This window comes from Flavobacterium tructae, from assembly GCF_002217475.1.
In the GTDB taxonomy this organism is placed as follows: Bacteria; Bacteroidota; Bacteroidia; order Flavobacteriales; family Flavobacteriaceae; genus Flavobacterium; species Flavobacterium tructae.
Genome location: NZ_MUHH01000038.1, coordinates 1 through 44,007, shown reverse-complemented (window position 1 = coordinate 44,007; position 44,007 = coordinate 1). Strand labels below are relative to the sequence as shown.

Genomic DNA, 44,007 nt, shown 5'->3' with positions numbered 1-44,007 from the left:
ATTAATTTTTTTTAGTAAAATCGGTGACAAGAGGATGATGAAAAGGATCAAAGAAAAAATCAATACCGGATTACTGAGAGGTAATTCGAATTCTTGTAAAAAATGCCTGAAAAATTCTATCATAATGTAATTTTATCTTCTTAACAATATTTTAGTTTTCCGCAGAAAAAAGCGCCAAAAGCAAAATAAAATCTCAGAAGTTATTATTTGTCGTTTCTTCGAAAAGCAGAAAAAACGGCTTCTTTAGTGATTGTTTCATTACAAAAATACCTAAAAAAATTGCGAACTTTCTACGAAAATGGCATATTAAGCAATTAATTTTGTTTCGTTGCCAAATTATTAATATTTAATATTTATTTTAACAAAACTGCAACATTAACAATAGAAAATTGAGCGGGATTGCATTATTCAATTATCTTTGTCTTAATAAAAATTGCACAATGGAAGAATGTATCTCTGTTTTTGATATGCTTAAAATTGGCGTTGGTCCCTCAAGTTCACATACTTTAGGGCCATGGAGAGCCGCTGAACGTTTTTTGGAAGAGCTGAAAAACGAATCAATTTTAGACCAGACTAAACGTGTAAAAGTCGATTTATACGGATCTCTTTCCTTAACCGGAAAAGGTCATGCTACCGATTTGTCGGTGATGCTGGGTTTAAGCGGGCAAGATCCCGAGTATATTCCGGTTGAAAATATTGCCGGAATTATTAAAAACATTGAAGAACAGCACGAAATTATTCTGGCTAATGAATATAAAATTCCGTTTTACTTTCTTCAGGACATTGTTTTCAATAAAGATTTCCTTCCTTTTCATGCTAATGGATTAAAATTTACAGCCTATAAAGCTGACGATTCTGAATATGAATCTACTTTTTATTCGATTGGAGGAGGATTTGTCGTTAAAGAAGAACGTACAAATGCTAAAATCAAAGAAGAGATCAAATGTGCCTTCCCTTTCCCGATTCAAAATGCTGTTGAGCTTTTAAATTATACAGTGACCGAAAACAAATCGATTTCTGAAATTGTTTATGAAAACGAAAAATCGATGCGTCCGGAAGCTGAAATTCACTCCGAATTAATGCGCGTTTGGCATACCATGTTAGAATGCATGTACATTGGTTGCCATTCAGAAGGAATTCTGCCGGGCGGTCTGAATGTTCGCAGACGTGCTTTTGACATGCATCAGAATTTAATCGGTTTATCTAACTATTCAGATCCGCAAAGCTGGCTGGAAGAAATCAGAAAAACAGAGGTTAAATTTCGTCAAATCCTGAAATGGGTAAGCTGTTTTGCACTTGCCGTGAATGAGGTAAATGCTTCATTAGGTCGCGTAGTTACTGCTCCTACAAATGGAAGTGCAGGTGTAATCCCGGCTGTTTTGATGTATTATCTGGTAATTGAAAACCATAATGCAGGCGAAAAAGAAATCAAACAATTCCTAATGGTTGCCGGAGAGATTGGTAGTATCTTCAAAAAAGGATCAACCATTTCTGCCGCAATGGGAGGTTGTCAGGCCGAAATTGGTGTATCCTCATCAATGGCTGCAGCAGCACTTTGCGAATTAATGGGCGGATCTCCTGCTCAGGTTTTAATGGCTGCCGAAATTGCCATGGAACATCACTTAGGTCTTACCTGTGACCCAATTGGCGGTTTGGTTCAGATTCCGTGTATCGAAAGAAATACAATGGGAGCCATAAAAGCTATCAATGCGGCCGAACTGGCGCTTGAAACCGATTCTAAAAATGCAAAAGTGCCTTTAGACAAAGTGATCAATACCATGTGGCAAACTGCCAAAGACATGAATTCCAAATACAAAGAAACCTCTGAAGGCGGATTGGCCATTGCCGTAAACATGGCGGATTGCTAAAGAACATTTGCCACAGATTAAATGCGTTTGAATTAAGCTTATTGTAACTCTTTTTCAATCCTTTTAATCTGTGGCGAAAAAACTACTTCATGAAAAAGCACCTCTTACTTATAGCAATACTGTTTTGCTCTGCTCTGATTCATTCGCAAGAACGTTACTTTCTTAATTCCGATACTCGTCTCTATACTTCAACTACTACTGCAGGCGATTTTCTGGGTTATTTTAAATATGGAGCAGAAGTTCAGCTTCTTTCGGAAAATAAAAATGGCTGGTATAAAGTAAGATCTGATAATTTTTCTGAAGGTTATGTGCCTGAGCAATTTATTGCAAAAAGGTTAAACGCAAAAGATGTTCAAACAAAAGACCCCGAAAATCCAATCATTGAAGATAACGACAATTACTATGGCAGCAGCCATCTTTTTGTTTTAGTCGCCGGTTTAAAAGCAAGAGCACTACCGGATAAAAACTCAAAAATCAGAGCCATTCTGTTCACCGGTGATCCTGTAGCGGTTAATTATCTTCCAAAAAACCCGGACGAATGGGTAAACATACAAGGTCATAGTGATCCTGAATACGCACAATTTACACTTGGAAAATTCCTTGGAAAAAGACCCGATTTTAATTCTTTACTCAAAGACTTTGATAAGCTGAATGTCAATGCCATCGCAGAACGCAAAACGATTGGCGAAAGAATTGTAGAATTGGCCTGGAACAGTGAAAATGCAAAACTGGCACCCGCTTATCAAAGATATTATGAAGTTGTAAAACAATTAAACGATCCAAAACTTCTGGCCGATACTGAACTGAATATCGCTATTGCCAAAGGATTAGCTAAAACCAAAAAACCGGAAGAAATTACCGCTTTCAGTAAAAAAGCCGAATTTCTTTTAAAAGGTGTAAAAACAAAATCACTCTTTTTTTCGCAAAAAGATTTAGTCAAAAACTTTGGAAAACCTACTAAAAAAGGAACCGTAAGCGACGAATGCGGTATTTACCTCAGCGAACTTTTTTACTACTATCCGGATTTTGAAGTTTCAGTAGATGAAAAACAAAATCAGGCTGAAATAACAAAGGTTTTCATCAACGAAAGCAACAAACTTGTTTTCAGTCCAACGGCTTCTCTCGATCACACTCTGACCGAAAAGGCATTTATTGAAAAATACGGGACTTATATCGGCGCTTCCATGAAAAACCCACACCTGTACGCTATTCAACTGGAAGACAGCGAATTTAGAATAGAATTCAGAGACGGAAAATTATTTACGATTGAAATAATCTTCTATTGCTGATTTCAATCTATAATTATTCAATACTTTTACACATTCAAAAAAACTCAAAAATGTCAGTAGCAAAAAAAGATTATAAAAAGATCACCACAAAGTCATTAATCGAAATGAAAAGCAATGGAGAAAAAATCTCAATGCTTACCGCTTACGATTTTACAATGGCAAAAATTGTTGATACCGCAGGAATCGATGTTATTCTGGTAGGCGACTCTGCATCAAACGTTATGGCAGGTCATGAAACGACATTGCCTATTACTTTAGATCAAATGATTTACCATGCCTCGTCTGTAGTTCGCGCTGTAGACAGAGCTTTAGTAGTGGTAGATTTACCTTTCGGAAGTTACCAGTCAGATCCAAAAGAAGCTTTGCGCTCTGCGATCAGAATCATGAAAGAAAGCGGCGGACATGCTGTAAAACTTGAAGGAGGAAAAGAAATTAAAGAATCTATCAAAAAAATATTAAACGCAGGAATTCCGGTTATGGGACATTTGGGCTTAACACCTCAATCCATCTATAAATTCGGAACCTACAGCGTTCGTGCAAAAGAAGATGAAGAAGCCGAAAAATTAATTGAAGATGCTAAACTTCTCGAAAAAATTGGCTGTTTTGGTATTGTTTTAGAAAAAATCCCGGCTCATTTAGCCGAGCAGGTTGCTAAAAGCATTTCAATTCCGGTAATCGGAATCGGAGCCGGCGGCGGTGTAGACGGACAGGTTCTTGTAATTCATGATATGTTGGGAATGAACAACGAATTCAGTCCTCGTTTCTTACGCCGTTACTTAAATTTATACGAAGAAATGACTCAGGCTATCAGCCAATATGCTGCCGACGTTAAATCTGCAGATTTCCCGAATTCAGGGGAACAGTATTAATTTAGATTTTTCGATAGTTCGATTATTGGATTGTTAGATCGCAATTAACTTAATTTAAGAAAAACCTGTAATGCATAGATTTAAAGATTTAGAAATTTGGAAATCAAGCAGAAAATTCTGCTCCGAAATTTACGCCATTACATCTAATTTCCCTGAATCAGAAAAATTTGGTTTAACAAATCAACTTCGTCGTGCCTCTGTGTCTGTGCCTTCAAATATTGCTGAAGGATGCTCACGAAGCAGCAGCAAAGATTTTTCAAGATTTCTCGAAATTGCAATCGGTTCTATTTTCGAAATTGAAACTCAATTATTAATCTCTTTTGATTTAGGCTATCTCAATCAGGAAAAACTGGATGAGTTGTGCTTTAATCTCGATAGAATTGTAAAAATGACCTCAAAGTTTAAATCTACTCTAATATAATTTCAGTTGAACGACACTAACTTGGATCTTTCGATCTTAAGATTATTGAATTGTTCAACTGAAATTAAATTAAGTAACGCTGGTAACAAACAGATTACAAGATTTAAAACTATTAAAACACAACAATTGATCTCTTTTAATTTAGACAATCTCAATCTAAAAAATTCGAACAATCAAACAATCTAAAAATCTAAAAATCGATTTTGAAAGTACTTTCCAACAAAAACAACCTCCAAATTCTTCACGAAGACAATCACATCATTGTGGTCAACAAACGTGTGGGTGATATTGTACAAGGAGATAAAACCGGTGATAAACCTTTATCTGATATTGTAAAAGAATATATCAAAGACAAATACAATAAACCCGGAGATGTTTTTCTGGGCGTTATTCATCGTCTGGACAGGCCTACGACGGGAATTGTTGTTTTTGCCAGAACCAGTAAAGCATTGTCACGCATGAACGAAATGTTCAGTAATCGTGAAACTCAAAAGACGTATTGGGCTGTTGTTAAAAATAAACCGCAACAAAACACTGCGAAGCTCGTTCATTACCTTAAAAGAAATGAGAAAAACAATACTTCAAAAGCACATTTAAAGGAAGTTCCGGACAGTAAACTGGCCAGTCTGGATTATACTGTTTTCAAAGAGCTTCAAAATTATGTGGCACTCGAAATCAATTTGCATACCGGTCGTCATCATCAGATTCGTGCTCAGCTGGCAGCGATTGGCTCTCCTATAAAAGGGGATTTAAAATATGGTTTTGACCGAAGTAATCCTGACGGCGGAATACATCTTCATGCCCGAAAATTAGTTTTTGTACATCCGGTTTCTAAAGAAAACCTCACGATAATCGCTCCTACTCCCGACGAGACCATTTGGAATGCACTATGATTTTATGATTTAATTGTTACAATTTCAAGTTTTATCAATTAACTTGCAGAAGCAAAAAATCAATCGGATTATACACTATGGACTATAAAAACAACATTGCCTACAGGAAAGAAACGTTAAAGAAATTGTTGTACAACATTCAGAAAAGCGAGGATTTGATTGTAAAAGCTTTGTACGATGATTTTAAAAAGCCTGAATTTGAAGCTGTTTTAACCGAAACCAATTATGTAATTTCGGATCTGAAGGATACTATTCGAAACATTAATAAATGGGCGAAACCAAAACGCGTTTTGCCATCTCTGCTCAATTTCCCTTCTACCGATTACATTTTTAAAGAACCTTACGGAAATGTTTTGGTAATTGCTCCCTGGAATTATCCGTTTCAATTGGCTTTATGTCCTTTAATTTCAGCTGTAGCCGCCGGAAACAGAGTGGTTTTAAAACCTTCAGAACTGACGCCTCACACCTCAGCAGTGATTGCTAAAATAATTGAGAAGACCTTTCACGTCAAACATGTTGAAGTTATTGAAGGAGGTGTTGAAGTTTCGAACCAATTACTGGCACAGCGCTGGGATTATATTTTCTTTACCGGAAGTGTTACTGTCGGAAAAATTGTAGCCAAAGCTGCTGCCGAAAATTTAACTCCCGTAACTTTAGAACTAGGCGGGAAAAATCCTTGTATTATAGACGAAACCGCGAATTTAAAGCTGGCGGCAAAACGAATCGTATGGGGAAAATTCATCAATGCCGGACAAACCTGCATTGCACCGGACTATATTCTGGTTCAGAAAAACATGAAAGTCAATTTTATTTCTTTTCTGATAGAAGAAATTCTAAAAGCTTACGGCAAAAAAATAGACAAATCTCCTGATTTTGCCCGTATCATCAACACCAAAAACTGGGTCCGACTAGACAGTATGATCGAACGCGAAAAGGTTATTTTTGGAGGAGAAACGGATGCTGAAAAAAACTATATCTCTCCTACTTTAATTGAAGAACCCGCTTTGGACAGTCCGGTCATGAAGGAAGAAATATTTGGTCCTATCCTTCCTATTCTGACTTACGAAACAGAGGCTGACATACACAACGTGATCAGTCGTTATGAAAAACCTCTTGCCTTTTATGTTTTCAGTGAAAATAAAAATTTTGCTAAAAAACTAATTACTTCCCATTCTTTTGGAGGAGGCTGTATTAATGATACCGTGGTTCATTTCTCAAACAAAAGATTACCATTCGGAGGAGTTGGTCATAGCGGTATTGGTGCATATCACGGTCAATTGAGCTTTGATATTTTTTCGCATCACAAAGCTGTCGTAAAAAAAGGAAACTGGCTTGATTTACCTATGCGTTATGCTCCTTACAAAGACAAACTGATATCCCTGAAACGTTTACTGAACTGGTTGTAATCTGTAAAAAAACAATTTCGCAATGTTTTCCAGATTTTCATATCAAATTGATTAAAAATATTATATTTACGGCGCATTAATTATTTAAAATTTCGTCGATATAAAATAATTCTACTCCAATAAAAATGAAATCTACATTCGATCAGATCAAAGACATTAAAAATCATGGTTATACCTTAGATTTTTCAACTGTTTTCAATCATGCTTTTGAAAATTACAAGAAAATAGCCGTCTATGCCGGATTAATGCTATTGGTTTTTTCAGTATTCTTTGGTGCTATTGTTTATCTCATACTAGTTGCATTTTTTGGCATCGACAAATTAACGAATGCAAACTTCCTGAACATACAGCCTCAAAATCTGTCTCAAATTTATCTAGTCCTTTATATTATTGGAACAGCCTTCGTATCGGCAATTATGAGTCCTTTTACGGCAGGGTTTTTAAAAATGGCTGATTGTGCAGAAAAAGATCAGGAATTTAATGTCTCTACAATATTTTCCTATTACAAAAGCCGCCATTTCGCACAAATTTTTGCAGCAACATTTTTGATTTCATTGTTTAGCGTTATCGTTACGACCTTTTTAGAAGTTCTAAAATTAAATGCCGTAGGATTAGTTTTCTCACTGACATTATCTTTTTTTACCTTCTTAACCATTCCACTAATCGTATTTGGAAACTTAAAAGCCATTGATGCCATTAAATCAAGTCTCATCTTGATAAGCAAACAGCCTTTAATATTATTAGGACTTATAATTACTATAGTTGGCGCTATACTAGTTGGTCTTTGTGCATTTTGTATTGGAGTACTTTTTACGATCCCTTTTAGCTATTCCATGACTTATGCCATATATTGTGCTATTATAAAAACGGATAAAGAAGATCCTATTGACTCTATCGGTCAGTCTGATTTTTAAAAAATATAAAATTTCAGCTAAAAAAGAGTCTAACCTGCTCTGTTGAAATTTTCAAAATAAAAGATTTACTAAACCAAACATACCCCCGAATTCTATGGTAGCAAACTATAGTCTTTTCAATTCGTTGATCCCAGGAGTTGCCATACTTGGTAATGCCCTGAAATCAATTATTACGAAGTGGTATGTTATCAATTCAGATATCATATTTTACAACAATCCTAAATTGATTATGTTAGGATTGTCGATGATTGCCTTTCTGACCCTTCTCGTATACCAATTCTTCCGGATCAAGACCAGAATTGGCTACTTCATCGAAAGAAAACCGGAAACAGAAACAGTAAACAGAGAGTATCATCTCTATATTTTGTTCTTTGGTATTGCATTGATTGTAATCGAAATCATCAACGAAATTTTTAAAATCAGGCCAAAGAGTTTACTTTTAGTAAATGTAAGCATAGGCTTCTCGATGCTTTTATTTTATTTCATCATTGGTAAAATTAAATTTTTAAAAGAGCGGGTTCAGTCGATATTTATTCTGTCCTTCTTTGTTTATCTCTTTTATATCGGATACAACATCATCTATCGCACCAACGATATTATTCCTATAATTGCTTTTTTAATTTTCTTCTACTTCTCCTACAGCATCTTAAAACCCATAAAACTATACTGGTTCTTTGTTGGATTAGTTTTTACCTTTCTGATTACAACGGTTGTTTACCAATTAATTCCCGTAAAATCATCCATTATCTTAATCAACTACTGTGTTCTGATTTTCATTCTTAATCAGGTTAAATATGCCGTTTTACTAAACAACAGTGATAATTTCAGATTCACCAATGAAATTGTACACAAAGGGAATTCCCTGACTATTGCCACAAACGAAAAAAACGAAATCTTATTTTGCAGTGAAACTATCACTTCTATTCTGGGATATTTACCGGATGAAGTTATGGGAGCTAAATTTTGGAAATTAACGAATGAAACAGACTATCCTGAAAACCTCAGCAATATAAATCATGAAGAAGACAAACTTTATATCCGGAAATTAAGAAGCAAAAACGGGGAATACAAATACATACAGTGGAAAGATAAAAGATTTTCTCAGGGCTTAATTATTAGTATCGGTCAGGATGTTACAGAACAAATTACCGTTCGCGATCAATACAAAAACCTGATCCAAACCGCTACGGATATCATTTTTGAAATTGATTCTGATGGTTATTTTACCTTTATCAATGACTTTGGATTTTCGATATTGGGGTATTCTGAGAACGAAATTATCTCTCAGCATTATTCTAATTTCATCCATGAAAACTACCAGCGTAATGCCGTAGATTTCTATGAAAACCTGGAAATGAATGAAAATAATTTTCCCACCATTGAGATTCCTATTCTGAAGAAAAACGGGAAAAAGCTTTGGATTTCGCAAAAGATTATTGTTCGAAAAAATGACCTCGGACAAACAATTGGCTTTGCCGGAATAGCCCGCGACATTACTGAAATTAGAAATATTGAGAACGACAAAAGAAAACGTCTGAAGAAAATCGAATCGTATAACAATTCGATTAATAAACTCTCGACTACAGATTTTAGCCAATACGACAATTTAAATACGGTTATTGATTTTATCATAAAAGAAGCCGCAATAGTAACCAAAACCAATCGGGTGAGCTTTTGGAAATGTCATAAAGACTTAATCAGCTGCAAGAATCTTTTCAGTATTGACAAACAGCATCTTAATGACAAAAACATACTGGACAAACAATCCTATCCAATTTACTTTGAAACGCTTAAAAGCAAAGCAATCATAAATGCTCCGGACGTTTTCAATAAGCTCGAAACATCCGAATTTCAAAAATTATACTTTACTAAAAACCACATCAAATCGATGCTGGATGTCCCTATATTTTTAAACGGACAGCTTGTTGGAGTTGTTTGCTTTGAAAGTACCGAAGAAAAAAGAAACTGGGACAACGAGGATATCAATTACGCCCGCACCATTTCGGATGTAATCTCATTGGCAATCTCCTCACAAATGCGTTTGGAGGCCGAAAAAAAATTAGAATTCAAAAGTCAGCTATTGTCTGCACTTTCGCTGTGTACCGAAAAATTTCTAATGAGTAAATCTACTCAGGAAATGTTTCAGGAGACCTACAATTTAATTGGAAAAGCAGCTAAAGTAGACCATATGTACTACTACGAAAAAGATTTTACAACAAATACCGTAAGTCAGAAATACAAATGGTCCAGACAGGGTATTGAGCATCAGATCACAAAATTACAGCGATTAACAAAAGATCAATTACAAGAAATTTACGACGCTGCTCAGAACAAAAAAATCGTCAATACACTTACCCGCAAACTCGACAATACTTTTTTCAAACAACTATTGATTGCCAATGAAATCAAATCGATTCTGATATTACCGCTGTACATCAACGATATCTTTACCGGATTCATAGGCTTCGACGATTGCACCAAAGAGCGAAAATGGTCTGAAGAAGAAATCTATATTTTTCAGGTTCTGGCAAATAACATCTCATCGGCACTGGAAAGAAACCGAAACGAAACCAAAATTCTCGAAAGTGAGGAAAAATTCAAATTAATCGCCAACAACATTCCCGGTACGGTATACTTGTCAAAATTTGATGCTTTCTCTACTAAGATATTTCTCAACGATGAAATTTTAAATCTTACCGGTTATTCCAAATCAGAGTTTATTGAGAATAATTTATCATTTTTATCTCTTATTCATCCTGATGACAAAGATGAAGTGATCAACAACCAAATCGATAATCTACAAAGTGGAATGCCGTTGCACAATATCTATCGCATCCGGCGGAAAACCGGCGAGTTTATCTGGGTAGAAGAATTTGGAGACGTGATAAAAAAAGGCGATGAAATTGAATTTGTGGGTGGAATTTATTTCGACATCACCAACAAAAAAGAAAGTGAAGATGCCATAAAAGCCAAGCAGCTTGCCGAGGCAGCCAATAAATCTAAATCTGATTTTCTGGCCAATATGTCGCATGAAATCAGAACTCCTTTGAATGGTATTATTGGTTTCACGCATTTACTGATGAATACCGGCCTTGAAGAAATTCAGGAAAAATACATGACCACAATTAACCAATCAGCGCATTCGCTACTGGATATCATCAATGACATTCTTGACTTTTCTAAAATCGAAGCGGGCAAACTGGAACTTTTTATCGATTTATACGACATCAAAAAAGTACTCGGACAAGTTTTTGATTTAATTGTATACGAATCCAATCAAAAAAATCTGCAGTTAGAATTAAATGTCGCACCCGATGTTCCCAAATACATCTGGACAGATATTGTGCGTATCAAACAAATCTTAATCAATCTGCTTTCAAATGCTGTTAAGTTTACCAACAAAGGCTCTATCAAGCTTAATGTTTCCGTTTTAGAAAAAAGCAGCAACAACGATTGCACTATCCGATTTTCGGTGGTGGATACCGGAATTGGAATTCTCGAAAAAAATCAGAAGAAAATCTTCAAAGCCTTTTCTCAGGAGGATAGCTCTACGACGAGAAAATTTGGAGGTACAGGATTAGGACTGACAATTTCAAATCAATTGCTTGCTTTAATGGAAAGCCGCTTACAGCTGGAAAGCAAAATCGACAAAGGAAGTAATTTTTATTTTGACCTGAACTTAAAAACAAGCAATCAAAGCATTAGTGAGAAATACAATACCGAACTTCAAAATACCAGTCTCGAACTAAATTCCGACGACCCGGTTTCAAATCAAAAAAGCATTACCTTTTTGATTGTTGAAGACAATAAGGTCAACATGCTGCTTTTAAAAACCATCATCAAAAATTTATATAGCGGTGCCTACATACACGAATGCGAAAATGGCTACGAGGCCGTAAGTCAATTTGAAAACATCAATCCTGATTTGGTTTTTATGGACATTCAGATGCCTATTATGAACGGTTATGAAACCACAAGAGCCATCAGAAATACCATTATAGGAAAAGACATTCCAATCATTGCCGTAACAGCTGGTGCTGAAAAAGAGGAACGCAACAAATGTCTTTCTGCCGGAATGAATGACTACATCTCTAAGCCCATAATGAAAGGCAGTGTCGAAGAAGCTTTAGTAAAATGGCTAAAATAATGCAAAACTAAATTCGGCTATTACGTCATTATTCCTAAAAAAAATATAAATTCGTACAACACAAACCTTTACGAACTAAAATCCAAATTACTATGAAATGGAAAGGAACGCGAGAAAGCGATAATGTTGAAGACCGAAGATCAATTTCTGGTGGAAAAGTTGCCATTGGCGGTGGCGTTATCGGTATTATTATTCTATTATTAAATGTTTTTGGTGGTGAAACCGGCCAAACTGTAGGTAATGTATTGGAGCAAATGCAAGGCGGACAACAAGCCACTGAGACTGCTGCCCCATTGAGTAAAGAAGATGAAGAAATGGGACATTTCGTAAGATCTGTTTTAGCTAAAACCGAAGACACCTGGGAGAAAAAATTCGCAGCAGAAGGACTTACTTATAAAAAACCAAAATTAGTACTTTTCAGAGGATCCGTAAACACAGCCTGTGGGGGCGCATCATCAGCGTCAGGACCATTTTATTGCCCGGGAGACCAAAAGGTATATATGGATTTAGGCTTCTTTGAAGAACTAAAAACTAAATTTGGTGCCCAAGGTGGGGATTTTGCTATTGCGTACGTTATAGCGCACGAAATTGGCCACCACATACAAACACTACTGGGGACCTCGGCAAAAATGCGAGAAGCACAGGAAGGAAAAAGTGAAGCCGAAGCCAATAAACTGTCTGTAGCGCTGGAATTACAAGCCGACTTTTATGCCGGAGTATGGGCTCATGACAATCAGCAATATATAGAAGCTGGTGATATTGAAGAAGCCTTAAGTGCAGCCAACGCTGTTGGTGATGATGCCATTCAGAGCAAAATGCAGGGACAAGTGGTTCCGGATTCCTTTACTCATGGTACATCCGCACAGAGAGTGTTCTGGTTCAAAAAAGGTTTCCAAACCGGAGACATTAAACAAGGGAATACCTTTGATGAAATAAGATAGTTCACAAACTAAATTATAATAAACAAAAAAGCATGATTTTTTAATCATGCTTTTTTGTTTATTTCTCTCACCAGTTCACCAAATCCACTAAAAAAAGTTTTAAGAATCTTCATAAACGCTGTAAGTTTCATTTCTTATTATTTCACAACCACCCCTTTTAAATTAAAAACTCCTGAATCGAAATTGCCCTTTAGATTTTTTTGTAATTATTGGGGTTTATTACAAATTATTCAGATTCTAAATTTTAAATTCGATTCAGGAGAAATGCTAGGATCTTCCTTACAGTGCTACCATTTTTACTTTATAAAACCATACTCTTATAGGTTAAGTACTTATCTTTTACATTGTAAAGGTAGTACTGAACTTCAACCCATTACATGATTAAAATCATAGAAAATTATTTTTTTTATTTGATAATGAAATTCTGTAGCTGATCTGCTCTCTGCTCTTCTGGACGATACTACCTAACCTAGATCATAGTGCTTTGCACTATGCTGTCGCTAAGGCTCATTCAGAGCAACAGCTTACTATATTACCCACAAAGCTCGAAACGGAAGCCTGAAACTTGGAACCTGAAACTTGAAACCTGAAACTTGAAACCTGAAACTTGAAACCTGAAACTTGAAACTTGAAACCTGAAACCTGAAACTTGAAACCTGAAATTTTAAAACTCTCAAGATTCGTTTTTGTATAAAAACAAAAAAAGCCTTGAATTTCTTCAAGGCTTTAAATTTCTGGGTGGCTGACCGGGTTCGAACCGGCGACCCGCGGCACCACAAACCGCTACTCTAACCAACTGAGCTACAACCACCATTTTTCTGCTTGTGCATTTCTGCTTAGCGAGTGCAAATATATAACTAATGTTGAGTTCTACAAAGAAAAAAATCAAAAATTTACAGTAAATTTTCTAAACTATTGACAGCCAAACACCTTTCAACAGTAAAACCTTCAGCAAAATCTTTACCAACAAGCCTTCCTAGATCCTTCGCACGATAATCTAAACTCTCAAAGAAGTTTTTACTCGTAATTGGAGTAGCAGGTTCTTTTGAATTTGGGTCATAAAACTGAGTTTTATATGCCGAAACTGCTTCAACCTTTTTCTTTTCAAAACCTGTGATGTCCACTACAAAGTCAGGCACGATGTTTTTCCACTGTATGTAATGATACACCACCTTTGGTCGCCAAGCTTCCTGACGCTCTCCATCGATCGAGGTTTCGATTTTTGCCAATCCGGACAAGAAGCAGGCATCCGAAACTAATTTACTCCCTTTCCCGTGATCGATATGGCGGTCGTCAATTGCATTACACAATACAATCTCGGGCTTGTACTTTCGAATCATTTTAATGACCTCCAGCTGGTGTTTTTCATCATTCGTAAAAAAACCATCACGCATACCCAGATTTTCACGAACCAAAACTCCTAATATCTTTGCTGCCTCTTTTGCTTCTTCATCTCTAATTTCCGCCGTACCACGCGTTCCTAACTCTCCACGTGTCAAATCGACAATACCCACTTTTTTACCCAGTGATACTTCTTTTAAAATTGTTCCTGCGCAACCCAATTCTACATCATCAGGATGTGCACCAAATGCTAATATGTCTAGTTTCATAATTTTTAATATCAATGTCAAAAATCAAAATTGATGTTTTATCTATTTTCTTTACTCTTTTTTCTTTTTTTTGTTTCAGGTTTCAAGTTTTCTTTGTTTCAGGTTTCAGGTTTCAGGTTAACAACAAAACTTGAAACCTGAAACCTGAAACTTTTTTCCAACTTATTTTATCTTCAAAACTCTTTTCATTGTCATCGACTTGTTCACGCTTTCCTCCCATTCCTTTTCCGGAACGCTTTCTTTTGTAATACCGCAACCCATGTAAAGAATCGCCTTATTCTCCTGAATTTGCATGCTGCGTAAATTTACGTAGAAATCAGAACTGATCTCATCATGAGCAAAACTGCTGTTCAACTCCCCTAGAAATCCCGTGTAAAAAGTCCTGTCGTAATTTTCATTTTCAATAATAAATGCCTTTGCCTTTTTCTTTGGCAGACCGCAAACTGCGGGCGTTGGATGTAATGTATCAATTACTTCCTCAAGCGTCGAATTCTCATTCAATACTCCCGAGATATCTGTTTTGATATGCCAGATCGATCCCGCTTTTACACTGTAAGGTTCAGACACATCTACAGAAGAAGCTACTTCACGCAATCTTTTTACAATAAAATCCGTAACATATTGCTGCTCGTCTTTCTCCTTTTGCTGCCATAAAATATCCGCTTCCAGCGTTGCTTTTTGTGTTCCGGCCAAAGCCACTGTTTCAAAAACATTTCCATTGGCTTTCAGCAATCGTTCCGGTGTGGCTCCCATCCACAAACCAATTTTTGGATGAAAAAAAACATATGAAAAAGTCGTGGGATACAATTGAATCAGGTGCTGAAAAGTAGACACAAAATCGAACTCGCTTAAAGTTACTTTTTCGCTTCTGGACAATACTACTTTTTTAAACTCATCGTTTTGAATCGCCTGAATTCCTTTTGAAACCAATGCTTCATAGTGTAACCTGGCCTCGTTATCAATACCTGATTCTTCAATTTCAGCAGCCTCAAAAGCAATTTCCAGCTGTTCTGCTGTTAAAATTTCGGATTCATTCTCCGGAATCAATATCAGTTGTTTTTCATCAAAAGAAGCAAAAACAAAACCTTTTTCCTTGTAATCGGAGATTTTATGTAACGTGTCATTTTGCTGCAAAAGCGCAAAAATGGTAGTAGAATTCGGTTTAGAGTACATTACAAAAGGCAAACACTTTTCGTACTGTACTTTAATTTTAGAAAAAAAATCATTCATACTTCCTATACTGTTTTCTTTTTTTCCAAAACCATATTGGTCAGTTTGCAAAGCGAAATCAGATTTCCTTCTTCATCAGTAATCTTGATTTCCCACAAGTGAATACTTCTTCCTTTGTGAATGATTCTTGCGGTTCCGAAAACCCAGCCTTCCCGAATACTTTTCAAGTGATTTGCCGAAATTTCTATGCCACGTACTTCCTGTTCTTTCATATCGATAAAAAAGAAGGATGCTGCACTACCAACACTTTCTGCCAGAGCTACTGAAGCTCCACCGTGTAACAAGCCCATTGGCTGATGAACAGAAGGATTTACAGGCATTTTTGCAGTTAAAAAATCAGGCCCTGCATCGATATATTCTATTTTTAGCGTTTCCATCAATGTGTTTTTTGAGAACTCATTACAGCGCGCTAAAATCTGCTCTTTTGTATAATTCATTAAAATAGTCTTTAAAAACGTAAAATTAAAGAAAAGATGAGATACAAATTTGAAAATCCCATTCTAAAATTAAAAATCCACTTCAAACGTGTAAGTTTTTTGTTATTTTTACAAAAACATTAATTGTTAATCTGTTGCTGAGACTTTTTTTTATGCCACAGATTGCACAGATTATTACAGATTATATTTTTGCTGCGTGCAAAATCATTCTAATCCTTTTAATCCGTGGCAAAAAAACTCATTCAAATGCGTCAATACTTTGTACTTTTCATTTTCGGAATAATTCTAGCTTTTAGTTCTTGCCGAACTGATTTTGATACCATTGCCAGTTCCGGAGATTTAAAGTTTTCTAAAGACACCGTTTATCTGGACACTGTTTTCAAGAATATTGGCTCTGCTACCTATCAGCTTAAAGTATACAACCGAAGTAAAAACGACATCTCCATTCCTATTATTCAGCTCAAAAATGGCTTAAATTCAAAATACAGAATGACAGTCGACGGTATGAGCGGAAACAATGGTAAAATTTTCAAAGACGTCACACTTTTAGCTAAAGACAGTTTGTACATTTTTGTAGAAACCACCGCAGATATTACAGATGCAAATCCAACCGATTTTTTATATACCGATCAGATTCAGTTTGACAGCGGCGCTAATCTACAACAAGTCGCTTTGGTCACACTGATTCAGGATGCTGTTTTTCTTTATCCACAACAAAATCCTGATGGAACCAAAGAGAAAATTAAAATTGAAGGCAAAGATGTAGATGGTTTTTACCTGAATGATAACGATCCTGTCAACGGAAACGAATTGCTTTTCACCAAACAAAAACCTTATGTAATTTACGGATTTGCCGGTGTTCCTAAAAACAAAACGGTGACTTTTGAAGCGGGTGCACGCGTATACTTCCATGCCAATTCAGGTCTTTTTGTCGACGATAAAGCTTCTTTACAAATTAAAGGAACCACTTCTTCAACTCCAAAATTAGAAAATGAAGTTGTTTTTGAAGGGGATCGACTAGAATCACTTTACGATAATATTCCCGGACAATGGAATTCTGTTATTTTTGCTAACGGAAGTACCAATCACTCCATCAATCATCTTACCCTGAAAAACGCGGTCATTGGTTTAAATTTCAAGAATCCGAATCCTGCTTCGATTATTGAAATCAAAAACACTCAGATTTACAACAGTGTCGAATATGGAATACTGGCACAAAATGCCCGTATAAATGGAGAAAACATTGTTATCAATTATGCCGGTCTCGCCAGTTTGTCTTGTGTATACGGTGGAGATTATAAATTCACCCATTGCACCTTCAACAACAGCTGGTCAAATAATTCTCAATTTGCAGTTAGCCTCAGCAACAGTCTGGCCAATGCTGTTCCGGAAACAAATCCGCTGACACAGGCAACTTTTAACAACTGTATCATTTACGGATCGGGAACCAACGAGTTCAATTTAAACAAAAAAACCACTGCCGCCTTTGTGTATCAACTCAATAATTGTTTGCTAAAATTCAGCAGTTCTTCCAGCAATCCGGATTACCAGTTCAAAACGGACCCGGCACACTACAACCAAATCATTCTGAACGAAAATCCCAAGTTCTTTAATGTTGCTAAAAACCTATTCAACATTGACAATACTTCTTCCGCTTTCGCGAAAGGAAACCAGGCCTATAACATTCCTTTAGATATTATTGGAAAAACAAGAACTTCTCCTCCGGATTTAGGAGCTTATCAAAACGCCGCTTTTCCTAAGTAGTTTCATGTCATTTCGACCGAAGGGAGACTCGAGCGACAGTGAACAGGCGAAGCAAATCACACGTAGGATTCGACAAAGATTGGCGACAATTGGGACGGAGTTTCGCGTGCGATTTCTCCCTTCGATCGAAATGACAAACTGCGTTCAATTCACTGTAAAAAACTCCGCACGTTAAATCTTTTCTTTCCCCAAAAAACACTCGTAAGAAAATATATCCAAAATTAAACATCACTTAACTTATATAATTCATAAAAATAGTAGATTTGCTAAAACTGATTTTCAACATTCTAAAATTCAGTATTTTAAAAACAGAAAAACAACCAAATCTTAAAGACTATTAACTATGAAAAAAAACTACTTTTTACTGTTATTGATGTTTGCCGCAACGGCATTTGCGCAAATTCCCACCGGCTATTACAACACCGCAACAGGAACAGGTTATACGTTGAAAACACAATTGTACAACATTATTAAAGGTCATACCGATAACGGATATGGGGGATTGTACACCACTTATCAAACCTCCGATGTCGATAATTTTTTCGAAAATGACGGAACTGTTTTAGACATGTATTCCGAAAACCCATCCGGAACTGACCCATACAATTATACCACAGGATCAACACAGCGTTGTGGGAACTACGTTGCAGAAGGTGACTGCTACAACAGAGAGCATATCATTCCGCAATCGGTTTTTAACGAACAATCTCCAATGGTATCCGATGCACATTTTATCACTCCGACAGATGGAAAAGTAAACGGAATCCGATCCAACTATCCTCACGGGAATGTTAGTTCTGCTACTTATACTTCTCAAAACGGAGGTAAATTAGGTTCCAGTTCGGTATCCGGATACTCGGGAACCGTTTTCGAACCTATAAACGAATTCAAAGGTGATATTGCCAGAATGTATTTTTACTTTGCCACTCGTTATGAAAATACCGTTGCGGGTTACTCTTTCCCTATGTTTGACGGTTCCGGCAATAAAGTTTTCACTACAGCATTCTTAAATCTTCTAATAACCTGGCACACACAAGATCCTGTAAGCTCAAGGGAAATTGCCCGAAACAATGCCATTTATGCCCGTCAGAACAATAGAAACCCTTATATCGATCATCCGGAATATGTCAATCAAATTTGGGGAGGAGCACCTTCTTCAGACACTCAGGCTCCAACTGCACCGACAAGCTTAGCTTCGACTTCAAAAACAGCAACTTCTATTACACTATCCTGGACTGCTTCTACCGATAATGTAGCCGTTACAGCTTATGATATTTATGCAAACAGCGCTTTAAAAACCACTGTTTCCGGTGTAACTGCAACAATAACAGGTTTAACCGCGGCAACAGCTTATTCTATTTATGTAAAAGCAAAAGATGCCGCAGGAAATGTTTCCGCTTCAAGCAATACCATTTCAGTTACAACCGACAGCGGCGGAACAGGAACTACAACGGATCTTCTTTTCTCTGAATACGTCGAAGGTTCCGGAAACAATAAAGCAATTGAAATTGCCAATAACACAGGAAGTTCTGTGAGTTTAGCTTCGTATACGATAAAAAAACAAACAAACGGTTCCGGTTCCTGGAGTACCGGTTTGGCTTTGAGCGGAACCTTAGCCTCGGGAAGTAAATTTGTCATTGTAAACAGCTCCATATCTTCAAGCTGCTATTCAACCAGTGCGGCTAATATTTCGACAACAGCAACTGAAATGGCCTTTAACGGAAATGACCCAATTGGTTTATTCAAAAATGGCGTTTTAATCGACATCATCGGAACTTTCAATGGCGGAACTGCTAATTTTGGAGCTGACGTTACTTTAAGAAGAAAATCAACCGTAACTTCACCAAGTACTACTTTTAATCTGAGTGCACAATGGGATTCATTTTCACAAGATACCTGTACTAATTTAGGCAGCAAAAAAGTACAGTCTACTGTAGCTGGAGGAGAAGAAAACATTGCAGATTATAGCGGAATTATTGTTTATCCAAATCCTTCTAACGGGAATTTCAATATAAATTTAAACGAATCTGGCTCTTCTTATGCTGTAGAAATCGTTTCCTTCTCAGGACAGAAAGTTTTTGAAAAACAGAACGCGACAGAAAGCACCATTTCAGTAAGTCATTTACCAAGTGGTATTTATATTTTAAAAATTGTTAAAGATTCGAAAACTAGCATCAGGAAAATAATCATTAACTAAAAATACTTTTCACGCAGATTTAGCAGATTTTTTTTGGAACTACTTATAAAATAGTTCCAGCATTCTAGAATCTGCTGAATCTGCGTGAAAATAAAAACTTTGCACGACAATATCCCAATTTCAGAACGGTATCATATTTTTTAAAAGAGTTTGTTTTCAAATTTGCGCTTGCTAGATATTTAAACTAAATTTGCACTTCAATACAACAAACTACACATCACAATGATCCATTTCTTTGAAAACCAAAGCAAAACTGTTTTTGCAGTACAGACGCAAAACGAAATTTCGGCTCAAGACATTTCAAAACTAAACTGGCTTTTTGCCGACTCCAATAAGATCGAAAAATCCGCACTGACGGATTTTTTTGTTGGTCCTCGTGCCACTATGATCACTCCATGGAGTACAAATGCTGTAGAAATTACTCAAAACATGGGTATTACGGGCATTATCAGAATTGAAGAATTTCATCCGGCAACAGCTGATTTTTCAGATTTTGACCCAATGTTATTACAGAAATTCAGCCAATTAGATCAGGAAATTTTCACGATCAATGTGCAGCCGGAACCTATTCTGGAAATCGATGATATTGCCACTTACAATACAACAGAAGGATTAGCTTTAAGCGAAGAAGAAGTTGATTACTTAAACAATCTTTCTACTAAATTAGGAAGAAAACTTACTGACTCAGAGATTTTTGCTTTCTCACAAGCAAACTCAGAGCACTGCCGTCACAAAATCTTCAATGGAACATTTGTGATTGACGGAGAAGAAAAAGAAACTTCTTTATTCAAATTAATTAAAAAAACATCACAGGAAAATCCTAACGATATTGTTTCTGCTTACAAAGACAACGTTGCTTTTGTAAAAGGACCAAAAGTGCAGCAATTTGCACCAAAAACAGCTGACAAACCAGATTTTTACGAAATTAAAGAATTCGATTCTGTTATTTCGCTAAAAGCCGAAACACACAATTTCCCAACCACTGTAGAACCTTTCAACGGAGCAGCAACAGGATCAGGAGGAGAAATTCGTGACCGTTTAGCCGGAGGACAAGGTTCATTGCCATTAGCAGGAACTGCGGTTTACATGACATCCTATTCACGTTTAAAGTCCTTCGACTCCGCTCAGGGTGACCGAAAATGGGAAAATGCTGTTGAAGAAAGAAAATGGCTGTACCAAACTCCAATGGATATCTTGATTAAAGCTTCAAACGGAGCTTCTGATTTTGGAAATAAATTTGGTCAGCCGTTAATTACAGGTTCTGTTTTAACATTCGAACATTCAGAAAACGACCGTAAAATTGGTTACGACAAAGTAATCATGCAGGCTGGTGGAATCGGTTACGGAAAACTGGATCAATCCATCAAAAAGAAACCACAAGAAGGCGATAAAATCGTAATTCTTGGAGGAGAAAATTATAGAATCGGAATGGGTGGTGCTGCAGTTTCATCTGCAGATACCGGAGCTTTTGGCTCAGGAATTGAGTTAAACGCGATTCAGCGTTCGAATCCTGAAATGCAAAAACGTGCTGCCAATGCGATTCGTGGTTTAGTCGAAAGCGATAATAACCCTATTGTTTCGATTCACGATCACGGAGCTGGAGGACACTTAAACTGTCTTTCTGAATTGGTGGAAGAAACCGGAGGATTAATCGACTTAGACAAATTACCTGTTGGTGACCCTACTCTTTCTGCAAAAGAAATTATCGGTAACGAATCTCAGGAAAGAATGGGATTGGTTATTGGTCAAAAAGATATCGATACTTTACAAAGAATTGCCGACAGAGAGCGTTCGCCAATGTATCAGGTTGGAGACGTAACGGGCGATCACCGTTTTACTTTCGAATCTAAAACAAACGGTTCAAAACCGATGGATTATGCTTTAGAAGATTTCTTCGGAAGTTCTCCAAAAACGGTTATGACCGATAAAACGATTGACAGAAAATATGCTGATGTTGCTTACAACACGGCAGATTTCGAAAGTTATTTACAAGACGTATTACGTTTAGAGGCTGTAGCTTCAAAAGACTGGTTGACCAATAAAGTAGACCGTTGTGTAGGTGGAAAAGTAGCCAAACAGCAAAATGCAGGACCATTACAATTGCCTTTGAATAATGTTGGAGTTATGGCTCTGGATTATTTAGGTAAAGAAGGAATCGCTACTTCTATCGGGCATGCTCCTATCGCTGCTTTGATTGACCCGGTTGCAGGATCCAGAAATGCTATTGCCGAGTCGTTATCAAATATTATCTGGGCACCAATTAAAGATCAGTTAAAAGGTATTTCATTATCTGCCAACTGGATGTGGGCTTGTAAAAACGAAGGTGAAGACGCTCGTTTGTACGCTGCTGTAGAAGGTTGTTCTGAATTTGCAATCGAATTAGGAATCAATATTCCAACCGGAAAAGATTCCCTTTCGATGAAACAAAAATATCCAAACGACGAAGTAATTGCACCGGGAACGGTTATTATTTCGGCAGCAGGAAACTGTACCGATATCAGAAAAGTAGTAGAACCTGTTTTACAAAGAAACGGAGATTCAATCTATTATATCAATTTGTCTCAGGATGATTTCAAATTAGGAGGTTCTTCTTTTGCACAAATCAGAAATACAATCGGAAAAGAGACTTCTACTATTAAAGACGCTTCTTTCTTCAAAAATGCCTTCAATACCATCCAGGAATTAATTGGTGACAACCAAATTTTAGCCGGACACGATATCGGAAGCGGCGGTTTGATCACTACTTTATTAGAATTGTGTTTTGCGGATGTAAACCTTGGGGCAAAAATTGACTTCAGTGCTTTCGCAGAAAAAGATCTGTTAAAAATCCTTTTCGCAGAAAACATCGGAATCGTTTTCCAGGCAAAATCTGATGCTGCTGTTGAAGCTAAATTAAAATCAAACAATATCGAATTCTTCAAAATTGGTTCGGTTCAAGAAACTGCTAGTTTGGAATTTGGAATTTATAATTTGGATATTGCAAAGTACAGAGACATCTGGTTCGAGACTTCTTATTTATTAGATCAAAAACAATCTAAAAACGGAAGAGCTCAGGCGCGTTTTGAGAACTATAAAAATCAGGCTTTAAACTATACCTTCCCTGCGCACTTCACAGGAAAAGCGCCAGTCATCTCGAGCGGAGTCGAGAGACCAAAAGCGGCTATTATTCGTGAGAAAGGAAGTAATTCTGAGCGTGAAATGGCAAATGCGATGTACTTAGCCGGTTTTGATGTAAAAGACGTTCACATGACCGATTTGATTTCAGGTCGTGAAACACTGGAAGACATTCAGTTTATTGGAGCTGTTGGAGGTTTCTCTAATTCAGATGTTTTAGGTTCTGCCAAAGGATGGGCCGGAGCTTTCTTATACAACGAAAAAGCAAAAACAGCTCTCGATAATTTCTTTAAAAGAGAAGATACTCTATCTGTCGGGATTTGTAATGGATGTCAATTGTTCATGGAATTAGAAGTGATCAATCCGGAGCATGAAGTTCACGGAAAAATGCTTCACAACGAAAGTCAGAAACACGAAAGTATCTTTACTTCTGTAAAAGTACAGGAAAACAACTCGGTAATGCTATCGACGTTGGCCGGAAGCACTTTAGGAGTATGGGTTTCTCACGGAGAAGGTAAATTCAAATTGCCTTTAGCCGAAGAAAATTACAACATTGTTTCTAAATATGCTTACGAAGGTTATCCTGCCAACCCTAACGGATCTGATTACAACACAGCAATGTTATGTGACAAAACCGGAAGACATTTGGTAATGATGCCTCACATCGAACGTTCAACTTTTCAATGGAACTGGGCACATTATCCAAAAGACAGAAACGACGAGGTTTCGCCTTGGCACGAAGCTTTTGTTAATGCCAGAAAATGGATTGAGAAAAACTAAAAATATATTTCTATAAAAAACGCCCGATAAATTCGGGCGTTTTTTTTTTTTTAAAGAGTACAACTCAAATTAACTGATCATCAAGCTTTTCAAAACTCTTAAAACAATTTTTATCTGTATTAATTAATCGCTACCAAATTGACGCGAAGCTTGTTTGGGGCAGAGCCTTCAGACATAAAAACCAAATACTTTCCGTCATTTGTCTTTCTAATAATTTGACTAGGCTGCACCAATCGGGAATTATCATCCTTCCCATTAGACAAAGAAACATCTTTAGTAGTAAGCACATTGCCATCATAATCTACGACTGCAAGTGAAGATTTTAAAACTTTATTATTTTTGGACATATCAAATGCATTCCAGGCTATAAATATTTTACCCTGTGAATAATGAGCCATCTGCGCTCCCCAGCCGGCAGTTTCTGTAGCCTTATAACTGGTTAACCAAACATCCTTAACTTTGACTGCACTTCCCGTTCCGGCACCTACGCTGGAAAATATAGACAAGCGAAGATCACGACGCAGATCATTAGCAGTAAACTCATGTTGTGTAGTATAAAGAACGGCAATATTTCCATTGGGCAATTCTAATAGATCACCGGTAGCTGTATTGGTAATATTATCATTTGAAGTTGCAGAATTGGGAAGCGGAAAAACATTTGACCATGTACGATTAAACGGATCATCATTAAATTTCCAGGCTTCTATTAAAAGACCTCTTGAGGGCAACGCATCTGCGTGGGCAGAGGCAAGATAACGTCCATCATTCAAAGGCAATAATCGCTGGTCGAAGTTATGGGAGATATACCAGGGACGTATAAAAGTTGATTTACCTGTAGCTGCTTCATGAAAGCTAAGCCAGGCTGCCTGATGCTCGCCCATTCCTCTGCGAGCTAAATATATACCAAAATTATCCAGTTTCTTATTGTAAACAATAATACCCTGTCCGGATCTTCCTGCTGCATGAGTATCAGAGGGATTAGGAGGAGCCTGCCATAAATCTATTGAATACTTTACGTTGCCTGAACTGTCAAAACAATAGTACACAGGTCTCTTTCTTGCAATGTCATCTGAGTTCACTTCCGATGCTCCCATCATGTAACGATTATTACCAAAATACTCGTAACCCAGGAAAGTCGTATTACCCAAATTTAGTTCTTTAGGAAAGGAAATTTCGGAAACAATAGATTTAGTACTGAGTGAGATTCTGCTTAAATGGCGGTGTCCGTCAGCAGTTGGTGCTAATTCTCCTTCCCAATAAGTATCCAGATTACCATCTTCGTTAACAGAAAAGCGAATACTTGGCTTTATACCATAAGTTTCGTAAGCACTATTTGTTAATGGTCGAAGATTTTCAGGCAGGTTTACTTCAAAAGAAGAATAATTGAGACCTGTACTAACATCACTGTCTTCTTTATCACCCGTACTTCCTGTAGTATCAACCACCGGATCCTCTACATTTTTACTGCATGCTCCTAACGACAATAAGGCAACAACTAATAAGACGTAAATTTTGCTTTGAGAAATGTGTTTCATTAAATTTATTTTAGTTTTATAATAGTAATTCATTTTTTAGTCATCATTTGACGATTTACAACACCCCTTAAGAAGTGTTCCACCTCTTTAAATTCAAACCAAAGTTATAACACCTGTTTTTTGTACATTTTATACTTGTATCAAATGGTATTATTCCTGTAACAAACAGTATTATTTACAAAACTTCTGAATAAAATTCACAGGGAAATACCTTCCGATGAGAATCAGAAATACAAAAGACAGGAACAACAACGTTTCACGCTTTTATAAATTGCCGGAAAAAGAATTGAGAAAAGCTAAAAATATATTTCAATTAAGAACATCCGAATTTATCGGCTGCTTTTTTTTAACCATTCACTTTTTACATCTCACATCTCACCTTTTCAAAAAACTTCCATTTAAAAAGACTCTAAGACTAATTTAATACTATCTTAAGCCAGCTTACACCTGTGTTTTTACTGCTATAAATATCTTTGTTTCATGAAAAAATGGACATTAAATTTATCGCTTCTACTATTCTTATTTATTTTAAGCCAGGTTGCATTTGCCCAAAATTCTTCTGTAAAAGGAACGGTTTCTGACGGGAAACTGGCCATCGAATTTGTCGATGTGGTTTTAAAAAATACTGCCGATTCTACTAAAGTTGCCGGATATGCCGTTACAGATGCTTCCGGGAATTTTTCTTTAGACCATGTTACTTCAGGTGAATATAAACTTCAGTTCAAATTAATCGGTTTTAAAACCGTTACTCAAAAAGTAAAATTTACGGGATCTCCAATTTCTATTGGAACCATAACTTTAAAAACGGACACTAATCTGTTAAACACTGTTGTTGTAAATTCTCATAAAAAGCAAATTCAAAAAACCAACGAAGGCTTCATTTTCAATGCGGTTTCCAATCTGACACAAACAGGCGGAACTGCTACCGATATGCTCAAAAACATTCCTACAGTAGCTGTGGATGCAGACGGAGGAATTACTTTAAGAGGAAAATCTCCAATGATTTTGATTAACGGAAAAAACTCTGCCATTACCAATATGGATCAAATTGCAGCGAGCAGTATTGAAAGTATTGAGGTTATCAGTAATCCTACTGCCAAATACGATGCGAATGCAGAAAGCGGAATTATCAATATCAGACTTAAAAAAAACAACCAAAGCGGTATGAATGGCGCAGTGGTTTTAGGAGGCGGATTTGGAGCCAAAGGCAGATTAAACAGCTCTATGCTCTTAAATCAGAAAACGGATAAATGGAATTTCGGACTGGGGTACGACAATCGCTTTGCCGGAAGAACTAAAAAAATCAAAGGGGAGAGAATCAATTACCTGATCGATGACGAACATTATATCAATCAAAACAGAAGCGACCAGCGTACGGAAGGTTTGCAGAATTTGAAATTCAACATTGATTTTTCACCAAATGAAAACAACAGCTTTTCTTTTGAAGCTTTGGGAAATATGGAGAGTCAGGACAATGACGAAACTTTATACACGCAGGTAAACAACAGCACCAATCAGTTTTTCTCGAGCAATAAAAGACATTCTTTGGAACTCGAGCGTTCTAAGGTAGCCGAACTTGCTTTTAGCTACGACCGAAAATTTGCCGATGACCGAAAAAGCCTGAATGCCAGTATTACCTCCTCTTTCAATAAACACAGAGAAAACACTGATATCGATACCTATCAATTCGATCAATACTACAACCTGATTGGTGATGCTGCATGGCAAAGAACGCACAATTACGAACACGAAAATATCTCGAACGCTATTGTAAATTATGCGCTTCCGGTTTCTGAAAGAACCATTTTAGAGACTGGTTACAAAGGAACCTTCCGATTCTTCGACTCCGATTTTCAAAGTGCTGATCAAAAAAATGGAGAATACGTTGTAAATCCTTTGGCGAGCAACGGCTTTAAATTCAACGAGCAAATCAATGCGGTTTACGGAATGTTAAACTCTTATATTGGTACTAAAGAAACTCCAAAATGGAAGTACAATTTAGGATTACGTGCCGAACAGGTTTCAAACAACGGAAAAACGCAAAACAACAGTGATAACTTCTCCAATCATTATGTGAAACTTTTCCCATCTGCCTCTTTACAACTTAATTTAGCATCAGATGAATTTCTAAAAATGGGTTACAGCAAACGCATCAACCGTCCTGATTTAGACAACTTAAATCCATTTATTGATATTACCGATGCCTTGAATCCACATGGAGGAAATCCGTATTTGAAACCCGAAATCATTCATATTATTGAGACAGGCTATTCTAAAGAGTGGTCCAAATATTCCCTTTCGACCAATGCTTTTTACAGAAACGCGACCAATACAATCAGACAATATGCCGAACTGCAGGACAACGGAGTGGTTTTGCAACAGCCCAGAAATATTGGAAGCACCATTACTTATGGTCTTGAAACTATTTTCAGTCTAAAACCAATTGGATTCTACGATGCCAATATCAGTATTACCGCTTTTCAGCAAAATATAAATGCCTCCAATCTGGCTCAGGATGTAGTCAACAATGCATTCAGCTGGTACGGAAAGATCATCAATAATTTTGTTCCGTGGAAAGGCGGAAAACTGCAAATTATCGGAAATTACAATTCGGCTCTCGCTACTGCACAGGGAAAAAGAATTCCGATCTATAATGTTGATATGGGATTTCAGCAAAAACTGGGTAAAGGCAATGCCCGTTTAGGTTTAGTGGTAACTGATATGTTTAACACACTTGAAAGCGGTTTTAAAAACAATACGACTTTGTTCAGTAACAACCGTACTTCGAAATCAGATACACGTGCTCTGATGCTTACTTTTGCTTACACCTTCAAATCTGACTTTAAAGAAAAATTACTGGAAAATCAGTTTTCGACAGAGTAACATTACATTAAAGTAAAAAATATCATTCTTGTAATCGGGATTCATTTTTCTAGTGAAAATTGAACTATATTCGCCAAAAAATTCGTGCCCCGAATTTTTTGGCAGCTCCAAGAACCCTTAAACCTACATAGAATGAAAACCCTGCAAGTATTTCTTTTTACTTTATTATTTAGTGCCGTAAAATTACATTCTCAAATTCACGTAGACCGAATCACTTATAAAGTCCGTGACCATTTTATTACCACCACCATCGGGTATCCGGTACCCGGAACTTTTTTGCCAGCCGGAAAAAAAGAACCCTCTACCATTTTAAATCCGGACGGAACAGGAATTATTCAATATGAAGATCTAAGCAAAAAAAAGATCAACTGGGGAATTGAATGTACCGAAGAAGGCATTCCGGTTTTTAAAGAAGGTTTCAACAGTGCTTCCTATACTTTCTGGTACCGTACCAATGACAGTGAGGAGTGGAATTACACACAATTTTCTATCCATTTTACCAAGAAAAAAATGTTTCTGATGGGGGAAAGAGTAAAAGAATATGTAGATTATAACGTACAATAATTACTACGTAAAAATCAATTTTTCTTGATTTTTATACCTTTTACTACAAAAAAGAAAACGTTTTCGTAGATTTTCTAAAGTACTTATAATTTTTCCCATAAATTTCGATAAATATAAAAATTATACCTAATTTTTATTTAATTTGCGATAAAATTCAATATACTAACATGGTTTCAATCACACGCCTTTTTGATTTTCCCTATTATCAACAAGAAACTTATAACCTTCAGGTTGCCTTAGCAACTAAAAAAAACGGAGTCTGGGAAAAGACATCTAGCCAGGAATATATTGCAAAAGCAAATGCTATTTCGAGAGCATTATTGCGCATGGGTGTCCAAAAAGATGATAAAATTGCATTAATCACTTCTAACAATCGTACGGAGTGGAATATTATGGATATTGGTATCCTGCAAACCGGTGCTCAAAACGTGCCTATTTACCCAACTATTGCCGAAGAAGATTACGAATATATATTAAATCATAGTGGAAGTATTTTCTGTTTTGTATCCGATACAGAAGTACTTGACAAAGTAAACGCGATCAAAGCAAACGTTCCTACTTTAAAAGAAGTCTATTCTTTTAATGAAATTGAAGGTTGCAAACACTGGTCTGAATTGTTAACACTAGGAGAAGACGACAGCAACCAAAGCGAAGTTGAAGCCCGAAAAGACAGTATTAAACCAGAAGATTTAGCTACTATTATTTATACTTCCGGAACAACAGGAAGACCAAAAGGAGTTATGCTTTCTCACCATAACATTGTTTCTAATGTTTTAGACAGTGCGCCAAGAATCCCGTTTGATCCGGGAAAAAGTTCGGCTTTGAGCTTCCTTCCTATTTGTCATATTTTTGAAAGAATGATTTTGTACATCTATCAATTTTATGGTATTTCGGTTTATTTTGGTGAATCGATTGATAAAATCAGCGATAACCTAAAAGAGGTACGACCAAATGTAATTACAGCGGTTCCAAGACTTTTAGAGAAAGTTTACGATAAAATTTACGCAAAAGGTGCTGAATTAACAGGCATTAAGAAAAAACTATTTTTCTGGGCCATTGATTTAGGACTACGCTACCAGCCTTACGGTGCCAATGGTGCCTGGTACGAATTTCAGTTAAAAATTGCCCGTAAACTTATTTTCAGTAAATGGAAAGAAGGTTTGGGAGGAAACTTAGATTTAATGGTTTCAGGAAGTGCTGCTTTACAACCGCGTTTAGCGAGAGTTTTTGCTGCTGCTGAAATTCCGGTTATGGAAGGTTACGGTTTATCTGAAACATCACCGGTAATTGCTGTAAACGACCAAAGAAACAAAGGTTTTAAAATTGGAACTGTTGGAAAACCAATTCGCAATGTAGAAGTTAAAATTGCCGAAGACGGTGAAATCCTTTGCAAAGGGCCAAACGTAATGTTAGGTTACTACAAAGATCCTGAAAAAACAGCCGAAGCTTTACAAGACGGTTATTTCCACACCGGAGATATTGGAGAAATTGACAGCGAAGGTTTCCTTAAAATTACAGATCGTAAAAAAGAAATGTTCAAAACTTCGGGAGGAAAATACATTGCTCCTCAGTTGATTGAAAATGCCATGAAACAATCTCGTTTTATCGAGCAGATCATGGTGATTGGTGAAGGCGAAAAAATGCCGGCAGCCTTCATTCAGCCTAACTTTGAATTTGTAAAAGAATGGGCTAAAATTCACAAAATAACTTTAGGAAACAGCGACAAAGACATCAGCTCTAACGCACAGGTTATCAAACGTATTGACGAAGAAGTAGAAACCATTAACGAGAAATTCGGACACTGGGAAAAAATCAAGCGTTTTGAACTTACTCCAGACGTTTGGTCGATTGACGGAGGACAACTTACTCCTACCCTGAAATTAAAACGTAAAATCATTAAAGAAATTTACAAAGATCTTTACGCTAAAATATACGGACAAAATTAATAAACCAACATAATACTAACCAACGAAAAACGGCTATCTCATAAAGACAGCCGTTTTTTAATTGTACAAACATCACTTTAAATAGTCAACAATCGTTGTGAGTGCTACACAAAGCGGACTTACGTTTTAGGCTTGTGGTCGAATTAAAAACCCATTCATTTGGGTTACTTCACCCCTTTTTGCCTTTAAAACAGCCAATCCATATTCAGTAATTGTACTTTCCTGTTCTTCAGCAACTGTGAGCCTACTGTGCTTTTCTTCTAAAGAGATACTACTAATTGTATTCATAATTTTTATTTTTTCAATTTTTAAAATAATGGTGTTTAAATCTTTAACTCATAATTCTCTTCTTTAGAAAAACATACTTTTAATATCCCTAAAGAAATTTCTTTTCTTAGATTTCTTTTCAGGCTTCTCCTTTTTAGCAGCACTCTTTTTTTCAAAAACTTCTTTAGCTTTTTCAATTCTCCTAATTGGTTTTGTGTCTTCCTTTTTAGAATTTTCGTAAAACTTCTTGAGAGGACGAGGATGAAAATCAACCAAAATTGCAGCCATATTGATAACATCCATACTGGACGGATCTGTTTCTCCTTTAAAGAAGGTTTCAATAGGTCTGAACTTATCTTTTTTCTCCTTAAACTTATTCTTTTGAGTATGATCGAAATCTAAGCCCAATAGATTACTAAAAACATTCAAGTCCTCTTTTGTTGGGTTATTTTCGAAAATGAGCCAGCACAAATCACGAAGTTTTGCACGAGAAGGTTTGTACAAATAATCAAAGTATTCTCCTTCTCTTTCTATCTCGTATTTTTTTCTAATTGCTCTTTTGTATTTTTCTAATGTATTGTTACTCATAATATTCTACTTTTTTTTTCGGAATTTTCCGGAACCTCAGGGATCCTCCTGATCTCTCATCCATAGAGTGTTAAAATATCTTTACCAAGAAAATAACCTCTAAAAGAGATACAATACTTATTGTATTCCCTCTTCCTTCCGTCGCTTAGTGTGCTCTGCATCCATATCGTTATCGAAATAAACAGATACTCACTAAACCTAATTTTACTAACAAGACCAAAATCATGGTCAGGCTTACTTTTTTTACTCATGGTTAGAAACAATTAAGTTATTGGCATTTTTTGTTGGGGTCATTTCTAACTTCGAACGTTTTATTCCAAAATCAGATTTCCTTAGCTTACACATTCTTCCATCTGAAACATGGTGAAAAACAATACCTTCAACATCATTTTCTAACAAAAATCTTTTCAAATCATCAAATTCAAAATTTGAAAAGTCAAAAACCTCACTGCCGTGTTTCATCAGCATGTGTTTTTCCAGTTTTTCAGGATTTCCCTGCACTTTAGGACCGCATAATTCAAATGTCCCATCGATCTTAATTTTTAAATTATCAAAACCTTCAAAGAAAAACTTATCCTCAGGTTTCAAACGATCACATTTTAACCAATGCGGATGATGTCCCGTAATACTATCTGCTTCCTGACATGCAATCGCACCAGAAGGAATTACACGCCCTTTTTTGGCATCAAATCTTTTAAATAATTCTCCCTGAATAATTGCTGCAGCTGAGCCATCAAATTTTCTTGTGGCAATAACTTCTCCGGTTGTAACCCATCTATTTTCATCACTAACCTTATTTATTACCCTTGCCAGATCATGCGGATCTTTAACAAATAATGTACTTATCTTTTTCATCTTATATACTTTTAAATTAAATCCTCGATTTACTCGAAGAACATCAAACAACTTTTGCGTTTTTAAATTTCAATCCATAAAAAAAGCACCCGATTAAAGGTGCTTCATAACAAATACGATAATTATCATATTGCCTATAATGATGCACCAGCATGTAAACCCCTTCAAGGGCCGAACTTGCGTTTATTGGTTTTACGTTATATGTGTTAAAAATGAAATCCATTTTATATTGTTTTATTTTTAAATTCTATTGTTTTTTGAAATTCAGTGTCCCGATATTCTTCGGCAAAGATAATGTCAAAAAAATCATACTTCCAAATTCTACCATTATTCAACTTGCTGGTTTTCAAACAACTAAGCCCTTTGGTTAAGTCATAGAAATCCCTGTCCGCATATCGAAGCAGCTTTTTTATCAAATCAAATGACTGTTACTCATCAGATTACTTTTCAAGACTATATTTTGGTGTTTTTAAAATTCATTAAACATTTAATGTGTAATTTTTTTAAATATTTTTTTGTTATGATCAATTTGTAATCATTTTCCATCTTTTTTATCCTGCTGAATTATCCCCAAAACAAAAAAAGCGCCCTAAAAAGAGGACGCTTTGCTATATTTATGTTGAGTTTGTAACTTCAATTTACACTTCGATTTCATAAAAATACAGATCACATCCTGAGTCCTTAACAGGGGCAAATCCTGCTAAACGATCACTATATAGTCCTACTGACAGATTAATATTTATATTTTTCATTTCCATTTCAGGTACAAATATAGCATTTTTAGAAATTAATTTAACTTTATTTTAAGATTTGTAGAGCATGTCTTTAATTCTCAAGCTTAAGAAAGTATCATTTTCACCGCCAAAATATGTTTACAAATTCCTCTCTTTCCCTGATAAGCCGTAAACCAGTCGCAGGTACATTTTTGAGAAGTAGTATCAATGATTACTTTATGCACCACACCGGAACCTTTTACTTTGGCTTCAATATAATCGGCTCTGCGTTCTGTGATTTCCACTTCTTCCTTATCAATTAGCTTTTTCGCATTTTTCAATCTCGGATTTAAAGATAAAATACGCTCTGTTTTAAAGGGAAGACGACGATAAAAATGAGCCTTTTCGCTTAAATCATACCCTAATAATCCCATGGAAGATAAATTGGACGTTAGATTATCCATCGTGCCAAAATCAATATCATTTTCAATCGAAAGCATGGTTGGGTCAAACATCTCATTCGATTTTAATAAACTGTTTAATCCGTACACCCATTCCATCGGTAAATTTTCCGTCATGGTTTCCAGAACATTTCCTTCACCCGAAAAACCACGGTAGGAATCCGGAGAAAAAGCCATCAATAGCTGCATTTTGCCAAATTCGCATACAATAGCACAAGTCTGCTTATCATCTGATTCGTAAATAAAAATCTTATCTACAATGGCCAGAATCCCTTCTAACAAACGTAATCTCTGAACACCTCCAATTCTAACACTGTCTGAAGTTGCCAAAGTCGAAAACATAAACTTTCCGGCTCTTTTGGTGATAAAAAAATCACCTTTTACGCTTCCTTTCGGCAGGCTTTGAAAAAGCTGAATCGTTTGTATTTTATTGAGTTCGAACTTCAGATCCATATCAGCCAAATAAAGCTGAACACTGGTTAATCCTTTGATCCAGCGCATGGGTAAAGTCACTTTTTTCTCGACCACTTTTGTTTTACTGGTTATCACCTGAACATCTTGCTGACCAACGGCAAGGGTTACCTTTTCATTTTTCTGAATCGCATTTAGCGCATTCAGCATTGGATCGTTAAAATCAACATTAGTCGTTCCATTGGCAATAAATTCGCCGTCGATGGCTTCGGGTTTCATGTCTAATCTTACATATACACCATTGCAGGACGAAAATCCTTCAAAACGAAGTCTTTCTGAACCTGCAGAAACAATTGGATCGCGAAGGCTGGGCGGAACTGGTCCAAAACTCGAACGCACTACTTTGGCAATCGTGCTCCAGCATTTTGCCGTAACATAAGGATCAGTTAAACTTCCCCAGAAAAAGCACGGAATATTATTGACTTCCTCAATTTCGGTTTGATGGGCCAAAACCAAATTATTGATTCCCTTTGTTTTACTGTAGGTTGAAATTCCTTTATAATTATATTCTAAATCTGTCATTTTCTTTATTTTAAAATTTGCTTAATCAAGGATTTAAGCGAAGCATTATCTTTCCACTGTTCAAAAAACGCAATGACGCTTTCTGACGGTTTCTGATTGGTTTTGATCAAAACATCAACATAGTTTTCGACCATTTTCTTGAAATTTGTCGGTAGCTTTTCGCTCACTTCCAAACAAGCAAAAAAGGTGTTAAAGAACTGCAGCAATGCGCTGTTGTGTATAGGTGAAATATCTTTTAAGGCAATTATTCCATCGGTTAATCTCGAAAAAGCACCATATTTTCCTGTTGCTGCAAAAGCCGCCTTCTCAGCAAACTTCTCTATATCGATTGTTTGTTTCTCAATCAGGTTCATTAAAGTTTCGGAGGCCAGTAAGCGTAAATCTTTCTTTTCCTGGAAGAAACAAAGCGCGAATAACAATAAAACATTATCCGAGAACCTCATTTCCGGTCGGTTTAAAACGTCCAGAAAACCTTTTAATTCCGGTTTTGAACCGTCCGGAACTACACAGTTGTTCAATAAAGTCATCACTAAAGCATCCGGGTTTTGTGGCGTCAGGCTGTGCCAGTAAAATGTATTTCCGCCATAGTTTATATTGTAATCCCAACTGTTCGATCTTTTGTAAATATCAAGACTGTACAATAAATAATTGGGCGTTTTGATGTATTGTGGCAGTTCGAAACGAAGTTCGTACCACGAAGGCGATCTTTCTTTTTCGTGTGTTTTATAATTGTTCCACTCGTTCCATTTTTCTTTAAAGGAGAATTCCGTTTGAAATGGCGAAACTACAAATGGAACTTGTTTTAAATAGGTGTTTTCAAATTCGCTAAAAGTATGGTCCGGATAAAATGTTCTGGCTGCAACGGCCCATAAAGATAATATTCCGCTTTCTTTAGTCGTTTTTCCTAATGTTGCCAAAAGTTTTGAAACTAATGACCCCGAATCAATCGTCAGTTTATCTTCTGCTCCCAAACAGTAGGACAACAAGGCTTTTAATTCGCCCTCTATTTCATTCAATAAAGGAAGTGCTTCATGGGTATTTTCTCTTGGCATTCGCGCAATGGCAATCGCCAAATCCAGAGAATCAATTTCCTCGTTTGCTTTTTGATAGGCAATTACACGCTCCAACAAAACTTTAGGAGCGACCCAATACGGTTTATGACTAGGGAAAGAAAGCAATGGCAGTTTTGAATTGGATTCAATTTTCTGCTGTACTTTTTCTAATAACGGTCGGATTAAAACCAGTGTATTAATTTTTAAGTAATGACTGTCTCTAGTACTTAACTTATTGTTGATGTTTTCAATTTTCTGAGACAAAAACGACTTCATATAGTTCTTATGAACACTTTCAAAATAGAATTTGTTCAATTGTTTTTGATAAGGCTGTAACTGCACGCTGTAATCGGCGGGAAACAAATCTCTTTGCTGAATATAGGTATTCATTAGGATTTCGGTGTCCAGAACTTCTTCAGAAGCAATGAAGTTTCCAAACTGAAATAAAATTTCGTTCCAGTCCTTTGGCAGTTGTACTTCTTCAATCAATACCAGTTCTTTTTGAGGTTGGAATTGATATTCTTCAAATCCGGCATCGTCCGGCATCAAAGCATCTTCATCTAAAAACGGACTTAAGCCTGATTTGATATTTCCCTGCATCAAAGTAACATAGGTACTCAGTTTTTCTTTCAGCACTTTATCTTTTGAGGAACCGATTTTCAGAATAATTTTAGACACTTTTTCCTGTAAAGTCAAATCAGAAATCACATAAACATCTGCCAGAATAGAGGCAATTTGATTGTTTACTTTCGGATTGGCTTTACTTATTTTTTCTAAAATCGGAAGAGCATTTTTTATGGCTGCTTTGCAGTCGCCACGCATCATTAAAGGTTCCAGCCATTCCAGAAATGATTTGGCTTTGAATTTTGGATGTGCATAAATTTTCTTCACCAATTCAATTCCGTAACTCGTAATGGGCGGATACGCGTTGTGCAAAAACGAAAATATATTTTCCTGAAAAACAATCAGTTCTTCTTCTGTCGCATTAAATTCTTCGATTCTTTTTCTGAAAAACGATTTTAGATTGTTGTTCCATTCTTTGGTTTGAATCTGGATGGCATTTTCGATAAAAAAACTGCGGTCCATTTTTTTCTCGTCTAATAAGGTTTTGTAGACAATGCTCCAGGTCTGAAATTCGTCATAACTTTGGTTGTCATTATCCCGAAAAAAGCTGTTGTGAAGTATGGTTTCGTAATTAAACAATTCCGGAATATCTCTCTGATATCCTTTTGTATCATTTACAAGGGTATTAATGAATTTTCTGATTTTTGTCTTGGCACGCCACTCGTTTGTTGCAGCGAGACTTAAAGCGTACAACTCCGGATTGAATTGCAGCAAACCTTCCTCTTCAAACTTTCGCAAAATATGATAATTAACACTTACCCAGTCCTGTCTTTTTACTTTATCCAAAATAAAAGTTTCCAGCCAATTGGGTTTTGCCCATAACAATGTGTCCAGAACATAGGATTTCTGATCGGCTTCATCCAGCAATTGCAGTACTTCATCCCACGAATTAATGTCGGCTTTATCAAACAATGCGATAGCGCTCAGGGTGATCATTTCTTTTTGTTTTTGATCTCCTCTTGTTCCCCACGAAGATCCCCAATTGTTACCGGTTTTATTCTTCTTCAAAAATTCCGGTTCTTTGGATAAATCGATGTATTGGGTCCAGTACTTTTTATTTTTTTTGATGTGTTTCTTTAAAGCTTCTACATTTCCTTTTGCATTTTCTTTTAAAAAAGGAAGCATCAAATGAATATCTTTTGCTTTTATAATGGCGTCGTATTCCTCTAAAACAGCGGCGGAATTTGCCGCCTTACCCGTTTTTGGTTTTGAAGCTATACTCACTTCTCCGTTTTCAGAATATCCTTTTTTCAGTTTTTCGCTGACTAATTTTTCAGCATTCCGCAAACATTCTTCATCTGTTGAAAAACTCTTGGTCTGTGAAGTTCCCGAAGTTCCGTTTTTACCGTAAGTTACCGTAAATTCAAATCCTGTCACGTTTATTTCCCAGAATTTATCTGAATTTCCATCAATGTATTTGAGACTTTTTTTCATTAGTAATCGTATAAAACAAGTGTTATTTCTAAATGTATACTATAAATAGGTAAAGTAATTGAATGTCTTTGTAATGAAAATCGTCGTTTTTTTACTGAAGGAGATCTCTTTTGTAAGCCTAAATCCTGAACTGGCGTGCTTCTATTCCCTTTTATCGACTTTTATTTTCAATCTGTAAAATAAGAATTTTATAGCAAGATCTTCTTAAAAGAACATCTTTTAAATGTTAAAAAATCCTACGAAAAAAAGCAGCATTAAATTTCAAAAAAATACCCTGCAAATCAGTATTTGCAGGGTTTGGATTATGGTTGGAATGTCGTTTTCAGAAAATCTAAAAAACTTAATTTGCTTTTATCACACTAATTTTTTCCAGAGTAACTTTAGCATCTCCGCCTCCGGTCTTTTTGATAATAATATCATAACTGGAATCTGAATTAATTAAGTCATCCGAAATGTAATAAGAGTAGTTAAGTTTTACACCGTCTGATCCAATTTCGTGGCTGTCTCCGGTTCCATGATCATGAGCTACTCCAAAGAAAGTCATTGTACCTACATACTGATCTTTTTTCCCGGGATAACGCAAATAAACCGTATAATAATCTTTTGGCTCTTTGTAAACCACTACATCAAGATTCAGAATTATTTTAGAATTGGCCGTTTTAAAAACTCTATTGGTGTTTTTCGCAAAGGTATTGCTTACTTTATGGGTAAAAGCCGAAGTGCCTAATACTTTGCTCACTTTTTGCTCCCAGATCACTTCTTCTTTTGAATCCTGAAATGAAATTTTAGCTTTTGCTGCTTCATTAGCCGCTACAACCGGAGTTTTAGATCCGTAAAGCAAATCATCGTATTTATAATCTAAGTTGTAGACTGTGTTGTATACTTCCTCCATGGTATACGTCACACGACTTCCGTCGGGATTTATAAACTGATATTGCCACGGATCAGCTTTTAGTTGCTCTAAGGTAGGACGCTGTCCGTAAATCGAAACGTCCCAGGAATCCCAAATACGATCGACCATACTATGATGCAGCCAGAAAACAGGATCAAATCCGGCCGACTCTACATTGGCCATTAAACCCGAAGTAACTTTTTGGTAGATTTCGTTGAAATACGTTTCACTTGGATCGGCATATCCCCCACCGATAAGATTGTGCATATAACCATGAGGGGCGCCCTCAAGGCTTCTGCTGAATCCCGCGTCGCCTGTGAAAGAAGGATTGGTTTTTAATTCTTCCAAAGCCAGCTGAATCTGATTGACCTGACTCGGCAAAATTGGTTTTCCATTGTTCAAAATGCTGTATCGCGCCGCAGTATAAAGAGAACCGGACTGTACTCTTAAAGGTTCTGCCATCACATTCTGAGACACCGCCTTACTACCATAATTCCAGTACGGAAGGGCAAAATCGGCTTTTCCGGACAGGTCGCGAATAATTTTTTCTAAATGCCAAATGTAAAATCTGTGCCATAATAAGAAATGTAGTTTCGCATTTGCTGTTCCGTTATGCGTACAATCAGCCCATGCCCATAACTTATCATTGATGGTCTGATATTGCGGACAAAGTTTATTGGCACCTGTAATCTCTTTCGGAACACTGTGAATCGCTCCCTGATAGTACCAGGAAATTCCTTTTTCGCAGCCCGCTTCGCGCATTTTCTTAAAAGCCACATTCATCGCTTCCAGATTCGCTAATCCCTGAGGTGTATTAACGTTCCATCGAATGTATTTCGCATTATTTCTATTTTGACCATAGGACATTCCCATAGTCAAAATAATACAGATTAAAATGGTAATTTTTTTCATTTTTTTTGTTTTTGGGTGATTAATAAATTGGTAGTTAACATTAAAGCACTTCGACTTCAAAAGTTAAAATCTGAGCATACTTGGGATTTGCTTTGTCGTAGATTTTAAATTTCACCGTTCCGTTGCCTATTTTGTTGGCAGGAATTACATGAATGGCAATAAAGCCCTGCTGATCTGGGTTAAGTTTATTAAAAGAAGATCCTTTTGGAATCCCAATCTGGCAGGCACCGTGCTGGCACATCGAGCAATCCCACTCCTTTGGAAATGTATTCGATACGGTTTCCCAAACCAGATAAATGGGTTTATTTGAAATATTTTCGACCTTGATTTTCGAAATGTCAAGCCGTTTGTTTTTCAGCACACTTTCTTTATTGACCGCAGTTCCCACTACCGAAAATGTAGGTTTGTTTTGCGCAAATGAAATAGAAACCGAAAAGAGGAGTATCCAATAAAAGTACAGTTGTTTCATAGCCGTCGATTTAAATTTTAATGAAAAACAGCAATAGCCGTTTCGTAAACTTTCTTTTTTGAAATAGGATCAGTAAAACGATACATCAGTTGTTCTGTATCTCCCACATTTTCCAGAGAAATCAGTATTTCCAGACTTTCTCCCGCATGAAGTGCGGCTGTGCATCCGTTAGCCGATTCTGTTAGAGCGGTCTCACTTCCAAACCTCAGCTTTAGTTTTGCGTTAGGCGGAAATACAATTTCATGAAGATATAATCCCGAATTAACCAATCGAAGCAGCACCGTTTCGTTTTTACGATCTAACGATTGTAAGCCCTTACTATCAGAAGCAACTTTGCCATTAATCAAAAAATAATTGGGTTTGTAGGGAGGAAGAACAATAGGTTTATTTCGAGGATCGTATTCGGTACCCATGATGGCATCGGTATGCCATTTTGCATCCAGTTCGTTGCTGCACCAAACAATTTCACGCAAGGGCTCAGCCGCCAGAAGATCTTTTTCTTTCGGTTCAATAATGATGAGGCCAAACATTCCCGCCTGAAGGTTGAACGGATAATTTTCGGGACTGTAATACAAATAGGTACCCGGTTTTTCGGCTATAAAAGAATAAAACCCATGCTCCATATGATGAATGGCCTCTTTTTTCTTCATCAGCTTATTGTTTTTATCCCATTGAACAAAATCAATTTCTTTGCAAAATAAAGAGACCGGATTTCCCTGCGAAATGCTCCAAAAATCAACCCGAACAGTATCGCCAACCTTTGCCTTTATCTCAGATCCCGGCAAAGTAACCTGCCCCGAAAGAGAGTTTGTAAAACCAAAAGTCCGGACAAAGACGTTATTTTTAAGCAGCAGTTTTCCTGTTGTTCTCCCGATCACTAAATGTTCGTTTTGAGAGAACAAAAACAAATTGCTTAGTAAAAAGCAAAAGGTCACTATGGATTTGGGGCATCCTTTCATTTCTTAACTTAAATCATTCATTGCCAACACATTTAGCAATGCAATTCAAATTTAAAATTAATGTCGGTTTTGAGACCCCGTAGAAATACCTGATTTTGTAGTAAAAATCTGCCTTGAGTTTTGTTTTTTAAGAATACAATTCTTCCCGGATTGTAATGAGGTGAGAAAGTTTCTTTTAGATTTTTTTCCTTTTGTCTTTTGTAACACTGTTTTCACTAAGCCGTTTTGCCTGCGCTCTCGCCTGTTCTAAGGTAACAGGTTTCTGCTTCGCTAATATTTTCATACCCAACTCCGCTCTTTCCTTAAATGACATTTTGTAATTCATACTTTTAAATAATCTGCTTTACGATTTATGCGACAAATACAGCTTTTATAAAAGTAAGAAAAAGAATATATTTACAATGGATAAAAAACACCCGAAAGTACATTACCAAATTAGCCTTGTATTTTACCGATCGCTGTTTTTATCAAAAAAATTAAATATCTTTGAATTATGAGCACAGAAACCAGACCCAGAAATATTGGCCGAAATATCAGCCGTATCAGAGAACTTCGCGGTATGAAACAAGAGATTCTTGCAGAAGCTATTGGAGTAAGCCAACAATCTGTTTCGAATATTGAAGCCAGCGAAAATATAGACAAAGAAAAACTAGTACTAATTGCAAAAGCACTTGGCGTGACGGTAGAAGCGATTGAAAATTTTACAGAAGAATCTGTTTTTAATTTCTTTAATAATTTTTACGATAATAGTGCTAATAATGGCCATTTAAGTAACAATAATAATCACTGTACTTTCAACCCTCTTGATAAAGTAGTAGAGCTGTACGAACGTTTAGTTCAGGCAGAAAAAGATAAAGTTGAATACTTAGAAAAATTGATGAAACTGAAATAACAGTCTCACCAAGAGAACTTTCTGATAAAAAAATGCGCAAATCATCCTTTTGATTTTGCGCATTTTTTTGTTGTCATTTCTTTTTTAAAGTTGTGTCAAAATTTAAAAAAATAAAAACTTTGACACAACTTCTGTGTCAAAACAAAAATAAAAATCAAGTTTGACACAGCTTTTGTGACAAAATGAAAAATAAAAATATTTTTGTCACAGTTTTGTGACAAAATAAAAAATAAAAAAAAGTTTGTCACAGAAGTTGTGGCAAAACAAAAATAAAAATAAAATTTGCCACAACTTTTTGTTGAGGAAGCAAATTTTATTTTCTTGAAGTATTACTTAGCATTAGGCAACAAATCTGGATGATTAAAAATCTCTTATTTATTTTAGATATTTGCTTAACGTTGTTGCTACGAAGCTGAGAGACTTCGGAGAGCGGGGTATTGATTTTGATAATTACATCTTGTTTTTACTCAATCAAACTCAAAACATACAAAATTGATTTAGGTAAATCGTTATAAGTTTTTAAAACAACATAATACCATTTATTTTCAGGAATATCAACCTCAAACAAATCATTTTTTTTATGACTCTTAATTGCATCTTCAAATGTCTTATGCATAACTCCTTCATTAAACCATCCCAAATCACCTTTACTTGAATTACCATCCATATTGTAAATAACCACTAATTCTTCAAATGGTTTGCTTTTTTTGTATGATTTAATAATTTCTTTCCGCTTTTTATTAATCTGATTAATCGTCAATTTACTACCATCTAGATAAATATAACTCACTCTCATCGATAGAATAGGTTCAATTTTTACAATTCTATCTTTATCTATCATATCTTTTTCAAGAAATCTATTTTTATAATAATTGAGACTATCATTACTAATTTCTAAAGTTGCAATTTCAGCTTTTGGATTCAATTTAATAAAATTCTCAGCTTCTTCAAGAGAGTTTATTTCTTTAAAGTTTTGAGAGAAAACAATATTTAAATAAAAGAAGTTAACGGCTAATAATAAGTATTTAAACATAATGTAAATATAATGGATGATGGTCGTTATTTTTGCGTGATGAAATTAAAAATTTCAATTGTTAAGTTTTTAATTTCTTTGTTTTTAGATAAAATGTCCCATGAAAAATTTTTATTAAAAACTAACTCGCTCAGTTCTCGTTTATTAATTATTGTTCCAAATCTATTATCTGGCTTTACTTCATAAGCAGATTGATTTAGTATAAAAGTAGAAGAAATTTTTCCCATTTTATTTCTAATTTCTTCAAGAAATTCTCCAACGTATTCTTTCACAAAATTTGAAGAATCAATTTCAGATAATGCTTCATCAATTTTTACTAAAATTTCATCTTTATGGGATTTAACTAACGTTTTATTACAAAGATCAATTAGAATTTGTTTCCACATTTCATTAGTCAAAAGATTCTCTACTTCTCTTATATCCCAAACAATTTTAGGGATAAAATTATCTGTTTGTGCTTCTTCTAACCTTTTCAATCTAATTCCTTTTGCACTGCTTTTTTTAGATGCATCAGAATCCGCTAAAAGAAATATTTTATTACTAATTGCTAAAGCTGTTATATCATTTAGAACAATATCTATATCTTCCTTCTCTACTTTATCATCAAAAATATAATGGTCAATATTTGATCCTGCATATTCAAAAAATGCAAAATCTATATCCTCTTTAATATTTACATATTTTTTTTTATCATTTTTTAAAAGATAATTAGTATATGATTTTAGAAATGTTTTTATATAATTTCTATCTGATATTCCTTCAATCCAAATACTACAATTTGCCATGAAAACAGATGAATTATTTACACCTAATTCATGCAGAAGCAAATTATTTCCTCTGTTTACATTTTTAATAGTAAACTGTTTATCATTTAATTCATTACTTCTTTGAGAAAATAAATAAATCGACACATCATTTTTTCAATTGTTAAATCTAAAAAATGATTTGAATGAGTGCTAATTATGTACTTGAGCTTCTTACTAATTAAATCTTTATTTGATGTAATTTGCTCTAGAAATAATCTTTGCATTCCAGGATGTAAATTGATTTCTGGC

The 44,007-nt window shown here is 35.9% G+C and carries 32 protein-coding genes and 1 tRNA gene; 16 read left to right on the top strand and 17 right to left on the bottom strand.

What is annotated here, in order from left to right; genetic code table 11:
* Nucleotides 1–440 precede the first annotated feature (440 nt).
* The 9 genes from B0A80_RS16885 (at nt 441) to ypfJ (ending at nt 12,748) form a co-directional block, all read left to right on the top strand.
* The gene (locus tag B0A80_RS16885; RefSeq protein WP_070907233.1) at nt 441–1,868 is read left to right on the top strand and encodes an L-serine ammonia-lyase; all 1,428 of its coding nucleotides are present in this window, start codon (nt 441–443) and stop codon (nt 1,866–1,868) included.
* A gap of 89 nt (nt 1,869–1,957) precedes the next feature.
* On the top strand, nt 1,958–3,157 hold the full coding sequence (locus B0A80_RS16880) for an SH3 domain-containing protein (protein ID WP_089078046.1): 1,200 nt from the start codon (nt 1,958–1,960) through the stop codon (nt 3,155–3,157).
* 50 nt (nt 3,158–3,207) lie between these two features.
* Nucleotides 3,208–4,026 (top strand): 3-methyl-2-oxobutanoate hydroxymethyltransferase, encoded by an 819-nt coding sequence (panB, locus tag B0A80_RS16875; RefSeq protein WP_017496058.1) that lies wholly within the window; start codon nt 3,208–3,210, stop codon nt 4,024–4,026.
* Nucleotides 4,027–4,096: 70 nt separating this feature from the next.
* Nucleotides 4,097–4,447, top strand: a complete 351-nt coding sequence (locus tag B0A80_RS16870; protein ID WP_089078045.1) for a four helix bundle protein — start codon at nt 4,097–4,099, stop codon at nt 4,445–4,447.
* A gap of 203 nt (nt 4,448–4,650) precedes the next feature.
* Nucleotides 4,651–5,340 (top strand): RluA family pseudouridine synthase, encoded by a 690-nt coding sequence (locus tag B0A80_RS16865; RefSeq protein WP_089078044.1) that lies wholly within the window; start codon nt 4,651–4,653, stop codon nt 5,338–5,340.
* Nucleotides 5,341–5,417: 77 nt separating this feature from the next.
* Nucleotides 5,418–6,746 carry an aldehyde dehydrogenase gene (locus B0A80_RS16860; protein WP_089078043.1) on the top strand — a complete coding sequence of 443 codons (1,329 nt, stop codon included), beginning with the start codon at nt 5,418–5,420 and terminating at the stop codon, nt 6,744–6,746.
* 125 nt (nt 6,747–6,871) lie between these two features.
* A complete protein-coding gene (locus B0A80_RS16855) occupies nt 6,872–7,660 on the top strand; it encodes a hypothetical protein (RefSeq protein ID WP_070907237.1) in 789 nt (262 codons plus the stop codon).
* Between the two features lie 94 nt (nt 7,661–7,754).
* The gene (locus tag B0A80_RS16850; protein ID WP_070907238.1) at nt 7,755–11,807 is read left to right on the top strand and encodes a PAS domain S-box protein; all 4,053 of its coding nucleotides are present in this window, start codon (nt 7,755–7,757) and stop codon (nt 11,805–11,807) included.
* 92 nt (nt 11,808–11,899) lie between these two features.
* Nucleotides 11,900–12,748: a KPN_02809 family neutral zinc metallopeptidase gene (ypfJ, locus tag B0A80_RS16845; RefSeq protein WP_089078042.1), complete on the top strand. Its 849-nt coding sequence runs from the start codon at nt 11,900–11,902 to the stop codon at nt 12,746–12,748.
* Nucleotides 12,749–13,485: 737 nt separating this feature from the next.
* On the opposite strand, the gene B0A80_RS16840 is transcribed toward ypfJ, so the two are convergent.
* The 4 genes from B0A80_RS16840 to B0A80_RS16825 form a co-directional block, all read right to left on the bottom strand.
* Nucleotides 13,486–13,559 (bottom strand) — tRNA-His (locus B0A80_RS16840).
* An 82-nt stretch (nt 13,560–13,641) separates the two neighbouring features.
* Entirely contained in the window at nt 13,642–14,358 is a 717-nt protein-coding gene (gene bshB1, locus B0A80_RS16835; RefSeq protein ID WP_017496065.1) for a bacillithiol biosynthesis deacetylase BshB1, read from the bottom strand.
* Nucleotides 14,359–14,520: 162 nt separating this feature from the next.
* Nucleotides 14,521–15,588 (bottom strand): chorismate-binding protein, encoded by a 1,068-nt coding sequence (locus tag B0A80_RS16830; protein WP_089078041.1) that lies wholly within the window; start codon nt 15,586–15,588, stop codon nt 14,521–14,523.
* A gap of 5 nt (nt 15,589–15,593) precedes the next feature.
* Complete coding sequence (locus B0A80_RS16825) at nt 15,594–16,025, bottom strand: PaaI family thioesterase (RefSeq protein ID WP_017496067.1); 432 nt, start codon at nt 16,023–16,025, stop codon at nt 15,594–15,596.
* 246 nt (nt 16,026–16,271) lie between these two features.
* Between B0A80_RS16825 and B0A80_RS16820 the strand changes: the two genes are divergently transcribed.
* The 3 genes from B0A80_RS16820 to purL all read left to right on the top strand — a co-directional run bounded on the left by B0A80_RS16820 (nt 16,272) and on the right by purL (nt 23,880).
* Entirely contained in the window at nt 16,272–17,789 is a 1,518-nt protein-coding gene (locus B0A80_RS16820) for a hypothetical protein (protein WP_089078040.1), read from the top strand.
* Nucleotides 17,790–18,132: 343 nt separating this feature from the next.
* Nucleotides 18,133–19,986 (top strand): endonuclease, encoded by a 1,854-nt coding sequence (locus B0A80_RS16815; protein ID WP_089078039.1) that lies wholly within the window; start codon nt 18,133–18,135, stop codon nt 19,984–19,986.
* A 222-nt stretch (nt 19,987–20,208) separates the two neighbouring features.
* Complete coding sequence (purL, locus tag B0A80_RS16810) at nt 20,209–23,880, top strand: phosphoribosylformylglycinamidine synthase (protein WP_089078038.1); 3,672 nt, start codon at nt 20,209–20,211, stop codon at nt 23,878–23,880.
* A gap of 119 nt (nt 23,881–23,999) precedes the next feature.
* Here purL and B0A80_RS16805 read toward each other — a convergent pair whose 3' ends face one another.
* Nucleotides 24,000–25,415 (bottom strand): hypothetical protein, encoded by a 1,416-nt coding sequence (locus B0A80_RS16805; protein ID WP_124020583.1) that lies wholly within the window; start codon nt 25,413–25,415, stop codon nt 24,000–24,002.
* Nucleotides 25,416–25,895: 480 nt separating this feature from the next.
* Here B0A80_RS16805 and B0A80_RS16800 point away from each other — a divergent pair, with 480 nt between their 5' ends.
* The 3 genes from B0A80_RS16800 (at nt 25,896) to B0A80_RS16790 (ending at nt 30,808) form a co-directional block, all read left to right on the top strand.
* A complete protein-coding gene (locus tag B0A80_RS16800) occupies nt 25,896–28,298 on the top strand; it encodes a TonB-dependent receptor domain-containing protein (protein ID WP_089078036.1) in 2,403 nt (800 codons plus the stop codon).
* A 132-nt stretch (nt 28,299–28,430) separates the two neighbouring features.
* On the top strand, nt 28,431–28,862 hold the full coding sequence (locus tag B0A80_RS16795; protein ID WP_017496073.1) for a hypothetical protein: 432 nt from the start codon (nt 28,431–28,433) through the stop codon (nt 28,860–28,862).
* A gap of 167 nt (nt 28,863–29,029) precedes the next feature.
* Entirely contained in the window at nt 29,030–30,808 is a 1,779-nt protein-coding gene (locus B0A80_RS16790; RefSeq protein WP_089078035.1) for an AMP-dependent synthetase/ligase, read from the top strand.
* A gap of 126 nt (nt 30,809–30,934) precedes the next feature.
* Here B0A80_RS16790 and B0A80_RS20820 read toward each other — a convergent pair whose 3' ends face one another.
* The 9 genes from B0A80_RS20820 to B0A80_RS20815 form a co-directional block, all read right to left on the bottom strand.
* Nucleotides 30,935–31,096, bottom strand: coding sequence for a hypothetical protein (locus B0A80_RS20820; protein ID WP_165769275.1), 162 nt, complete (start codon nt 31,094–31,096; stop codon nt 30,935–30,937).
* Between the two features lie 63 nt (nt 31,097–31,159).
* Nucleotides 31,160–31,663, bottom strand: coding sequence for a hypothetical protein (locus B0A80_RS16785; protein ID WP_070907246.1), 504 nt, complete (start codon nt 31,661–31,663; stop codon nt 31,160–31,162).
* Nucleotides 31,664–31,906: 243 nt separating this feature from the next.
* Complete coding sequence (locus tag B0A80_RS16775) at nt 31,907–32,518, bottom strand: RNA ligase 1 family protein (protein ID WP_124020582.1); 612 nt, start codon at nt 32,516–32,518, stop codon at nt 31,907–31,909.
* An 838-nt stretch (nt 32,519–33,356) separates the two neighbouring features.
* Nucleotides 33,357–34,685 (bottom strand): SWIM zinc finger family protein, encoded by a 1,329-nt coding sequence (locus B0A80_RS16760; RefSeq protein ID WP_089078030.1) that lies wholly within the window; start codon nt 34,683–34,685, stop codon nt 33,357–33,359.
* Between the two features lie 5 nt (nt 34,686–34,690).
* Nucleotides 34,691–37,795: a DUF6493 family protein gene (locus B0A80_RS16755; RefSeq protein WP_089078029.1), complete on the bottom strand. Its 3,105-nt coding sequence runs from the start codon at nt 37,793–37,795 to the stop codon at nt 34,691–34,693.
* Nucleotides 37,796–38,135: 340 nt separating this feature from the next.
* Nucleotides 38,136–39,599, bottom strand: a complete 1,464-nt coding sequence (locus tag B0A80_RS16750) for a tyrosinase family protein (RefSeq protein WP_089078028.1) — start codon at nt 39,597–39,599, stop codon at nt 38,136–38,138.
* 40 nt (nt 39,600–39,639) lie between these two features.
* Nucleotides 39,640–40,068, bottom strand: coding sequence for a hypothetical protein (locus B0A80_RS16745; protein ID WP_089078027.1), 429 nt, complete (start codon nt 40,066–40,068; stop codon nt 39,640–39,642).
* Between the two features lie 17 nt (nt 40,069–40,085).
* The gene (locus tag B0A80_RS16740) at nt 40,086–41,027 is read right to left on the bottom strand and encodes a multicopper oxidase domain-containing protein (protein ID WP_233430764.1); all 942 of its coding nucleotides are present in this window, start codon (nt 41,025–41,027) and stop codon (nt 40,086–40,088) included.
* A gap of 175 nt (nt 41,028–41,202) precedes the next feature.
* Nucleotides 41,203–41,340: a hypothetical protein gene (locus B0A80_RS20815; protein WP_208861492.1), complete on the bottom strand. Its 138-nt coding sequence runs from the start codon at nt 41,338–41,340 to the stop codon at nt 41,203–41,205.
* A 180-nt stretch (nt 41,341–41,520) separates the two neighbouring features.
* Here B0A80_RS20815 and B0A80_RS16735 point away from each other — a divergent pair, with 180 nt between their 5' ends.
* The gene (locus tag B0A80_RS16735) at nt 41,521–41,919 is read left to right on the top strand and encodes a helix-turn-helix domain-containing protein (RefSeq protein ID WP_017496085.1); all 399 of its coding nucleotides are present in this window, start codon (nt 41,521–41,523) and stop codon (nt 41,917–41,919) included.
* Between the two features lie 463 nt (nt 41,920–42,382).
* Here B0A80_RS16735 and B0A80_RS16730 read toward each other — a convergent pair whose 3' ends face one another.
* From B0A80_RS16730 to B0A80_RS20950, 3 genes are all read right to left on the bottom strand, one after another.
* Entirely contained in the window at nt 42,383–42,952 is a 570-nt protein-coding gene (locus B0A80_RS16730) for a peptidylprolyl isomerase (RefSeq protein ID WP_089078025.1), read from the bottom strand.
* A 26-nt stretch (nt 42,953–42,978) separates the two neighbouring features.
* Entirely contained in the window at nt 42,979–43,863 is an 885-nt protein-coding gene (locus B0A80_RS16725; protein ID WP_089078024.1) for a hypothetical protein, read from the bottom strand.
* Nucleotides 43,824–44,007, bottom strand: a 184-nt coding sequence (locus B0A80_RS20950) for an ATP-binding protein (protein ID WP_208861491.1), incomplete at its 5' end; no start/stop codon positions are given. The genes B0A80_RS20950 and B0A80_RS16725, both read right to left, overlap by 40 nt.

Coding starts and splice junctions, on each gene's coding strand:
- B0A80_RS16885 (WP_070907233.1), top strand. CDS start 441: ATGGAAGAATGTATCTCTGTTTTTGATATGCTTAAAATTGGCGTTGGT.
- B0A80_RS16880 (WP_089078046.1), top strand. CDS start 1,958: ATGAAAAAGCACCTCTTACTTATAGCAATACTGTTTTGCTCTGCTCTG.
- panB (WP_017496058.1), top strand. CDS start 3,208: ATGTCAGTAGCAAAAAAAGATTATAAAAAGATCACCACAAAGTCATTA.
- B0A80_RS16870 (WP_089078045.1), top strand. CDS start 4,097: ATGCATAGATTTAAAGATTTAGAAATTTGGAAATCAAGCAGAAAATTC.
- B0A80_RS16860 (WP_089078043.1), top strand. CDS start 5,418: ATGGACTATAAAAACAACATTGCCTACAGGAAAGAAACGTTAAAGAAA.
- B0A80_RS16855 (WP_070907237.1), top strand. CDS start 6,872: ATGAAATCTACATTCGATCAGATCAAAGACATTAAAAATCATGGTTAT.
- B0A80_RS16850 (WP_070907238.1), top strand. CDS start 7,755: ATGGTAGCAAACTATAGTCTTTTCAATTCGTTGATCCCAGGAGTTGCC.
- ypfJ (WP_089078042.1), top strand. CDS start 11,900: ATGAAATGGAAAGGAACGCGAGAAAGCGATAATGTTGAAGACCGAAGA.
- bshB1 (WP_017496065.1), bottom strand. CDS start 14,358: ATGAAACTAGACATATTAGCATTTGGTGCACATCCTGATGATGTAGAA.
- B0A80_RS16830 (WP_089078041.1), bottom strand. CDS start 15,588: ATGAATGATTTTTTTTCTAAAATTAAAGTACAGTACGAAAAGTGTTTG.
- B0A80_RS16825 (WP_017496067.1), bottom strand. CDS start 16,025: ATGAATTATACAAAAGAGCAGATTTTAGCGCGCTGTAATGAGTTCTCA.
- B0A80_RS16820 (WP_089078040.1), top strand. CDS start 16,272: ATGCGTCAATACTTTGTACTTTTCATTTTCGGAATAATTCTAGCTTTT.
- B0A80_RS16815 (WP_089078039.1), top strand. CDS start 18,133: ATGAAAAAAAACTACTTTTTACTGTTATTGATGTTTGCCGCAACGGCA.
- purL (WP_089078038.1), top strand. CDS start 20,209: ATGATCCATTTCTTTGAAAACCAAAGCAAAACTGTTTTTGCAGTACAG.
- B0A80_RS16805 (WP_124020583.1), bottom strand. CDS start 25,415: ATGAAACACATTTCTCAAAGCAAAATTTACGTCTTATTAGTTGTTGCC.
- B0A80_RS16800 (WP_089078036.1), top strand. CDS start 25,896: ATGAAAAAATGGACATTAAATTTATCGCTTCTACTATTCTTATTTATT.
- B0A80_RS16795 (WP_017496073.1), top strand. CDS start 28,431: ATGAAAACCCTGCAAGTATTTCTTTTTACTTTATTATTTAGTGCCGTA.
- B0A80_RS16790 (WP_089078035.1), top strand. CDS start 29,030: ATGGTTTCAATCACACGCCTTTTTGATTTTCCCTATTATCAACAAGAA.
- B0A80_RS20820 (WP_165769275.1), bottom strand. CDS start 31,096: ATGAATACAATTAGTAGTATCTCTTTAGAAGAAAAGCACAGTAGGCTC.
- B0A80_RS16785 (WP_070907246.1), bottom strand. CDS start 31,663: ATGAGTAACAATACATTAGAAAAATACAAAAGAGCAATTAGAAAAAAA.
- B0A80_RS16775 (WP_124020582.1), bottom strand. CDS start 32,518: ATGAAAAAGATAAGTACATTATTTGTTAAAGATCCGCATGATCTGGCA.
- B0A80_RS16760 (WP_089078030.1), bottom strand. CDS start 34,685: ATGACAGATTTAGAATATAATTATAAAGGAATTTCAACCTACAGTAAA.
- B0A80_RS16755 (WP_089078029.1), bottom strand. CDS start 37,795: ATGAAAAAAAGTCTCAAATACATTGATGGAAATTCAGATAAATTCTGG.
- B0A80_RS16750 (WP_089078028.1), bottom strand. CDS start 39,599: ATGAAAAAAATTACCATTTTAATCTGTATTATTTTGACTATGGGAATG.
- B0A80_RS16745 (WP_089078027.1), bottom strand. CDS start 40,068: ATGAAACAACTGTACTTTTATTGGATACTCCTCTTTTCGGTTTCTATT.
- B0A80_RS16740 (WP_233430764.1), bottom strand. CDS start 41,027: ATGAAAGGATGCCCCAAATCCATAGTGACCTTTTGCTTTTTACTAAGC.
- B0A80_RS20815 (WP_208861492.1), bottom strand. CDS start 41,340: ATGTCATTTAAGGAAAGAGCGGAGTTGGGTATGAAAATATTAGCGAAG.
- B0A80_RS16735 (WP_017496085.1), top strand. CDS start 41,521: ATGAGCACAGAAACCAGACCCAGAAATATTGGCCGAAATATCAGCCGT.
- B0A80_RS16730 (WP_089078025.1), bottom strand. CDS start 42,952: ATGTTTAAATACTTATTATTAGCCGTTAACTTCTTTTATTTAAATATT.